General features: G+C 63.3%; 49 protein-coding genes (1 of these 49 running past the window's edge). 31 read left to right on the top strand and 18 right to left on the bottom strand.

Going from position 1 to position 57671, the window contains the following annotated elements; all coding sequences use genetic code 11:
• Nucleotides 1-709 carry the final stretch of a peptide chain release factor 3 gene (locus tag B0G75_RS00245; protein WP_012428715.1) on the top strand. 893 nt of this gene lie to the left of the window's left edge, so 709 of the gene's 1602 nt are visible here — the last part of the coding sequence; its start codon lies beyond the left edge, outside the window; the stop codon is at nucleotides 707-709.
• Between the two features lie 115 nt (nucleotides 710-824).
• Here the strand turns inward: B0G75_RS00245 and B0G75_RS00240 are convergent, their stop codons facing one another.
• A complete protein-coding gene (locus B0G75_RS00240; protein ID WP_106299543.1) occupies nucleotides 825-1694 on the bottom strand; it encodes a LysR family transcriptional regulator in 870 nt (289 codons plus the stop codon).
• A 63-nt stretch (nucleotides 1695-1757) separates the two neighbouring features.
• On the opposite strand from B0G75_RS00240, the gene B0G75_RS00235 reads away from it, so the two are divergent.
• Nucleotides 1758-1988 (top strand): hypothetical protein, encoded by a 231-nt coding sequence (locus B0G75_RS00235; RefSeq protein ID WP_146142467.1) that lies wholly within the window; start codon nucleotides 1758-1760, stop codon nucleotides 1986-1988.
• A gap of 97 nt (nucleotides 1989-2085) precedes the next feature.
• The gene (locus B0G75_RS00230) at nucleotides 2086-4578 is read left to right on the top strand and encodes a GNAT family N-acetyltransferase (RefSeq protein WP_106299539.1); all 2493 of its coding nucleotides are present in this window, start codon (nucleotides 2086-2088) and stop codon (nucleotides 4576-4578) included.
• A gap of 123 nt (nucleotides 4579-4701) precedes the next feature.
• Here B0G75_RS00230 and B0G75_RS00225 read toward each other — a convergent pair whose 3' ends face one another.
• Nucleotides 4702-5247 carry a hypothetical protein gene (locus B0G75_RS00225; protein WP_106281660.1) on the bottom strand — a complete coding sequence of 182 codons (546 nt, stop codon included), beginning with the start codon at nucleotides 5245-5247 and terminating at the stop codon, nucleotides 4702-4704.
• 131 nt (nucleotides 5248-5378) lie between these two features.
• The gene (locus tag B0G75_RS00220; protein WP_106299537.1) at nucleotides 5379-6167 is read right to left on the bottom strand and encodes an IclR family transcriptional regulator; all 789 of its coding nucleotides are present in this window, start codon (nucleotides 6165-6167) and stop codon (nucleotides 5379-5381) included.
• A 273-nt stretch (nucleotides 6168-6440) separates the two neighbouring features.
• Between B0G75_RS00220 and B0G75_RS00215 the strand changes: the two genes are divergently transcribed.
• The 9 genes from B0G75_RS00215 to B0G75_RS00175 all read left to right on the top strand — a co-directional run bounded on the left by B0G75_RS00215 (nucleotide 6441) and on the right by B0G75_RS00175 (nucleotide 15461).
• On the top strand, nucleotides 6441-7490 hold the full coding sequence (locus B0G75_RS00215) for a sugar ABC transporter substrate-binding protein (RefSeq protein WP_181309133.1): 1050 nt from the start codon (nucleotides 6441-6443) through the stop codon (nucleotides 7488-7490).
• Nucleotides 7491-7498: 8 nt separating this feature from the next.
• Nucleotides 7499-9019 (top strand): sugar ABC transporter ATP-binding protein, encoded by a 1521-nt coding sequence (locus B0G75_RS00210; RefSeq protein WP_106299535.1) that lies wholly within the window; start codon nucleotides 7499-7501, stop codon nucleotides 9017-9019.
• The gene (locus B0G75_RS00205; protein ID WP_106299533.1) at nucleotides 9009-10064 is read left to right on the top strand and encodes an ABC transporter permease; all 1056 of its coding nucleotides are present in this window, start codon (nucleotides 9009-9011) and stop codon (nucleotides 10062-10064) included. The genes B0G75_RS00210 and B0G75_RS00205 overlap by 11 nt, the downstream gene beginning before the upstream one ends.
• Nucleotides 10065-10089: 25 nt before the next feature.
• A complete protein-coding gene (locus B0G75_RS00200) occupies nucleotides 10090-10422 on the top strand; it encodes a UxaA family hydrolase (RefSeq protein WP_181309132.1) in 333 nt (110 codons plus the stop codon).
• Between the two features lie 42 nt (nucleotides 10423-10464).
• Nucleotides 10465-11784 (top strand): UxaA family hydrolase, encoded by a 1320-nt coding sequence (locus B0G75_RS00195; RefSeq protein ID WP_106299531.1) that lies wholly within the window; start codon nucleotides 10465-10467, stop codon nucleotides 11782-11784.
• A 105-nt stretch (nucleotides 11785-11889) separates the two neighbouring features.
• Nucleotides 11890-12930, top strand: coding sequence for an aldo/keto reductase (locus B0G75_RS00190; protein WP_106299529.1), 1041 nt, complete (start codon nucleotides 11890-11892; stop codon nucleotides 12928-12930).
• 7 nt (nucleotides 12931-12937) lie between these two features.
• A complete protein-coding gene (locus B0G75_RS00185) occupies nucleotides 12938-13768 on the top strand; it encodes an amidohydrolase (RefSeq protein WP_106299527.1) in 831 nt (276 codons plus the stop codon).
• Nucleotides 13769-13812: 44 nt separating this feature from the next.
• The gene (locus B0G75_RS00180) at nucleotides 13813-14556 is read left to right on the top strand and encodes an SDR family oxidoreductase (protein ID WP_106299525.1); all 744 of its coding nucleotides are present in this window, start codon (nucleotides 13813-13815) and stop codon (nucleotides 14554-14556) included.
• A gap of 56 nt (nucleotides 14557-14612) precedes the next feature.
• Nucleotides 14613-15461: an ureidoglycolate lyase gene (locus B0G75_RS00175; RefSeq protein ID WP_106299523.1), complete on the top strand. Its 849-nt coding sequence runs from the start codon at nucleotides 14613-14615 to the stop codon at nucleotides 15459-15461.
• A gap of 319 nt (nucleotides 15462-15780) precedes the next feature.
• On the opposite strand, the gene B0G75_RS00170 is transcribed toward B0G75_RS00175, so the two are convergent.
• The 3 genes from B0G75_RS00170 to B0G75_RS00160 form a co-directional block, all read right to left on the bottom strand.
• Nucleotides 15781-17133 (bottom strand): pyridoxal-dependent decarboxylase, encoded by a 1353-nt coding sequence (locus tag B0G75_RS00170; protein ID WP_106299521.1) that lies wholly within the window; start codon nucleotides 17131-17133, stop codon nucleotides 15781-15783.
• Between the two features lie 58 nt (nucleotides 17134-17191).
• Nucleotides 17192-17494: a helix-turn-helix transcriptional regulator gene (locus B0G75_RS00165; RefSeq protein WP_106281679.1), complete on the bottom strand. Its 303-nt coding sequence runs from the start codon at nucleotides 17492-17494 to the stop codon at nucleotides 17192-17194.
• Nucleotides 17495-17612: 118 nt separating this feature from the next.
• Nucleotides 17613-18047: a PaaI family thioesterase gene (locus B0G75_RS00160; RefSeq protein WP_106299519.1), complete on the bottom strand. Its 435-nt coding sequence runs from the start codon at nucleotides 18045-18047 to the stop codon at nucleotides 17613-17615.
• A gap of 268 nt (nucleotides 18048-18315) precedes the next feature.
• Here B0G75_RS00160 and B0G75_RS00155 point away from each other — a divergent pair, with 268 nt between their 5' ends.
• Nucleotides 18316-19938, top strand: a complete 1623-nt coding sequence (locus tag B0G75_RS00155) for a methyl-accepting chemotaxis protein (RefSeq protein ID WP_106299517.1) — start codon at nucleotides 18316-18318, stop codon at nucleotides 19936-19938.
• A gap of 112 nt (nucleotides 19939-20050) precedes the next feature.
• Here the strand turns inward: B0G75_RS00155 and B0G75_RS00150 are convergent, their stop codons facing one another.
• A complete protein-coding gene (locus B0G75_RS00150) occupies nucleotides 20051-20254 on the bottom strand; it encodes a cold-shock protein (protein WP_007178724.1) in 204 nt (67 codons plus the stop codon).
• 218 nt (nucleotides 20255-20472) lie between these two features.
• Between B0G75_RS00150 and B0G75_RS00145 the strand changes: the two genes are divergently transcribed.
• Entirely contained in the window at nucleotides 20473-20748 is a 276-nt protein-coding gene (locus B0G75_RS00145; protein WP_106299515.1) for a hypothetical protein, read from the top strand.
• Nucleotides 20749-20849: 101 nt separating this feature from the next.
• On the opposite strand, the gene B0G75_RS00140 is transcribed toward B0G75_RS00145, so the two are convergent.
• On the bottom strand, nucleotides 20850-21173 hold the full coding sequence (locus tag B0G75_RS00140; RefSeq protein WP_106299513.1) for an HNH endonuclease: 324 nt from the start codon (nucleotides 21171-21173) through the stop codon (nucleotides 20850-20852).
• A gap of 63 nt (nucleotides 21174-21236) precedes the next feature.
• On the bottom strand, nucleotides 21237-22346 hold the full coding sequence (locus tag B0G75_RS00135; protein ID WP_106299511.1) for an AGE family epimerase/isomerase: 1110 nt from the start codon (nucleotides 22344-22346) through the stop codon (nucleotides 21237-21239).
• A gap of 280 nt (nucleotides 22347-22626) precedes the next feature.
• Between B0G75_RS00135 and B0G75_RS00130 the strand changes: the two genes are divergently transcribed.
• From B0G75_RS00130 to B0G75_RS00105, 7 genes are all read left to right on the top strand, one after another.
• The gene (locus tag B0G75_RS00130) at nucleotides 22627-23313 is read left to right on the top strand and encodes an MgtC/SapB family protein (RefSeq protein WP_106299509.1); all 687 of its coding nucleotides are present in this window, start codon (nucleotides 22627-22629) and stop codon (nucleotides 23311-23313) included.
• Between the two features lie 131 nt (nucleotides 23314-23444).
• Nucleotides 23445-24845: a hypothetical protein gene (locus B0G75_RS00125; protein ID WP_106299507.1), complete on the top strand. Its 1401-nt coding sequence runs from the start codon at nucleotides 23445-23447 to the stop codon at nucleotides 24843-24845.
• Nucleotides 24846-25288: 443 nt separating this feature from the next.
• Nucleotides 25289-25447: a hypothetical protein gene (locus tag B0G75_RS40440; RefSeq protein WP_181309131.1), complete on the top strand. Its 159-nt coding sequence runs from the start codon at nucleotides 25289-25291 to the stop codon at nucleotides 25445-25447.
• A 445-nt stretch (nucleotides 25448-25892) separates the two neighbouring features.
• On the top strand, nucleotides 25893-26192 hold the full coding sequence (locus tag B0G75_RS00120) for a hypothetical protein (protein WP_106299505.1): 300 nt from the start codon (nucleotides 25893-25895) through the stop codon (nucleotides 26190-26192).
• A gap of 115 nt (nucleotides 26193-26307) precedes the next feature.
• The gene (locus B0G75_RS00115; RefSeq protein ID WP_181309130.1) at nucleotides 26308-27261 is read left to right on the top strand and encodes a 3-hydroxyacyl-CoA dehydrogenase family protein; all 954 of its coding nucleotides are present in this window, start codon (nucleotides 26308-26310) and stop codon (nucleotides 27259-27261) included.
• A 130-nt stretch (nucleotides 27262-27391) separates the two neighbouring features.
• A complete protein-coding gene (locus B0G75_RS00110; protein WP_106299501.1) occupies nucleotides 27392-28003 on the top strand; it encodes a flavin reductase family protein in 612 nt (203 codons plus the stop codon).
• 176 nt (nucleotides 28004-28179) lie between these two features.
• Nucleotides 28180-28614, top strand: coding sequence for a cupin domain-containing protein (locus B0G75_RS00105; RefSeq protein WP_106299499.1), 435 nt, complete (start codon nucleotides 28180-28182; stop codon nucleotides 28612-28614).
• A gap of 87 nt (nucleotides 28615-28701) precedes the next feature.
• Here B0G75_RS00105 and B0G75_RS00100 read toward each other — a convergent pair whose 3' ends face one another.
• Entirely contained in the window at nucleotides 28702-30168 is a 1467-nt protein-coding gene (locus B0G75_RS00100; protein ID WP_106301701.1) for a polyhydroxyalkanoate depolymerase, read from the bottom strand.
• Between the two features lie 219 nt (nucleotides 30169-30387).
• On the opposite strand from B0G75_RS00100, the gene B0G75_RS00095 reads away from it, so the two are divergent.
• Nucleotides 30388-31041: a glutathione S-transferase family protein gene (locus B0G75_RS00095; RefSeq protein ID WP_106299497.1), complete on the top strand. Its 654-nt coding sequence runs from the start codon at nucleotides 30388-30390 to the stop codon at nucleotides 31039-31041.
• A gap of 79 nt (nucleotides 31042-31120) precedes the next feature.
• On the opposite strand, the gene B0G75_RS00090 is transcribed toward B0G75_RS00095, so the two are convergent.
• The 3 genes from B0G75_RS00090 to B0G75_RS00080 form a co-directional block, all read right to left on the bottom strand.
• On the bottom strand, nucleotides 31121-33094 hold the full coding sequence (locus B0G75_RS00090; RefSeq protein WP_106299495.1) for a methyl-accepting chemotaxis protein: 1974 nt from the start codon (nucleotides 33092-33094) through the stop codon (nucleotides 31121-31123).
• Nucleotides 33095-33482: 388 nt separating this feature from the next.
• On the bottom strand, nucleotides 33483-36173 hold the full coding sequence (locus B0G75_RS00085) for a heavy metal translocating P-type ATPase (RefSeq protein WP_106299493.1): 2691 nt from the start codon (nucleotides 36171-36173) through the stop codon (nucleotides 33483-33485).
• 127 nt (nucleotides 36174-36300) lie between these two features.
• Complete coding sequence (locus B0G75_RS00080) at nucleotides 36301-36951, bottom strand: FMN-binding negative transcriptional regulator (RefSeq protein ID WP_106299491.1); 651 nt, start codon at nucleotides 36949-36951, stop codon at nucleotides 36301-36303.
• A 296-nt stretch (nucleotides 36952-37247) separates the two neighbouring features.
• Here B0G75_RS00080 and B0G75_RS00075 point away from each other — a divergent pair, with 296 nt between their 5' ends.
• Together B0G75_RS00075 and B0G75_RS00070 are read left to right on the top strand one after the other, a co-directional pair.
• Nucleotides 37248-38666 (top strand): DUF1254 domain-containing protein, encoded by a 1419-nt coding sequence (locus B0G75_RS00075; protein ID WP_106299489.1) that lies wholly within the window; start codon nucleotides 37248-37250, stop codon nucleotides 38664-38666.
• A gap of 226 nt (nucleotides 38667-38892) precedes the next feature.
• The gene (locus B0G75_RS00070) at nucleotides 38893-42633 is read left to right on the top strand and encodes a DUF748 domain-containing protein (RefSeq protein WP_106299487.1); all 3741 of its coding nucleotides are present in this window, start codon (nucleotides 38893-38895) and stop codon (nucleotides 42631-42633) included.
• 6 nt (nucleotides 42634-42639) lie between these two features.
• On the opposite strand, the gene B0G75_RS00065 is transcribed toward B0G75_RS00070, so the two are convergent.
• Nucleotides 42640-44187 (bottom strand): PLP-dependent aminotransferase family protein, encoded by a 1548-nt coding sequence (locus B0G75_RS00065; protein WP_106299484.1) that lies wholly within the window; start codon nucleotides 44185-44187, stop codon nucleotides 42640-42642.
• Nucleotides 44188-44316: 129 nt separating this feature from the next.
• Here B0G75_RS00065 and B0G75_RS00060 point away from each other — a divergent pair, with 129 nt between their 5' ends.
• The 7 genes from B0G75_RS00060 to B0G75_RS00030 all read left to right on the top strand — a co-directional run bounded on the left by B0G75_RS00060 (nucleotide 44317) and on the right by B0G75_RS00030 (nucleotide 51414).
• A complete protein-coding gene (locus B0G75_RS00060) occupies nucleotides 44317-45414 on the top strand; it encodes an ABC transporter ATP-binding protein (protein WP_106299482.1) in 1098 nt (365 codons plus the stop codon).
• Nucleotides 45415-45522: 108 nt separating this feature from the next.
• Entirely contained in the window at nucleotides 45523-46572 is a 1050-nt protein-coding gene (locus tag B0G75_RS00055; protein ID WP_106299480.1) for an ABC transporter substrate-binding protein, read from the top strand.
• A 119-nt stretch (nucleotides 46573-46691) separates the two neighbouring features.
• Complete coding sequence (locus tag B0G75_RS00050; protein WP_106299478.1) at nucleotides 46692-47969, top strand: ABC transporter permease; 1278 nt, start codon at nucleotides 46692-46694, stop codon at nucleotides 47967-47969.
• A gap of 15 nt (nucleotides 47970-47984) precedes the next feature.
• A complete protein-coding gene (locus B0G75_RS00045) occupies nucleotides 47985-48824 on the top strand; it encodes an ABC transporter permease (protein ID WP_106299476.1) in 840 nt (279 codons plus the stop codon).
• Between the two features lie 153 nt (nucleotides 48825-48977).
• Nucleotides 48978-50066 (top strand): OmpA family protein, encoded by a 1089-nt coding sequence (locus B0G75_RS00040; protein ID WP_106299474.1) that lies wholly within the window; start codon nucleotides 48978-48980, stop codon nucleotides 50064-50066.
• A gap of 112 nt (nucleotides 50067-50178) precedes the next feature.
• Nucleotides 50179-50814, top strand: a complete 636-nt coding sequence (locus B0G75_RS00035) for a response regulator transcription factor (protein WP_106299472.1) — start codon at nucleotides 50179-50181, stop codon at nucleotides 50812-50814.
• A 228-nt stretch (nucleotides 50815-51042) separates the two neighbouring features.
• Nucleotides 51043-51414 (top strand): Hpt domain-containing protein, encoded by a 372-nt coding sequence (locus B0G75_RS00030; RefSeq protein ID WP_146142466.1) that lies wholly within the window; start codon nucleotides 51043-51045, stop codon nucleotides 51412-51414.
• 1189 nt (nucleotides 51415-52603) lie between these two features.
• On the opposite strand, the gene acnA is transcribed toward B0G75_RS00030, so the two are convergent.
• The 4 genes from acnA to B0G75_RS00005 all read right to left on the bottom strand — a co-directional run.
• A complete protein-coding gene (gene acnA, locus B0G75_RS00020) occupies nucleotides 52604-55321 on the bottom strand; it encodes an aconitate hydratase AcnA (RefSeq protein WP_106299466.1) in 2718 nt (905 codons plus the stop codon).
• Nucleotides 55322-55361: 40 nt separating this feature from the next.
• Nucleotides 55362-56813, bottom strand: a complete 1452-nt coding sequence (locus B0G75_RS00015) for a bifunctional 2-methylcitrate dehydratase/aconitate hydratase (RefSeq protein ID WP_106299464.1) — start codon at nucleotides 56811-56813, stop codon at nucleotides 55362-55364.
• Nucleotides 56814-56838: 25 nt separating this feature from the next.
• Entirely contained in the window at nucleotides 56839-57345 is a 507-nt protein-coding gene (locus B0G75_RS00010; RefSeq protein WP_106299462.1) for a hypothetical protein, read from the bottom strand.
• 101 nt (nucleotides 57346-57446) lie between these two features.
• Nucleotides 57447-57671, bottom strand: a 225-nt coding sequence (locus tag B0G75_RS00005) for a citrate/2-methylcitrate synthase (protein WP_308705641.1), incomplete at its 5' end; no start/stop codon positions are given.

The raw sequence follows: 57671 nt of genomic DNA, 5'->3' as shown, positions 1-57671 counted from the left end.
GCAGGCGAACATGGATCTGGCGCACCGCGACCGCGTGGCATTCATCCGCGTGTGCTCGGGGCATTTTGAACGCGGCATGGCCGTGAAGGTGACCCGCACGAACAAGACCTTCCGCGCCAATAATGTGGTGACGTTCCTGTCGCAACGTCGTGAGACGGTGAGCGAGGCGTATCCGGGCGACATCATCGGTATTCCGAATCATGGCACGCTGAGTCTCGGCGATACGTTGACCGAAGGCGAACAGTTGCAATTCGTCGGCCTGCCGTTTTTCGCGCCGGAAATTTTCCAGACCGTCGAAGTGGTCGATCCCATGCGCGCCAAGCAGCTCGGCGAGGCGCTCAAGCAACTCGGTGAGGAAGGCGCGATTCAGGTGTTTCGTCCGGAAGTGGGCGGCCTGATGATTCTCGGCGCGGTCGGGCAACTGCAGTTCGAAGTGGTGTCGCACCGTTTGTCGACGGAATACAAGGTCGACGTGCGCATGGCGCCGGCGCGTTACCGCATGTCACGCTGGGTGACTTGCGACGACGCAGCCGAACTGCGCCGCTTCACCGATTCGTACGCGGCGCGGATCGCGCTCGACGCGTCCGACGCACCGACGTATCTGGCCTCGCACGTGTCGGAGATCGAAGTCGCGCAGAAGGCGTGGCCGAAGATCGTGTTCAACGAGTTGCGCGAGCACTCGGGCGCGCCGTTCAAGAAGGCGATGTAAGTTCGCCGCGGTGGTACGCGAGTGCCGGGTAAAACAGCGGCAATCGAAAGGCCCCCGTTGAAAACGGGGCCTTTTGCGTTAACGCCCACACCTGTGCCGCCAAGAGCATCAACGCTCACCCCAGCTTCAACACCTCTTCCCGCATCCACCCCGCCAGCGCCTGCACATGTTCCAGCCCGACATGCCGCTGCGGAATATCGAGCCAATAACCAAACGGCCCGCTCACCTCGACGTCGGAAAACTGCGCGAGACTGCCGTCCGCCAGTTCCTCGACGATCATGTTCCGGTCGACGATCGCCAGCCCCGCGCCTTTACTCGCCGCACGAATCGCCTGTTCCAGCGTCGAGAACTCGATGCCGTTATCCGCGTAACGCGCGGGCATGCCCGCCTCGGCGAGCCAGTTCGGCCACAATTCGAGCCGGGCGTCGTTGTGCAGCACGTGCAGCGCCGGCATGCGTTCGAGCAGCGCGTCGAGCTGTTGGCCGAGCAAACGCGGCGCGCCTACGAGCACGTGGCGCTCCATCATCAGCAGTTCGGAGTGCGCGTCCGGCAGCGCCTGGCGGCCGAAGCGAATCTGACAGTGAAGGTCTCCGTGCGCTTCGGTACGAACGGACAGTTCGACGTCGGGCAATTCCACCGCGAGCGAGCCCAGCCGCGGCGAAAACCATTGCGTGGCGAAAGTGGGCGGCAGAGCGAGCACGAGACGCCGTCGTCCTTTAGCCGCCGTGATCTGGCGAAAGCCTCGCTCGATCGTATCGAAGGCTTCAGACAGGCAGGGCAGCAATTGCAGGCCCGCCTGCGTCAGGCGGATACCTTTGTGGTCGCGCTCGAACAGTTTCGCGCCGAGCGATTCTTCGAGCAGCTTGATTTGCCGGCTCACAGCGCCTTGGGTCACGCACAGCGCGATGGCTGCGCGGTTGAAGCTCATGTGCCTGGCCGTCTCTTCGAAGAAGCGCAACGCGATCAGCGATGGCAAGCGCCGCATAAATCACCTTCTATTACTTTTAATCGTGCGCGATCCGGCGGCAAGATGGTCGGACCGCGAACGGTGGTTGCGCTGCATCGCCAGCCGCGCGTTGTCTCCAAACGAATCGCATTTGGCGTGTCTCCGGCGCACGCGATTCGAACCGCCATCGGCCAGCAATTTTTCAAGGCAAGCCGCCATCGTGGCGGCTGGAAGATTGTCGCATTGGCGCTCGTTGTTTGCTTGATCTCGATAACAAATATCCCCGGCGTGCCCTGGACAGCCGGCCGCGATTGGGTGCCGGCCCGGCGCTGAAGGAGAAGCGCCGCGCGAGCGCTCAACTTCGCCTATGCTGACGAAGACGCACGCCTGGCCACGAGGCCGGCTCGCTTTCCCTGTCCTTGGAGCGCCTGTGACCGTTCGCAATCTCGACGCCTTGTTTCGACCCAAATCCGTCGCCGTGATCGGCGCTTCGGAGCGGCCCGGCAGCACCGGCGAGATGGTGTGGACGCGCGTGCTGGATGGGGGCTTCGACGGCCCGCTCTGGCCGGTCAATCCGAAGTACGAAACGCTCGGCGGCCACGCCGTGATCCACGACCCGGGCGATTTGCCGGAAGCGCCCACGGTCGCGCTGATCTGCACGCCACCGGCGACGTGGCCCGGCATCATCCATAAGCTCGGCGGATTGGGCACGCGCGCGGCGATTATCGTCGGCGAGGTGCGGTGCGATGAGGACCGGCTCGCGCTGCGGCACGCGCTTTCGGCGGCGCGGCCGAACCTGCTGCGTATCGTCGGGCCGGGCAGTCTCGGTGTGGTGTCGCCGGCGCTGCGCGCGCATCTGGGCGCGCCGTCGTGCACGGTGAAGGCGGGCGGCGTCGCGTGGGTGTCGCAGTCGAACGCGCTGACCAACGCTGTGCTCGGCTGGGCGCACGCGCGCGGCCTCGGCTTCTCGCACGCGGTGGCGCTCGGCGGCGAGGCGGACGTGGACGCGGGCGACGTGCTCGACTATCTGGCCAGCGACCCCGGCACGCGTGCCATCCTGCTCGAACTGGATAGCGTGCGGGCGGCGCGCAAGTTCATGTCGGCGGCCCGCGCGGCGGCGCGCAACAAGCCGGTGCTCGCGCTGCGCTCCGGCCGCGCCGATCCCGCCGACGCGCTCTACACCGCCGCGTTCCGCCGCGCCGGCATGGTGCGCGTCGATGCGCTCGACGACCTGCTCGACGAGATCGAGACGCTCGGCGTGGGCCGCGTGGCGGCGGGCGCCACGGCGACGCTGATTACGAGCGACCGTGGCCTGGCCACTTTGGCTCGCGACGCTTTCGCCGCAGCCGGCGATACGCTCGCGCCGTGGCCCGATGAGGCAACGGAGGCGTTGAAGCAGAGCTTGCCGTACGCGGTCGGCGGCAACCCGCTGCAACTCGGCGACGATGCGCGTCCTGAGCACTTCAGCACCGCGCTCAAACTGCTCGCGGATCATCGCGGTACCGGCACGGCCTTCGTGGTCCACGCGTCGACGCACGGCGCGCCGGTCGGCGAAGTGGCCCAGGCCTTGATCGCGAATCAGCGCTTCGCTTATCGCGGCTTGCTGGCGTGTTTCTTCGGTGGCGTGGATGCCGCCACGCGCGACGCGCTGCACGCACAGGGCATTCCGGTTCATACGACGCCGCAGCGCCTCGCGCGCGCCTTCGCGCGGCTGGTCGATTACCGGATGGGGCGCGAACTGCTGATGCAGACACCGGAGGGTTTGCCGGCGCAAATTCCCGAATGCATTGACGCGGCTCAGGCTCAGGCGCGCGCGGCGCTTGCAGCAGGTGAGCACCAACTAACCGGCGAGGCGGCGGCGCGATTTTTGGGTCGGTTCGGATTGCAGGTGGAAGCGCGAGAAGGAAGTGCGAGCGAGGGTAGCGCGGGGCAAACTGCGCAAGGCATCGCGCAGGGATCGGCGCAGGTCGCGGCGGCAGCTTCGGACGCACTGCGGGCGTCGGACTGCACGGAAACGAGTGCCGACTCGTCTACCAAACCCGTCGTCGACGTCGCCATCGAACTCCACGACGACGACAACTTCGGCCCTGTCTTCCGCTTCACGACGCCGTCGGCCGACGGCGTGTCCGAGCCTTTGCGCGTCTACGGCTTGCCGCCGCTGAACCCGGTGCTCGCGCGCGACGTGGTCACGCGTTCGCCCTACGCGCGGCTGGTTGCGCCGGAGCCGGCGCTGGCCGCGCTGACGTCACTCTCGCAAGCCGTGTGCGACGTCAAGGAACTCGTCGGGCTCACCCTGACGCTCAGGGTGTACCGCGATCGCGTGATGATCGTCGAGCCCACGCTGAAGATTGCGCCGACGCGCAGCCGCCTCGCGATCGTGCCGTATCCGCGCCGCTTCGAAGAAACGCTGGACTGGCAAGGAGTGCGAGTGACGATCCGGCCCATCCGTCCGGAAGACGAGGCGGCGCATCACGACTTCGTCGAAGCAATGACGCCGGAGGATTTGCGCCTGCGGTTTTTCGGGGCGGTGGGCAGCTTCGACCACTCGCAACTCGCGCGCATGACGCAGATCGACTACGACCGCGAAATGGCGCTGATCGCCACCGTGCAGAGCGACGAAGGTTTCACGCGGACGCTGGGCGTGGTGCGCGCGGTCGCCGATCCCGACAACGAAACCGCCGAATTCGCGGTGGCGGTGCGCTCGGATCAGAAAGGCCGGCGCCTTGGCCAATTGCTGATCGACCGGATCATCAAATATGCGCGGGCGCGCGGCATTCATTGGCTGGTTGGCGAGGCGCTGCGCGAGAATACCCCGATGATCGGGCTCGCCAAAGCCAGCGGTTTTACGATCACGCGGACGGAGGATCCGGGTGTGGTCGGATTCAGGATGGCGCTGGATGAAGCGACAGAGGCAAGCGCTTAGGCGGCGTGCCCAACGCGCTGAGTTGAATGGATCACCGCATCCAATGCGTTCGAGGCGGTGATCAACGCGACGAGAGGCGCCGGAGGCCTCGCGCCGCGATAAGCCAGAAGGCCGCGAACGACCTCAAGCCGCCAGCTTGGCCGCAGCCTCATCGACTTGCGACCGCGTCACCGCCAACTCCTCAAGCCACGCATCACCGTAAACCGCGCCCGTCTCGCGCTCCAACCGCGCAATCGTCGCCGCACAGCGACTCGCATCCTTCGGCGTCGCGATAAACGACTTCACCGACTCACCCGCCTTGAACGCGTCGAACAACGGCACGCGAATATCGTCCGGCAGCGCACGCGTCGTCCACTGATACGGCTTGCCGTTGAACGTGAATTGCGGCGGCAGCACGCGCTCTTTTTTCGCGGCCGGAATCAGGCCGTACGTGCGCGCGGCTTCGCCGATCTGCTCCGGCGAAAACAGTTCGTCCGGGCTGATGTCGAATTGCTGAATGAACGTCTCGATGCTTTGCATCGCCGCCGCGCGGTCGTCGCGGCGCTTTTGCGCGTGAGCGACGATGTCGCGCAGTTCGTCGGCTTCTTCAGGCGTGATCGTGAAGCTCGACTGCTTCTGCTGGAGTTCGGAAAAACGCTGGAATTCGGAATCGGTCAGAAGTTTCGCCATTGCTTATCGATGAGCGCGCATGAGCGAACCCATGCGGCGTGATTTTTGAGAGGGTCGCCATTCTAAACCATGTGCGCGAGCGGCCGATTTTCGACGGACCGTCGCTCAGGTTCGACCCGCCGCATCATGCGCTAGGCGGCGTTTTCGTGAAACATCGACAGTGCCTGAACCGTCTCGCGCAGCAGCGCGGTGGCGGCTTCGAGCGTGGGCGCAACGTATTCGTCGATCCGCCGCAAGTACGGACAGGTGAGCACCGCGATCGCCTGGCCAGACGGCCCCTGGATCGGAAACGTGAGGTCAGTCACGCCGAACGTTTGCTGGCTGTCCTTCTGCGAAAAGCCCGCTGCGCGAATCCGCTCGCAGGCCTGTTCGAGCGCGTCACGATCGATCGTGACCTCGCCCTTCACCTTGGTGTGTTCGGCCAGCATCTGTTCACGCTGCTCGATGCTTTGAAACGCGAGCATCACGCGCCCCGAACCCGTGTCGATCAGGCCGACGCGCGAACCGAGCCGCACCGACATGCCCCACGTACCCGGACCATCCACTTGCGCGATGACCAGCAGGTTGCCGCGGTCGTACACCACGAGGTGACACGATTGTTCGGCAGTATCGGCAAACCGCTGCATGAGCGGCAGCGCTTCGGAGATCAGACGGTTCATCGGCGGATGACGGTGCGCGAGCGCATACAGCTTGAGACTGAGCGAGTAGCGGTCTCCCGCCGCCGAGCGCACCACGTACTGACGCGCGACCAGCCGTTCGAGCATGCGATACATCTCGCTCGCGTTGCGTCCGAGCAGCTTGGTGATTTCGGCGCGCGTGAGTCCTTCCTTCTGCTCAGCGAGCAGTTCGAGGATGTCGAGGCCTTTGTCGAGCGCCGGGGCGCGGTAGCGGTCGGCGTCGTCTTTGTCGTCTGCGTCCATCGTGAGGGAGGTTCGTTGGGCTGTTCTCATTATGTGGCGCGTGAGTGTACGTGCGGGGCGAATCTCGCGGAGATGGCGCACGTCCAGGGAAAACACGGACGGTCGGTGCAGTGTATATTCCTTGACTTCGAAAAGTCCATATATGAATAATGCGTTCATTGGTGAATGAAAACCGCCGATCCTCGACGAGACTCGAATAAGAAAAGCGCAGGACGAAGTGCCGGCCTCAGAGCCGGTTCACGCAGTTCCCACAACGCATATCTGGAGACAACCATGTCGTTCGTGAAAGGGCCGCTCACGGCCCGCCGTTTGTTCCGCACTTCGCTCTCCGTTACAACAGCCGCTGCGTGCCTCGCCGGCCTCGCCGTGACGGGCGCCGCGCAAGCCGCCGACTCCGGCAAGATCGGCCTCGGTCTGCCGCTGCTGACGTCGCCGTTCTGGCAGTCGTACAACAACTATCTGCCTAAATACGCGAAAGAGAGTGGCCTCGACATCCTCGCGCCGGTCAATTCGAATGGCGATCCGGTCCAGCAGATCACGGACATGAACAACCTGCTGAACCTCGGTGCGAAGGGCATCGTGGTCGGCCCGCTGGATTCGGCGGCAATCAGCCGCGCGCTCGACGCCGCCGCCGCGAAGAACGTGCCGGTCGTCGCCGTGGACGTCGCGCCGACGCAAGGCAAAGTCGCGATGGTAGTGCGCGCCGACAATCACGCGTATGGCGAGAAGGCGTGCAAATACATTGGCGATCATGTGAAGTCGGGCAAGGTCGTGCAGATCATGGGCGACCTGGCGTCGGTCAACGGGCGCGATCGCTCCGAAGCGTTCCGCACCTGCATGAAGGGTTATCCCGGCGTGTCGGTATTGGAAATTCCCGCGGCCTGGAAGGGCGATGTCGCGGCCACTGCGCTCGACAGTCTGCTGACCGCGAATCCCGACGTGAAGGGCATCTACATGCAGGCAGGCGGCGTGTATCTGTCGCCGACGCTGCAAACCTTGCGTCGCAAACAGATGCTGTTCCCCGCCGGCGATGCGAAGCATGTCGTGATCGTCAGCAACGACGGCATTCCCCAAGAGTTCGACGCGATCCGCCGCGGCGATATCGACGCGACCGTGTCGCAGCCCGCCGACTCGTACGCGAAATACGGGCTGTTCTATATCAAGGCGGCGTTGGCAGGTCAGACCTTCAAGCCGGGCCCGACCGATCACGGCAGCAACATCATCCAGTTGGCGCCGGGCATTCTGGAAGACCAATTGCCCGCGCCGCTCGTGACGAAATCGAACGTCGACGACAAAGCCTTGTGGGGTAACACCGTTAAATGAACGGTCAAATGAGCGAACTCACGCCCTCCGTGCCCGTCGTCGAAGCGCTCGAGGTCACCAAACGCTTCGGCTCGACGGCCGCGCTGAAAGACGTGAGCATTCGCGTCATGCCCGGCGAGTCGCATGCGCTCGTCGGGCGCAACGGCGCGGGTAAATCGACGCTGGTGTCGATTCTCACCGGCCTGCGCAAGCCCGACACCGGCGAGGTGCGTTTTAGCGGCGCGGCCGCGCCGTCGATCGCGGATCGCGACGCATGGCGCGAGCGAGTGGCGTGTGTCTATCAACATTCGACGATCATCGGCGATCTGAGCGTCGCGGAGAATCTGTTCATCAACCGGCAGCCGTTGCGCGGCGGCGTGATCGCTTGGCAAGCCATGCGGCGCGACGCGCGCGCGTTGCTCGATCACTGGAAGATCGACGTGCGCGAAGATGCCCGTGCCGGCGACCTTTCGGTGGAAGCGCGCCAACTGGTGGAGATTGCGCGCGCGCTGTCGTACGGCGCGCGCTTCATCATTCTCGACGAGCCGACCGCGCAGCTCGACGGCGACGAGATCAAGCGCCTGTTCCGCCGCATCAGCGAGTTGCAGCGCGAGGGCGTGACGTTCCTCTTCATCTCGCATCATCTGCAGGAAGTCTATGAAATCTGCCAGGCCGTGACGGTGTTGCGCGATGCGCGGCATATCGTCAGCGCGCCGGTTTCCGCATTGCCGCGCGAGCAGCTGATCGAAGCGATGACCGGCGAACGCGGTGGTCTTGCCGTCGCCGATGCGGCAGCACGTGGCGCATTGCCCGCGGATACGGCGATCGCGCTGGAACTCAAGGAACTGGCGGGCGCCGATTACGAAGGCGTGTCGTTCACCGTCAAGCGTGGCGAAGTTGTCGGCTTGACTGGCGCGACGAGCAGCGGCCGAACGAGCGTGGCCGAAGCGATTGCGGGCCTGCGCGCGGCCAGGCGCGGCACGATCAGTGTGGACGGTGCAATCTTGCCGCCCGGCGATGTGCCCGCAGCGCTTGCGCACGGCATTGGCTGCGTGCCGAAGGATCGGCATCACGAAGGGCTGGTGCTCACGCAATCGGTCGCGGAAAACGCATCGATGACGATCGCGCGCGTGCTCGGCAAATTCGGCATCGCGCCGCCCGCGAAAAAGAACGCCTTCGGCCAGAAGATGATCGACGCGCTCGGTATCGTCGCGCAAGGTCCGGAGCATGTCGTGTCGGGTCTGTCAGGCGGCAATCAGCAGAAGGTGGTGATGGCGCGCGCGCTCGCGACCAATCCCAATGTGCTCGTGCTGATCGATCCCACCGCGGGCGTCGACGTGAAATCGAAGGAAGCGTTGCTCTCCGTCGTGGATCGCGTGCGCGAAGAGGGCAAGGCCGTGCTGGTCGTGTCCGGAGAACTCGACGATCTGCGCACCTGTGACCGCGTGCTGGTCATGTTCCGTGGCCGTGTCGCGGCCGAATTTCCCGCGGGTTGGCAGGACCACGACCTGATCGCATCCGTTGAAGGAGTCAGTCTTCATGAAGAATAGTGTGCCCAGTCCCGCTTTCGGCGCCGCGCAAGCTCAGGCTCAGCCGCAGTTGGCCGCGCCGGTGTCGCGCGGCAAACGCGCGCGCTCCGAACTCGCGCGCCTGCGCGAGCTGGCGTTGCTGCCCGCGCTCGCTTTGCTGATCGTGATCGGCGCGTTTGTCAGCCCAAGCTTTCTGACCAAGGCCAATCTCATCAGCGTGCTGGGCGCGTCGGCGGCGTTGGCGCTCGTCGCGCTCGCCGAATCGCTGATCGTGCTGACCGGCAAGTTCGACCTGTCGCTCGAATCGACGGTCGGCATCGCGCCCGCCGTGGGCGCAATGCTCGTGATGCCGGCGGCGTCCGCCGGCTTCGGCATGCAATGGCCCGCGGAGGCGGGCTTACTCGCCATCGTGATGGTGGGCGCGGTGATCGGCTTCATCAACGGCTTTCTCGTGGTGCGTTTGCGGCTCAATGCGTTCATCGTCACGCTGGCTATGCTGATCGTGTTGCGCGGCATGCTGGTCGGCGCGACCAAGGGCGGCACGCTGTTCGATATGCCGCCGTCGTTCTTCGCGCTCGCGACCACGATCGTGCTCGGCTTGCCTTTGTCCGTGTGGCTCGCGGCGGTGGCGTTCGCAATCGCGGCGTTCATGTTGCGTTATCACCGGCTGGGCCGCGCGTTGTACGCCATCGGCGGCAATCCGGAAGCGGCGCGCGCGGCGGGGATTCGCGTCGAGCGCATCACGTGGGGCGTATTCGTGCTCGGCAGTATCCTTGCCTCGATAGGCGGTTTGATCGTGACCGGCTATGTCGGGGCGATCAACGCGAACCAGGGCAACGGCATGATTTTCACGGTGTTCGCGGCAGCGGTGATCGGCGGCATTTCGCTCGACGGCGGCAAGGGCACCATGTTCGGCGCGCTCACCGGCGTGCTGCTGCTCGGCGTCGTGCAGAACCTGTTGACGCTTGCCCAGGTGCCGTCTTTCTGGATTCAGGCGATTTACGGCGCGATCATCCTGGGCTCGCTGATGGTGGCGCGCCTCGCGAGCGGCGAAGGACAGAACTGATACGCACGCACCTCGGAGAACTCATTTGACCAGCCGCTCATTGCCGCTACAAACGGACCCACGCCTGATTCTGCTCAGCCCCGCCGACAACTGCCTGATCGCGGCGGCGCGTCTGGACTGCGGCGCGCAGGTCGAGATCGAAGGCGAGCGCGTGACGCTCACCAAAACCATCGACCTCGGTCACAAGGTGGCGCGCCATGCACTCGCGAAGGACGACAAGGTGCTGCGCTACGGCGCAGTGATCGGTCACGTGACAGAAGCCGTGGCACGCGGTGCGCATCTGCATACGCACAACCTCGAAAGCGATTACCTGCCGACCTACACGCACGACGCGGGCCACGAATTCGTCCATCACTGATGTGCGCACAACGACGTGGCCTCGCGCCGCGCTGGAACGATCATGACTGACACTTCCGTAGCATCTCTGCCTGCCGCCGCGCAGCAGCCCACGCTTGAGGGCTATCTGCGTGGCGACGGCCGCAAGGGTATCCGCAATGTGGTCGCGGTGGCGTATCTGGTCGAGTGCGCGCATCACGTCGCGCGCGAGATCGTCACGCAGTTTCGCGAACCCCTCGACGCCTTCGACGATCCTTCCGCCGAGCGCGAGCCGCCCGTGCATCTGATCGGCTTTCCGGGCTGCTATCCGAACGGTTACGCGGAAAAAATGCTCGAGCGGCTCACCACGCATCCCAACGTCGGCGCGGTGCTGTTCGTGTCGCTCGGCTGCGAGAGCATGAACAAGCACTATCTGGTGGACGTGGTGCGCGCGAGCGGCCGTCCCGTCGAAGTGCTGACGATCCAGGAAAAGGGCGGCACGCGCAGCACGATTCAATATGGCGTCGACTGGATTCGCGGCGCGCGCAAGCAACTCGCCGCGCAGCAGAAGGTACCGATGGCGCTGAGCGAACTGGTGATCGGCACGATCTGCGGCGGCTCGGACGGCACCAGCGGCATCACGGCGAATCCGGCGGTGGGCCGCGCGTTCGATCATCTGATCGACGCGGGCGCGACCTGCATCTTCGAAGAAACCGGCGAGCTGGTGGGCTGCGAATTCCATATGAAGACGCGCGCGGCGCGTCCGGCGCTCGGCGATGAAATCGTGGCTTGCGTCGCCAAGGCGGCGCGCTATTACTCGATTCTCGGCCACGGCAGTTTCGCGGTCGGCAACGCGGACGGCGGACTCACCACGCAGGAAGAGAAATCGCTGGGCGCGTATGCGAAGAGTGGGGCGTCGCCGATTGTCGGCATCATCAAGCCCGGCGATATTCCGCCGACCGGCGGCCTCTATCTGCTCGACGTGGTGCCGGACGGCGAGCCGCGTTTCGGCTTTCCCAACATCAGCGACAACGCGGAGATCGGCGAGCTGATCGCCTGCGGCGCGCATGTGATTCTCTTCACGACCGGACGCGGCTCGGTGGTCGGCTCGGCGATTTCGCCGGTGATCAAGGTGTGCGCGAATCCCGCGACGTATCGCAACCTCTCCGGCGACATGGATGTCGACGCGGGCCGCATTCTCGAAGGCCGCGGCACGCTGGACGAAGTGGGCCGCGAGGTGTTCGAGCAAACGGTGGCGGTATCGCGCGGTGCCGCTTCGAAGTCAGAGACGCTCGGTCATCAGGAATTCATCCTGACGTACAAGACGTTCGAACCGGTTGGACCGGCTTGCCTGCCGTCGAGCGCCGCAGCGCAGCATCGGATGGTCGCGATCGAGCCGCGCTAAGCGGCTGCGTCCTGGCCGCGCGGTCCTGGCGGCAAGCCGTCTGTACACACCGTGGGCAAACCTTGCCCATGCATGGTAAAACACGACAAATTGGAGACGCGCTCAATGACCGCAACGATCGGATCGAAGATCGGGCAACGGCGCCGCATCGGCCGCGGGCCGTTGCAGGTGACCGGTTTGGGACTCGGCACGGCGCCGCTCGGCGGCCTCTACCGCGATCTGTCCGATGAAGAAGCTCATGCAACCATCGCCGCTGCGTGGGATGCCGGCGTGCGCTATTTCGACACCGCGCCGCATTACGGCAACACGAAGGCCGAGCATCGTCTGGGCGACGCCTTGCGGCGCTATCCGCGCGCCGACTATGTGTTGTCCACCAAGGTGGGCCGCCGTTTCGTGCCGCGCACCACGCCTTTCGACGACAAGGAAGGCTGGCAAAATCCGCTCCCTTTCGAAGCGATCTACGACTACACGCACGACGGCATTCTGCGTTCGTTCGAAGATAGCCAGCAGCGCCTCGGCATCGTCGATATCGACATTCTGCTGGTGCACGACATTGGCCGTGTCACGCACGGCGACAACCATCCCCGTTACTGGCGGCAACTGACGGAAGGCGGCGGCTTTCGCGCGTTGGACGCGTTGCGCTCTTCTGGCGCGATCAAGGCCGTCGGACTTGGCGTCAACGAAGGCGCGGCGATACTGGATGCGATGGCCGAATTCGATATCGATTGCGCGTTGCTCGCGGGCCGTTATACGCTCCTCGAACAGACCACGCTCGACGACCTGTTGCCGGCCTGTGAAAAACGTGGCGTCAGCATCCTGTTAGGCGGCGCGTTTAATTCGGGCATTCTGGCGCGCGGTGTCGAAGGCGATCTGAAATTCAACTACGGCGAGGCGCCGCCCGAAGTGATCGAGCGCGTCGCGCGGCTTGAAGCAGTGTGCCGCACGCACGGCGTGCCGCTCGCGGCCGCCGCCTTGCAGTTTCCCTATGCGCATCCGGCGGTCGCCACGGTGTTGACCGGCGCGCGCAGTGCCGATGAATTGCGCGAGAACGCCGCGTCGTTCGAGCTGCCGATCCCCGCGGCCTTGTGGTCCGCGTTGCGTGACGAAGGCTTGCTCGACAGCCGCGCGCCCGCGCCCGAGGACTGAGTTGACGATGCATATCGATGCCCACCAGCACTACTGGGATCCCGCTCGTGGCGATTACGAGTGGCTCACGCCGGAACTGAAAATCCTGTACCGGACGTTCGGCCCGGAGGATCTCGCGCCGTTGCGCGAACGCGCGGGCATCGAACGGACGGTGGTGGTGCAGGCAGCGCCGACCATCGACGAAACGCGTTATTTGCTGGACCTGGCGCGCCATGAGCCGTCGATTGCGGGCGTGGTCGGCTGGGTGCCGTTGTTGCTGCCCACGGCGCCGCAGGTGATCGAAGCACTGACGCATGAGCCGAAGTTCAAAGGCGTGCGGCCGATGCTGCAGGATTTGCCGGACGATACGTGGATCGCGAACCCCGATCTCGCGCCGGCAATCGAAGCGCTAATCGCACACGACCTCGCCTTCGACGCGTTGATTTACGCGCGTCACGTCGAGCCGTTTGAAACTTTCGCGACGCGCTTTCCAGCGTTGCGCATCGTCGTCGATCATGGGGCGAAGCCGCCCATCCGCTATGGACGCGCGGGTTACCAAAGCTGGGCCGACGCGATCACGCGGCTCGCGCAACTGCCGCATGTGCATTGCAAACTGTCGGGCCTCGTCACCGAGGCGTCGCGTGGTTGGACCGAGGAGACGCTGCACCCGTATGTCGAGCATCTGCTGAAGTCCTTCGGTCCGGCGCGTTTGATGTGGGGCAGCGACTGGCCGGTGCTCGATCTGAACGGCGACTATCTGCTCTGGCATTCGGTGGCGAACACCTTGCTCACGTCGTTGAGCGACGGCGAGCGCGACGCGGTTTTCGGCGGCAATGCCGCCGCGTTTTATCGATTGTGATTTCTGGAAGAGACAAGCAACAGCCCATTCAACTGGAGTCGTAGATGACACAAAGACTGGCCGGCAAGACGGCCCTGATCACGGCGGCAGGACAAGGTATTGGACTCGCTACCGCCGAACTCTTCGCGCGCGAAGGCGCGCGCGTGATCGCCACGGATATCCGCATCGACGGACTCGCCGGCAAGCCGGTCGAAGCGCGCAAGCTCGACGTGCGCGACGACGCGGCGATCAAGGCGCTAGCGGCCGAGATCGGCGCGGTCGACGTGCTGTTCAACTGCGCGGGCTTCGTGCACGCGGGCAATATTCTCGAATGCAGCGAAGAGGATTGGGACTTCGCCTTCGACCTGAACGTGAAGGCGATGTACCGCATGATCCGCGCGTTCCTGCCTGCCATGCTGGAAAAAGGCGGCGGCTCGATCATCAATATGTCGTCGGCGGCGTCGAGCGTGAAGGGCGTGCCGAACCGCTTTGCGTACAGCGCTTCCAAAGCCGCGGTGATCGGGCTGACCAAGTCCGTTGCTGCGGACTTCATCACGCGTGGTGTACGCTGTAACGCGATCTGCCCGGGCACGGTGGCTTCGCCGTCGCTCGAACAGCGGATCGTCGCGCAGGCTCAGGCGCAAGGCGCGACGCTGGACGCCGTGCAGGCCGCCTTTGTCGCGCGTCAGCCGATGGGCCGCATCGGCAAGCCGGAAGAGATCGCCGCGTTGGCGCTGTATCTCGGGTCCGACGAGTCGTCGTTTACCACGGGCCATGCGCATGTGATCGACGGCGGCTGGTCGAACTGATCTATGCCGACCCAAGCTGAACCACGAACCGAACACCACTGAAAGGAAGTGCCAGGATGAAACTGCTTCGTTATGGGCCGAAGGGCCAGGAAAAGCCGGGCTTGCTCGACGCGCAAGGCAAGATTCGTGATCTGTCGAAAGTGGTCGGCGATATCGACGGCGCCGCGCTGACCGACGAAGGTCTCGCCAAACTGCGCGCGCTCGATCCGGCTTCGCTGCCGCTGGTCGAAGGCAATCCGCGCATGGGTCCGTGCGTCGGCAAGATCGGCAAATTCATCTGCATCGGCTTGAATTACGCGGATCACGCGGCTGAATCGAATCTGCCGGTGCCCGCCGAGCCGGTCATCTTTAACAAGTGGACCAGCGCGATTTGCGGCCCGAACGACGACATTGAAATTCCGCGCGGCTCGAAGAAAACCGATTGGGAAGTCGAATTGGGCGTGGTGATCGGCAAGCCGGCGAAATATATCGACGAAGCCAACGCGCTTGATTACGTCGCCGGATACTGCGTGATCAACGACGTGTCGGAACGCGAATGGCAGATCGAAAAGGGCGGCACGTGGGACAAGGGCAAGGGCTTCGACACGTTCGGCCCGATCGGCCCGTGGGTCGTCACGCGCGACGAAGTCGCCGATCCGCAGAACCTGAGCCTGTGGCTCGAAGTGGACGGCCACCGCTATCAGAATGGCAGCACGAAGACGATGGTGTTCGGCGTCGCGAAACTGGTTTCCTATGTGTCGCAGTGCATGAGCCTGCAACCGGGCGACGTGATTTCGACTGGCACGCCGCCGGGCGTCGGCATGGGTGTGAAGCCGAATCCGGTGTTCCTGAAGCCGGGTCAGACGATTCGCCTGGGTATTGAAGGGCTGGGCGAGCAAACGCAGAAGACGTACGCGGCGGAGTGATTCGCGCCTGCGGGCTTCGCGGGGCATGAAGAACAGCGGTTCCTGCAGCAACAAGCAGGAGCCGCTTTTTTGTATGTGCCGCTGCCGCTGCAGCTTACGCGCGTCGCTCTCCATTCGCAGTCGAGAGTGCGGCTAAACCGCTGCCGCCCATGTTTTCGGCACGCGGCTCAGTCGCAGTGTTCGGTGGGCAGCGTCGTCTGCGGCGCCACTAAATAATCGCCATGCGCGTCTTCGGCGTGCTGCCCAGCCGCCGTGTTCGGCGAGCGGCCCCACGCGCGGCGCCACTAAATAATCGCCACGCGTGTCTTCGGCGTGCTGCTCAGTCGCCGTGTTCGGCGAGCAGCCTTGCGAGCAGCGCCACTAACTGATCGACGTGAGCATCTTCAGTGCGCCACGACGACACGCTGATGCGAAACGCCGGCCGCCCTTGCCAGACAGTCTGACCGAACCACGTTTCGCCCGACGCCTGCGCCGCTTCGCGAATCGCGGCAGTCTGCGCGTCGGTCGTCGCACGTACCAGCACCTGGTTCAGCACGACGCGATTCACCACTTCGAAGCCCGCGGCACGCAGACCCTCGGCGATCCGCGCAGCCTGTGCGCAATGCCGGTCCACCATCTCCTGCACGCCGCTGCGTCCGAGCGAACGCAGCGCTGCCCAGATCGGAATGCCGCGCGCACGGCGCGAGAACTCCAGGTTCACGTTCTTCTGCGCGTCGTGCGCGCCGGTCAGATAGACCGCGTCGCTGTTCATCGCCGATGAAAGCGCCTGCGCGTCGCGGCAGATCGCCATGGCGCCGTCGTAGGGCGTGTTGAGCCACTTGTGGCCGTCGGTGGTCCAACTGTCGGCGCCGTCGATGCCATCGGTCAGCGCCCGTTTCGACGATGCCCGCGCCCACAGACCGAACGCGCCATCCACATGAACCCACGCGCCGGCCGCTTTGGCGCGCGGAATCAATTCCGCGAATGGATCGAACTCACCGGTGTTCACTTCGCCGGCTTGTACGCAGAAGATCGTCATATCGTCGAGCGGCGGTAGCTGCGCGGGGTCGATGCGGCCATGCTCATCGGCTGGCGCGCTAATCACGCGCTTCATGCCGAAGCCGAGCACGCGCAGCGCCTTCTTCACCGTGATGTGGGCCATCTCGGAGATCACGACGCGCACAGGCGGCGCGCCGTTCAAGCCGTCATTGTCGAAATCCCAACCCTTGCGCGCGAGCAGCGCACGCCGTGCAGCCGCGACGCAAACGAGCGTGCACGCCGTCGCGCTGGTGCCGAAGCCGATCGCCGCTTCGCGCGGCAGATCCAGCGCGTCGAGCACCCAGCGCGCCGCGATTTTCTCCAGCGTGGCCGCGACCGGCGAGTTGTCGAAAGTCGAAGCGCATTGATCCCACGCGCCCATCAGACGCTCGGCCGCCGCGGCCGCCGGCAGCACTGCGCCGATCACAAAGCCGTAGTAGCGCGGGTCATTCGACGCAACCGTGCCGGGCGAACCACTTTCGTCGAGCAGACGCAGCACGTCGGCGGGCGCATGGCCGTGTTGCGGGAAGGCTTCGTCGAAGGCGGCGAGTTGCGCGAGCGCGGCCGCGTCCGGAAACACCCGGCGCTTGCCGATGTCGGCAAGGTAAGCGTGCGCGCGTCGGTCGGCATCGGCAATCAGAGCAAGTTCGTTCATGTGGTTCCTTCAAGTATCGATAACGTGATGGCGCGGCAGCCTGAAGAAGGCCACGCGCCTAGAGATTGGCGAGGTCGCGGCCGAGCTTCTGCAATTCGGCGTCAATGCGCTTGTAGTAGGTGAACTTGCCGATCCGCTGTGCGCGCACGAGTCCCGCATCGGCAAGGATGCGCATGTGACGCGTGGTGGTGGCGGGCGCAATGCCGAGCTTGTCGGTAATGAATGTGCAGCACACGCCGACCGTTTCGATATCGGCGTGGTCCTGATACGGGAAATGCCGCGTCGGCTCTTTCAGCCAGCGCATGACCGCGAGGCGGCTTGCGTTGGCGAGCGCGTTGATGCGGGTGAGTTCGTCTGTCATGAAGCGGTGCGGAACGGAGCCTTGGATCGATAACGTTTCGTATATTAGCTAAATGACGAAACGTGGACAAGCGCGTTCATGCCCGCGCGATGTGCTTTAGCCGACCGGCGCGGTGGCGTCAGCCCGCGTGTTCGTGCTCGCCGTTCTCGCTGATCCGGTTGACCGTGCCTTGCGCGACGGCAATCAGCTTTTCGCGGTTGCCTTCCATCACATAGACGTTGCATTGGCAGGTCGCCTGATGCTGACCCGCGTAGACGACCTTCGCGCGAGCGATCAGCGTGCCGTTGATGGCCGGCCGCAGATAATTGATCTTGTATTCCCCGGTCACGACCTTCGGCCCGAGCAGCAGCGCGCCCGCGAAGGTCAGCGCATTGTCGGCGAGATAGCTGATGACGCCGCCATGCACGAAGCCGTGCTGCTGCCGCAACTCGTCGCGGATCGGCAGGCTCAGCGTGAGTTCGCTGGTGCTCGTGTGCATCAACTCTGCGCCTAACAGCATGCTGAACGGCTGGGCATGCAGTGCGCCGCGCGCCCGGTCGAGGAGGTCGGTCATTGTGATTCCTTCGGGCGTGGCCCGCGGTGGCAATCTGCACTGGCCTGCGTCGTGCAGTCCTACCCACTCTAGGAAGCGCGCACGCACCGCGTCAAGGTGAATCGGCAATTCGTGCGGTGCATTGTTGCGCGAATTGATTGCAATGGTGACGTTGACCGATGAAAAGGGGGCGTAAGACGATCTTTAGTGGAATTGGCCTCAAGCGCGACGCGCGTATGCCGTTAACCCTGACGTAGCTCCCGTCATTCTCTGTCTTCAGGTATTCACGATGTTCAGCAAGATCAAGGTCGCATCCGGCCTGTTGTGTGTTCTGGCCGCGTTCTGCGTTTTCCAGCTTGTCACAGTGGGTTTGGGGTTCTGGTCGCTCACGCGCACGCATGACGACGTGGGCGATCTGTCGAACATCGCCCTGAAGCAGGTGGACGAGGTCAACGAAACGACCCAGCATTTGATGGACGCGCGCATCAACCTCTCGCGCGCCGGGACGCGCATGGTGCGCGGCGGCTCCGAGCCGACGGATATCGTGCAGCACGCCCGCGAACAGTTGACGGCTGCCGACCAGTCGTTCGCGGCCTTCATGAGCGCGCCGAAGACCGGCGACGAAAACGGCACCCGCGCCGCCGCGCTCGCCGAGCGCTACAAGAAGCTGCACGACGCGCTCGCGGAGCTGGTGCAGTTTCTCGATTCGAACAACATCCAGGCCTTCCTGGATCAGCCGACGCAGTCGTTCCAGGACGCGTACCTCGGCGAGTCGCATAACTTCGTGCAGTTCGGCAACGCTGCGAGCCGTGCGTCGCTCGACTCGATCGATACGCGCATGGCGACTTTCCGTGCCGTCAGCATCGTGATCCTGCTGGCGCTGGTGGCCGGCACGTTCGCCGTGTACGCGGCGCTGCGCCGCGGCGTGGTGGCGCCGCTGGAAGAAGCGGGCCGTCACTTCGACCGGATCGCGCAAGGCCGTCTCGACCAACCTATCGCCGCGCGCGGCACCAATGAAATCGGCCGATTGTTCTCGGGCCTCGCGAAAATGCAGGCGAGCGTGGCGCGCACCGTGCAGACCGTGCGCGAATCCGCCGACTCGATCCACCTCGGCGCCGATGAAATCGCGACCGGCAACGCGGATCTGTCGGCGCGCACCGAAAACCAGGCGGCGTCGCTCGAAGAAACCGCGTCGAGCATGGAGGAGTTGACGGCTACCGTGCGCCAGAACGCCGAGCACGCCCGCGAGGCCAACGCGCTCGCCGAGACCGCGCTTGAGGCGACCTCGCGCGGCAGCGAAGTGGTCAACGAGGTGGTCGACAAGATGCGCGGCATTGCGCAGAGCTCGGACAAGATTGCCGAGATCATTTCGGTGATCGACGGCATTGCCTTCCAGACCAACATCCTCGCGCTGAATGCGGCCGTCGAAGCGGCGCGCGCGGGCGAGCAAGGGCGCGGCTTTGCCGTGGTGGCGGGCGAAGTGCGTGGCCTTGCGCAGCGTAGCGCGCAATCGGCGAAGGAAATCAAAACGCTGATCAGCGAATCGGTCGCCGAGATTCAGGGCGGTTCGGCACTGGTCGAGCACGCCGGCTCAGCGATGAGCAACGTGTCCGCCTCGATTTCGCGCGTCACGCAGATGATGGCGGAGATCAGCGCGTCGTCGCTCGAACAGAGCACGGGCATCGAGCAGGTCAATCAGGCGGTGGTGCAGATGGATGAGATGACGCAGCAGAACGCGGCGCTCGTCGAAGAGGCTGCAGCGGCGGCGGCTTCGCTGCATCAGCAGACGCAGCAATTGAAGCAGGCCGTTTCCGTCTTCGAAATTTCTGAATCTGTGTTGCGGATGCAACAAATCGACGAAGCGCGAAGTCAATCGGCCGATTTTTCGTTGTCCGGTATGCGCGCAATCTAGCTCGCAAAAGCGCTCAAAAAGAAAACGACAGACAAAGAAAATGGCCCGCCGAAGCGGGCCATTTTGCATTAGACGCAAGCGCCTAAGGGTGCCTCAACGTACCTGACGGTACTTAGGCCGGCTGGATGTTCGCAGCTTGCTTGCCCTTCGGGCCTTGCTTAACTTCAAACGTCACCTTTTGGTTTTCCTGCAGGGACTTGAAGCCGCTGCCTTGAACTTCCGAAAAGTGCGCGAACAGGTCTTCGCCGCCGTCGTCCGGCGTGATGAAGCCAAAGCCCTTTGCATCGTTAAACCACTTCACAGTACCTGTTGCCATTTTTAATCCAGTAAATGTTGTGTGTTGCATTCGCGACCGCTATTTCTCAACACGAGATCGAGCGCGAAGTAGGAGTTGTATCACGTCTTAATGACGGACGCCAACCAACCAGTATTCGGGTATTCCCCCGCTCCGGTCTTTTTGAGGCCCGGAAAGCAATTGGAAGGCTGTTCCCGCGGGTAGGGTAAACTGCTGGTATTACTCTTCCAGGAAAGACATTGACACATTATTTGCAAGAAGAACTTACCTCGTTCTGGAGTCGTTTGACCCCCTATCTGGCGATATTGGAGTCTAAATCACCTCAGCAAGGCGCCCCGGACCCGGTCGGCCGTATCACCGTCGATACCGAAGACCGTCAGGCTTTCGCCCTCCACGTCACCGATCAGAAGCCGCGCGGCGACACGTCGGACACCCCCACCGGGCACAGCGCAACTTATATGCGTTTTAAATCGGCCGACAGCGGCTGGAGCCCCTGGCAGCGCGAAGAGTATTGATCGACCGGGCGGTCGGCTTTTGTGTCCGCGTGGCGTCGTGAGATCGCGGCCGGCGTTCAGCCGGCTTCGCGATCGGTCCGGTCGCTGGCCGTTTTTCGGCCTCACCCTTTGCGCCCACTGCGGCGCGTGCGCTCGTAAAAGTCGTTCGGCTTGGTGCGAACCCAGCGGACGAAAGTGCGGACCGCCTCGTCGCTGAGGAGCGCCTCGACCGTCGAATAGCGTTGCGCCAGCTCGGCTTCCGTGAACAGCGCGTGGAGCTGGCGGTGGCAGATGCGGTGCAAAGCGGCGACTTCCTTGCCGCCTTTTGTTTTCGGCACCCAGTGATGCAAATCGCGTTGGCTCGCCGGGATCGGCCGGCCGCAGAGCGGGCAGATTTCGTCCGCAGGCGGAGGTCGATACCAAGGTTCGGCGAGTTTTTTGGCCATGGCCGCACGAATGGCTAGCGGAGTTCCAGGCGCACGGCCGTTGTTTGGCCTAGCCGGCGGCGTTCAGGCCGGCAACGCCTCGTAGGCGGTGGCGAGGTGATAGGGCGTGGTCGACGGCATGTCGGCGCGCGCCACTTCGCCCGCCGGCGTTTTGCATTCGAACCAGCCCTGCTGCCGCAGAAACCGTTGCTGGAACAGTTCGATTTGCCGGGGCAGCGCGGCGCGCGCCGACGGTTCGTCATGGCTTGCCAGCGCGCGTAGATATTCGGTTTGGGCCCAGATCCGCTGAGTCGCGTCCTTGATCCGGCCGGTTTCGTCGAGCGAGGCGTACACGCCGCCGGTTTCCCGGTCCACGCCATGTTGCTGCGCGAAGCTGAAGGCACGCGGCATGGCTTCGGCGAGACCCGAGTCTTCGAACACGGCGCCCGCGTGTTTCACCAGCCAGAACCATTCAAACTGATGCCCGGGTTCCAGACGGTTGTCGTCCGCGCCGATCGGCAATTCGGCGATGCAGCCCGTGGGCGCATGCACGAAGCGCTGCGCGACCGCGCCGGCGAGACGCCGCAGCGCGGCGTCGAAAGCGTTGTCGTGCGTGGCTTCGCGAGCGGCCAGCCAGGCTTCGGTCAGGTGCATCAAAGGGTTCTGGATCGGCGTGCCCGTCACGCCGGCGAAGTCCGCGGTCAGTGCGGCGTTGAACAGATCGTCCTCGGCGGCGAAGTTCGACTGGATCAGCGCGGACGTGCGATGCACGATTTCCAGCGCGTCGTGATTGCCTGAGCGCCGGGCATACTCCGCGCACGCAAACACCACGAACGCGTGCGTGTACAGGTCCTTGGTGGTGTCGAGCGGTGCCCCTTGCGCATCCACGCTGTAGAACCATCCACCGTGGCGCGTGTCCTGAAAGGTGTGCATCAACGAGTCGAACAACACCCGCGCATGGGCTGCGTCGCCTGCTTGCGAGAACACGAACAATTGTCGCGCGCAGGCCATGGCCCGGTAACGCTCGGCGGGCAGCGGCTGATGATCTTCCGCGCTGACCGCTTCGTAGGGCAGCTTCAGTGCGGTGTTGAAACCCGGGCCGCGCCAGATCGGCAGCACCACGCCTGTGAAGTGATCGCGCAGACCGGCGGCGAGTGCGGTGGTGGAAGCGGCGGGTGGGTTCATGCTCTGCATAGTCAAATGGGGCGAACAGGGTATTTCGAAGCCAGGCGACGGCGGACTTGGTTGTCGTGTCCGTGGCCTGAATTTCAGCGCGGCGCAATTGTTGGCGAACGTGTCGACGAGCGTGGATGCTACCTGTTTTTGCAAACCGGCAACCGCAAAATCAGGATAGCGACAAGCCGTGCGAACCGCCTCGCGATGTGCGGCCTAGCATAAAGCAAACGACTCACACTGGCACTGCGTCACCCGTGCGGAAACTACTTCGAATAATTTCCGATAAGGAGGAAGAACAATGCTGGGGAATCTCGAACTCGTCGCCCGTTTGATGGTGGCCGCCGCGCTCGGCAGCGTCATCGGCTTCGAGCGGGAGCGGCTTTCGTGGGCCGCGGGGCTGCGCACGCACATGCTGGTGTGCGTCGGTTCGGCACTGATCATGATTGTCTCGGCCTATGGTTTTGCGGAAGTCCTGAAAGGCGACCACGTCGTGCTCGATCCTTCGCGGATGGCCGCGCAAGTGGTGTCGGGAATCGGCTTTCTCGGCGCGGGCTCGATCCTGCTGCGTGGCGAGATCGTGCGCGGACTGACGACGGCGGCGAGCCTCTGGTCGGTGGCCGCCATCGGTCTCGCGGTCGGCGGCGGGCTGTACACGGCGGCGATCGCGGCGACCATCATCATTCTGATTATCCTGGCCGGCATCAAGCCGCTCGAGCGCCGCTTCATCACGGTCAAACAACGGCGCCAACTGACGATGATCGTTGAGCGCGGCGCCATGACGTTCCACTCGCTGCACGACGAACTCGGCGCCGCCAGCCCGCGCGTCAAGCAGTTCGTGATGCAGCAAAGCGAGGACGCGCCCGAGTGCGATGAAGTGGTGATCACCTTGCATCGCGTATCGAATACCGAATATGAGGCGATCTGCGGGCGCTTGCGGCAACTGCGCGGCGTCAAGCAGTTCCGGCAGGACGACGCGACTTCCTGAAAACGAAAATCGTCGCCGAATGGCTTCGGCGGGCGCGGGCGGCCATGCGACAATGCGGTCTCGAAAAATTCCAACGGCATTGACGAGCGGTGCTCGGCGCCCGCTTTGCGGCGACGACCGCTCTTTTCTCTATGGCAGATTCCGCAGCATCCATGCAGTCCCGGCCTCAACGCGCCGCTTCGAAGAAGCGCCGCCAGGCCACCGTCCCGACCGAAACTGAAAACAAGCTGGCGCGCGCCGCGCGCTCCGCACAACGCCTCGCGCAACTGAGCGACGCCTCCCGCGACGACAGCACGCTCGACCTGTTCCCCGACGATCCCACCCGCGCCACGCTGGAAGCGATGAATATCGACATCCGGCAAGGTACGCTGCATGGTTTCGAATTGCCTGACGTGGTGTTGGCCGCGGTCGGCGCGATCGATGGCGGCGATGGTTTGGCGGTGGACGCGCGGGCTACGCGTCGTGCGCCGCGCGTGGCTAAGGCCGATGACCAACCGGTTCCGGTCAATGCGCTATTGAGCGGGCTCGAAATCGAGCCGTTGGTGGTGGCGGCATCGCCGGCTGGCGAACCGGCTTCGGGCGATGCGAAACCGGCAGCGGACACAACCGCGTCTGCCGAAGAGAAATCGGCGGCACCGGCGCGCGATGCATCGGCGCCGTTTACCCCGGCGATGGCGGCGGCGACCGTGGCGCGCAGCGTGACCGCGCTGCGCCAGGCGGCTGAGCCGGATGCGACGGGCGGTGCGGCGGCTGCGTCGAACGCCGGCGGTGGCAAGGCGCCGCAACGCTTCGCGGCGACTTTTGCCAAGGCGGCTTCGGCTTCTGGTGCGGCTTCGGTATCGGCTTCGCAAGAACCGGCCGCAGTCGCGGCCAACGTGACGGGCACAACGGAAGAACCGGCGTCGGCACAACAGGGCGCTGCTGCTGAAGGGTCAAAGCCGGGCGCGGTGCCGAACCAGCATAGGGCGCCGACGGAAGCTGAAATCGCCGCGCCGAACAGCACGGCGTCGGAGGCGTCGATGGATGCATCGGCGTCCGCCACGCCTTGGCGGGAAGCCCGGCGTGCCGAAGCGGCCGCGGCGGCGCTGCGCGCCGCGCCAGAACTCGATCGCCTGCGGGCGACCGCGTTCGCCGATACTGTCGACGCGCTGTACGGCGTGATCGCCGATCAACGCCACGCCGCGACCGATCATTCAAGGCGCATGAAATGGATGCTGTCGATCGTGGTGGGCGCGTTGCTGATGACGGTTGCGATCGGCATCACGCAAACCGTGCTGCTGATGCGCCTCACGCGCGAGACCACCGCCCAGCAGCACCGCATCGAGCAGATGATGCAGAACCAGCAGGCAGCTATGGCCAGTTTGCTCGACACGCACATGGCGATGGCGACCGCAGCCGCCGCCAATGCCGCTTCCGACGCGGCCGCGACAGCGCCCGCCGCGCCACAGCAAGCCGCCGCGACGGCAGCGCACGCGAGGCGCGCAGCGCGAGCACAGCATGTACATAAGCAGAAAGCGGCTACCCCGCACTGACAGTCAGTGAGCGCCGCGCCGGCGACAAGCCGGTTGCGGTGATTCACTTTTCTATTGCTGTCCGGCGTCCGCCGCCCATCGCGCGTCGCCCACCGCCCACCACTCAGCTACCAGCGTCCGCCAACGCGACGTTGACACGTGCGGACGGGGCGGCACCATACCCGTCGACGCCGCCATAGCCCGCTTCCGCAAGGCAACAGCGAAAGCCAACGTTCGTGCGCAGCAGAAAGCGGGCGACTAGCCCGCTACAGAGGTAGACCCTTGTGACCCTGAAAATCAAAAACAGGGACGTTGTCATGATGCAACGCAGCATGCGAAAAATACCCGCGACAAAGCATCACGCCGAAAAATTGCTGCATTGCACTAGCTTTTGCCTAGGGAAAACCCTATAATCCTTCTTAAGGGAAAACCCTAGCAAATGCAGTAACTAACCGGGAGTCGCCATGAGCTTCATTTTTGCAATGTTCCAAAAGGTCAGCGACCTCTTTGCGTCGCCCCATCTGCCGCTGGATTCGGACTACTCGTACGAAGCGCGTAGCCGCGAAGCAGAGCGCGTGCGCAGAGCACAAGCTACGTTGTTCGGCGTCAAGCTGAGCGACTAAAAGCAAAGCCGTACCGGCCCAAGCGCGGAGCAACCGCGTACGGGCGCGCACTTCGGGTGCGCATCGCATCACTGTTGAAGCCACAGTCCGCGAAACGCGTACCGTGGCTTTTTGTTTTTCAGGCTCGTTTCCGCCGCTCGGGCCCCGGCTCCGAATATTTCCCGGCCGAAATGGATGTAACGGAGCCATCAAAGATGGCCGCCGGGCCCACAGGGTCCAGTCATGGCGCATGGCTTCGCAGGCAGGGCGAGACGGGCAAAATGCGCTTTGGCCGTCCGTCTCTTTCTATGAAATGTGCGCTTACAAGTGCTCACGTCTTCATGCGGTTTGCGCCGCTAAAGTTGGTCTCAAGCGTACGGCGTCTGGTTCGAGCCTGAAGGTGCAGGTCCAGGTCGAGCTCGAGCACGGCCGCCGGCTTGATACAAAACTTTGATGGGAGGTCACTATGAAAACCTTGAACAAGACATCGCGTTCGATCATCGCAACCTTGCTGGCAGGCGGCGCATTGCTCGCGGCCGGCAGCGCATTCGCTCAAGAACGCGTGGTCGTCGAAAACGGCCCGGGACCGGCGGTCTACGGTCGACCGCACATGATGCCGGTGGGCGTGTCGATCAATATCGGCTGGCACGGCGATCGTTACTATGACGGCCATCGCTATTGGGCCCACGACGAGTGGATGCGCCATCATCCGCACGACTACGATCCGCATCACCGCGACGACCATCGCCCGCCCCCGCGCTACTAATTCGCGCGTGACGGCGCCGCACGACGCGGCGTCGGCCTGAATTCCACAAAGCCGGTCCTTCCTCGCGGAAGACCGGCTTTGTCACGTTCGAGCTTACGAATCGGCTTGCTGCGCTATGCTTGAACGCTCTTATCGACGGCAGCAGGAGAGCGGCTTGGACAAGGCAGTGATTGGCGTAGTGGGCACGGGGTTGATGGGCGTCGGCATTGCGACGCAAAGCGCATTGCACGGATACAGGACGATCGTTCACGATGTCGATCCGGCGCGTCTCGCGAGCGTCGCGCCGAAAGCGCAAGCGGTGCTCGACGAACTGATCGACGCCGGGCGCATCGACCCGACGGCCAAACAGGCGGCGCTGGCGCGCATTGAAACGCATGCAGCACTCGACGTGATGGCATCGGCGCAATTCGTGATCGAAGCGATTCCCGAGATCCTCGAACTGAAGCATCGCGTGTATGCGGCGCTGACCCAGTTGCTGGCCGACGACGCGATTCTCGCGAGCAACACCAGCGGTTTTCACCCCGATCAACTGGCCACCCCATTGCGCGCGAAAGACCGCTTTGTGATCGCGCATTTCTGGAATCCGCCGCACATGATTCCGCTCGTCGAAGTCGTGCCGGGCACGGCGACCGCGCCCGAAGTGACGCAGCAGACCGCTGCGTTGATGAGTGCGATCGGTATGGAGCCCGTTGTGCTGGCGAAAGCGATTCCGGGGTTCGTCGGCAACCGGTTGCAGTTCGCGGTGCTGCGCGAGGCGTTGCATATCGTGCGCTCGGGCGCGGCGACGCCGGACGTGGTCGATCGCGTGATGAAGGCATCCTTGGGTCGCCGCTGGGGGATCGTTGGACCGTTCGAAGGCGCGGACATGGGCGGCCTCGACACCTTCCTCGATATCGCTTCCCACCTGATGCCGGAGCTGGCCAAAGACGAAGACGTGCTCGATCTATTGCGCGAGCAGGTCGAAGCAGGGCGTGTGGGCGTGCGCAGCGGCGCGGGTTTCCATGACTGGGACGACGCGCATCTGGAGCAGGTGAAGCAAGGGCGCAAGCGTGTGATTAGTCGCGGTTGATTGACGCGAAAATGGCGAGGCTTAAAAGTGCGGCGTCACGAGAAGCCTCGCTACCAGGGCACGCCCAGCAGCCCGCGCCGCTCTGCGGTATAAATGCCGTCTCGCTCCATCTGCAAGGCCCCCAATCTCCATGCCCCACTACTTCTACGACCCCGCCACCGGCCATGGCCTCCCGCACGATCCGTTCAAAGCCATCGTCGCGCCGCGTCTGATCGGCTGGATCTCCTCGCGCGACACCGCAGGCACATTGAACCTCGCGCCGTACAGTTTCTTCAGCGCGTTCGCCAGCTTTCCGGCGATCATCGGTTTCTGCAGCGAAGGCCGTAAAGACAGCGTCGCCAACATCGAAGCCACCGGCGAGTTCGTCTGGAATCTGGCGACCAAACCGCTCGCCGAGCAGATGAACCGCTCGTCGGCGCCCGTTCCGCCGCACGTCGACGAATTCGAACTCGCGGGACTCACTCCCGCGCCGGGCCGCAACGTGGCCGTACCGCACGTCGCGGAATCGCCGGCTGCGCTCGAATGCAAGCTGCTGCAAGTGGTGCGGCTGCATACGCTCGACGGCACGCCGATGGACAACTATCTGTCGCTCGGGCAAGTGGTCGGCGTGCATATCAACGAGGCGTATCTGAAAGACGGCTTGTTCGACACGCACGCCGCGCAGCCGATCATGCGCGCCGGCTACCGCGCCGACTACGCGGAAATCGGCGACATGTTCCAGATGTTCCGCCCGACCGCATAGACAGCACAGCGCTGAAAACTACGTCGCGCCACGCCAGATGGCGCGACATTCACGGCATCGCCTCCGAATCGCGCAAAAGCAAAAAGCAGCGCCCGCATACTGGCGCGCTTGATGCTTGCAACCGACGCTCCAACGCGTCGTTTTCAACTGCCGGCTCACTCGCGAGGAGCGCGATCATGTCCACCGAATTCGCCACGCAATTCAGTCATGTCCGTCCGCAAGACACGTCCTATGAGGATCAGGGCTTACGCGACTTTTTTCTGTACCGCGATTTGGGTATCGCGCAGGCGACCGGCGGCAAGGTGCTCGCGCAACTCGTCAAAGCGAACCACGCACCAGAGCAAGGCACTGGCTGGCACCGTCATGAGGCCGATTTCCACATTGTGATCATGTTGAAGGGCTGGGCGCGCTTCATGTATGGCGACAAAGAGACGCTCGTCGCCGCCGGCGATTGCGTGCATCAGGCGCCGGGCATCGTCCACTATCTGTTCGACTACTCGGAAGATATGGAGTACATCGAAATCGTCTCGCCGGCCGATTTCAAATCGATCGAAGTCGAAGGGCCGTGCGACGTGCCGACAGTGACGCCCTGGAAGAGCGCTGCGGCTTAGCGAACGTGGAAGGCGGCCGCGCGCTTGAGTAGCGGGTACTACGCAATCGACCAAGCAGGCAGCCGCCGCGCGCTTCCGAACAACAACTCATTGCGCCGCAGGCGGCCGTCTACGCGGAGTGCGCGCCGCCGCCTGCGGCTTGATGGCCGCAGCCGAACCGGCGCTTGACGTGGTGCTAGTTCCGTTCGCAGCATCCATTGGCGCCGCATCCACTTCCACATCGACCACCGCCGTTGCCGCCGGCGCTGCTGGAGTGACTTCAGCAGCCGTCGCGGCTGGCACCGGCTGAATCGTGCGCGCTCGCGAACTCACCAGCACCGCGCGCGGTTCGTTGTCGTAGATCACGGCGCGCACGCGCGGATAGATGTGCCGCTCCCAGCGGTGTCCATTGAACACGCCATAGTGCCCGACGCCGGTCTGCACGTGATGCGTCTTCAAATACGGCCGCAACTTGTCGCACATGTCCTGCGCGGCGAGCGTCTGACCGACGGCGCAGATATCGTCCTTCTCGCCTTCGACGGTAAGCAACGCGGTGCGGCGAATCTTCGACGGTTCGACGAGACGCCCTTTCACTTCGAGCGCATGCAACGGCAGTGCATGACGCTGAAAAACCGTGTCGACGGTTTCCAGATAAAAGTCGGCGGTGAGATCCATCGTCGCGAAGTATTCTTCATAGAACGTGCGGATCGTGTCGGCTTTCGCTGGATCGCCTTTGGCGCGCTCGTAATGCATCGTCTCGAACGAGTCGAGATGGCGGTTTAGATTCATCGCCATAAACGCGGTCAACTGCATGAAGCCCGGATACACGCGCCGATGCGCGCCCGCAAAACCGAACGGCACCGCGCTGATCAGCTTCTGCTCGAACCACTCCAGCGGTTTGCTTTTGGCGAGTTCGTTGACGCGCGTTGGGTTGATACGCGTGTCGAGCGGACCGGCCATCAGCGTCATGCTCGCCGGTTGCGCGGGGTGATCGTCGGCGGCCATCAGCGCGACCGCGGCCAGCGCGGCGACGGTCGGCTGGCAGACGGCGAGCAGATGCGCGCCGGGGCCGATCGTTTCGGTGAAGTCGATCACGTGCTGCACGAATTCGTCGAAGCCGAAGCGGCCCTGGCTTAGCGGCACGTCGCGCGGGTTGTGCCAGTCGGTGATGTAGACGTCGTGTTCGGCCAGCATCGTGCGCACGGTGCCGCGCAGCAGCGTCGCGAAGTGGCCGGACATTGGCGCGATCACGAGCACGCGGGGTTGCGGCGCCGACGGCGGCGTCTCCTTACGGAAATGCAGCAGCGAACAGAACGGCGTGTGCGCCGCGATTTCCTCGACGACCGCCACGGATTTGCCTTCCGATATCACGCTGTCGATCTGGAACGGCGGCCGCACGGGCGTGAGTCCGGCCAGCGTCAACAACTCGCAGGCCGCGCGGATCGAGCGTCCATGCGACGTTTCGCCGAACGCAGACCATGCGTCGAGCGAATGATTCACCAGTGCCGCGCCGTGCCGCATCGGCAGCATCATGTCGGCGAAAGCCTGGTATGTGGGATATGCGAACAGGTTCATAACCTTCGCACGAATGCTGAAGAGGAAGGAGCGCAAATAAAGGCAAGTCATGTGCCATGCATGCATACGCACTGGCGCAGCCGTGCCCTCACGTTGGCATAGCATTTGCGCGAGTCGGGAGAACGGGCCGAATTTGCCGCGCTTTGGTGCGAGCGCGCACGGCAACGTGCACGCATGGCGTCAGGCGCCGACCGAGCGCCTCATCTGGAGGAGGATCGTATGGCGAATACCACGCTCACCATCAGCAGCAAGAACTATTCGTCGTGGTCGTTGCGCGGCTGGCTGCTGACCAAGTTCAGCGGTTTGCCTTTTGAAGAGATCGTGATGCCGATCGACGATCCCGCGGCACGCGCCGAACTCCTGCTGCTGTCGCCGTCGATCCTGGTGCCGTGCCTCGTGCACGACGGCATCAAGGTCTGGGACACGCTGGCGATCGCGGAATACCTGAACGAACTGAAACCGGACGCGAAACTGCTGCCCGAAGATATTCGCGCCCGCGCGCATTGCCGCTCGATCTGCGGCGAGATGCATTCAGGATTCGGCTCGCTGCGCTCGGCTCTGCCGATGAACCTCAAAGCGCACTTTCCGGGCTTCAAGGTGTGGGCGCGGGCGCAGTCGGATATCGATCGGATCGTGACGATCTGGGGCGATTGTCTGAAGCAGTACGGCGGGCCGTTTCTGTTCGGCGAGCGCACCGCGGCTGACGCGATGTACGCGCCTGTGGTGACGCGTTTCGTGACCTACGACGTCAAACTCGATCCGGAGATCGTCGAATACGGACAGCGGATCATGGCGCTGCCCGAGATGCAGGAGTGGATCGCCGACGCGCAACTGGAGGTGGAGGAGATCGACGAGCTGGACGTCGAGTTCTGAAGAAGCCGAGCGGCGACACTGCCGCAACAGCGGGCGGCGTTCAGCGTGGCGAGCCATACCGCGCCGTAACCACTGCGCCTCAATCGCGCCCGCTTCCCAGTTTGAACACGCTGACCACTTGCGCGAGACGCGCCGCCTGATCGCGCAACTCGGCCGCCGCGAGTTCGGCCTCGCCGACAATCGTCGCGTTCTGCTGCGTGGCTTCGCCGATCTGCGTGACGGCGAGATTCACCTGCTCGATGCCGCCCGATTGCTCGCGCGAGGCGACGCTGATTTCGCCCATGATCGCCCGCACCTGGCCGACCTGTTGAACGATGCCCTGCATCGTCGAACTGGCTTCTTCGGCGATCTGGAAACCGTTTTGCACAGTCGCCGTGGATGTCGCGATCAGGCTCTCGATCTCCTTCACCGAAGCCGCGCTGCGCTGCGCCAACGCGCGCACTTCCGAGGCCACGACCGCGAAGCCCTTGCCGTGCTCGCCAGCGCGCGCCGCTTCCACCGCTGCGTTCAGCGCGAGGATGTTGGTCTGGAATGCGATGCCTTCGATCACGCTCGTGATCTCGGCGATCTTCTGTGACGAGCGGCTGATCTCGCCCATCGTCGACACCACGCGTTCAACAGCGCGGCCGCCTTCGAGCGCGGCATCGGCGGCGCGCGTGACGAGCGTGTTGGCTTGCGCGGCGTGGTCGGCGTTCTGCTGCACGGTGGAGGTGATCTCTTCCATGCTGGCCGCCGTTTCCTCGAGACTGCTCGCCTGGGTGGCGATCCGCGCGGCAATATTGCCGCTGCCGGTGGCGATCTTTTCGGTGCCGTGCGACATATCCGTCGATGCATTGCGCACTTGCGAAACGATGCGCGCGAGACCTTCGCCGATGCCGTCGATCGACTGCATCAGGCGGCCGATTTCATCGGCGCGCGCGTTCGCGCCTTTTGCGACGCGCACGCTCAGATCGCCCGAGGCGAATCGTTCGGACGCCTTGGCGGCTTCGTCCAGCGGGCGGCTCACGAGGCGCCGCACCGCAAACAGGAACACGGCGGCGAATACGCCGACGAGCACCAGGCCGAGCAGCAGGAATTCGTTGCGCGTGGTGATGACGTCGGCCATCACTTCGTCGCGCGGCGCGACGCCGCCCACCAGCCATTGCCATTCCGGCACGGTGACGAACGACACGAACTTGTCGCGCGAGCCGCGTTCGCCGAGTGTCGCATCGGCCGAAGTGTATTCGAGCTGGCCTTCCTTCATGTCGAGCATTTGCTGATACGGCGCGTTCGCGTTGTCGGCGTTTTGGCCCGCAGCGGCCGGATGCACGATCAGCTTGCCGCGCTCTGCGCCATTCGACGCATTCACGACGAAGTAATAACCGCTGTCGCCGATCTTCAGATTGCGAATGCCGTCCTGCACCGACTGGATTTCCTTGTCCACATTCACGCCGACGAACAGCGCGCCGATCACGCGGCCGCTTGCGTCCGTGATCGGCCGGTATTGCGTGATCAAACGTTTGCCGAAGAGCGCGGCGAGTCCCGTATAAGGCTTGTTGGCGACCAGCAGCGCGTAGGCCGGCGCCTTGCGGTCGAGCAGCGTGCCGATCGCGCGCGAGCCGTCCTGCTTCTTCAGCGACGTGGTGACGCGCACGAAATCATCGCCGCTGCGCGCGAAGATCGTGGCGACCGCGCCGCTGCGTTCGAGAAACAGATCGGGGATGGAAAAGTCCATGTTCAGGACTTTGTCGCCCGCCTTGATGGTCGGCGTGGCGACGCCGCCGATGTCGACCTTCTGGGTTTCGTCGAGCGTGTAGCCGGTGGGCAGGAAGCTCGCGAACAGCGACATCGAGCGATCGACCTCGTTCGACAAGGCTTTGTCGAACAGCTTGATCATCGCGGCGATCGAGCGGTCCTTATCGGCGATGCGTTCGAGCACCTGATCGCTGATCTGCTGGCCGGCGGTGCGGGTGAGCGCCCACGTGAACGCGGCGAAAATCAACGCCACCAGTACGCACGAAAGAATGGCGAGCCGCGCGCCGACGCTGGCGCGGCGCAAAGAGAGAAATTCCATGGACGTTTTTGTGGAGTAAAGGGGACAAGTACTGCATGAGCCATGCGTAGGCATGCCCGGCATCGACGACTTGTTTACGGCCACGGCGTCCGCTTTCTTTAGGGATTCGAAAGCACTTCGTAATTGGTTCTGCTGGCAGGGGAGCGTTCTGGTACGCGGCGCGCTCAGTGTGCCGAACTGCGCTGCGCTGCGCGCCGCACGGGGCGCGCAGCAATGGCGCGTTGGTGACGACGCTGCAAATTGGCCCCGCCGTGTGCTCGGTATTTCTGTCTACGTCCGCTCAGTGCGTCGATCTACTTGCGCGCCGCGCCGGGCGGGCAGCCACAGAGCGTCGGTGACGACGCCCGAAATCGGCGTTGCCGCCTGCATGACATCTCTCCGCGTTCGCTCAGCGAGCCGAACGATCCTGCGCACCGCGCCAGGTGCGCAGCAACAGCGCGTTGGTCACCACACTCACGCTCGAAAACGCCATTGCCGCGCCAGCGAGCATCGGGTTCAGCAAGCCCAAGGCGGCCAGCGGAATCCCGATCAGGTTATAAACGAACGCCCAGAACAGGTTCTGCTGGATCTTGCGCCACGTCCTGCGCGAGATGTCGATGGCGTCGGCCACGAGCGCCGGATCGCCGCGCATCAGGGTAATGCCGGCCGCGTGCATGGCGACGTCGGTGCCGGTCGCCATCGCGATACCGATGTCGGCGGCGGCGAGAGCGGGCGCGTCGTTGATGCCGTCGCCCGCCATGGCCACGATGCCGGCGCTGCGGATCTTCAGGTCGCGGATCACGCGGGCCTTGTCGTCGGGCAGAACTTCAGCGTGGAATTCGTCGATGCCGAGCGCCTTCGCCACGCTAGCCGCGCTGCCGCGATTGTCGCCGGTGACCAGCACGCTTTTGATGCCCATTTGCGCGAGCCGTTCGACGGCGGCGTGTGCGGTCGGCTTGACGGTGTCGCCGAAAGCAATCAAGGCGAGTGCCGCAGGCGCTTGCGGATTGCGCTGCATGAGCCAGGAGACGGTGTTGCCGGCGGCTTCGAGCTCGTGAGCGCGAGCGGCGAGTTCCGGCGACAGGTCGATGCCGAGTTCATTGAGCCAACGTGTGCTGCCGAGCGCCAGTGTGCGTCCGTCAACGTCCGCTTCGACGCCGCGGCCTGCGATCGCGCGCGCGGCGCTCGCATGCTGCTGCGGGACTTGTCCTGACGCCACCGCACCGCCAGTGTCCGTCGCCACCGCACCGCCGGCGCTCGCCGCCACTGCACCGCTGGCGCTGGCCGCCAGCGCGCCGCCAGCGCTCGCTGCCATCACACCGCCAGCGTCCGCCGCCGTCCCATCGCCACTGTTCGTCGCTGCGGCTTCATGCGCCTTCAACACCGCCCGTGCCAACGGGTGATCGCTATTGCGTTGCACCGCTGCGGCAAGCGCCAGCGCTTCATCGCGGCCAATGCCGCCAATCGGCTCGAAAGCCGTCACCGACGGCTGGCCAAGCGTCAACGTGCCAGTCTTATCGAACGCGACAATCGTCACGCGATGCGCGGTTTCCAGCGCTTCGGCGTCTTTGATCAGCACGCCGTGCCGCGCCGCGACGCCGGTGCCTGCCATGATCGCCGCTGGCGTGGCCAAACCGAGCGCGCACGGGCACGCGATCACCAGCACGGCGACTGCGTTCAGAATCGCGGTTTCGCCGCCAGCACCGGCGATCAACCAGCCGACGAGCGTGAGCGCGGCGATCGCCAGAATCGCGGGCACGAAGATCTCGCTGACCCGGTCGACGAGGCGCTGAATCGGCGCCTTCTCGGCCTGCGCGCTTTCCACGAGGCGGATGATCCGCGCGAGCGTCGTTTCCGCGCCGATCGCGGTGGTCGTCACGGCAATCGCGCCTTCGCCGTTGATCGAGCCGGCGGTGACCGCGTCGGCCATCTGCTTCGGCACCGGCAGGCTTTCGCCCGTGATGAGCGATTCGTCGATGTGCGTGCGGCCTTCGAGCACCGCGCCGTCGACCGGCACGCGTTCGCCGGGACGCACAATCACCACCGTGCCGACCCGCACCTGCGCGAGCGGCACGTCGCGTTCGTCGGCGCCGACGCGGATGCGCGCGCGGTCGGGACGCAGCGCGTTGAGCGCGCGGATAGCGTCCGTGGTCTGGCGCTTGGCGCGCGCTTCGAGCCACTTGCCGAAACGCACCAGCGTGATCACGACCGCCGACGCCTCGAAATACAGATGCATCATGTCGCCGGGATGGGTCGCCAGTTCGTACACGCTGATGCCATACGCCGCCGACGTGCCGAGCGCCACCAGCAAATCCATGTTGCCCGCGCCGGCCCGCACGGCGCGATAGGCCGCGCGATAGAAGCGCGCGCCGAACACGAACTGCACGATCGAGGCGAGCGCGAGCTGCAGCCACGGCGGGAGCATCGCGTGCAGGCCGAACCATTCGCCGACCATCGGCGCAACAAGCGGCAGCGTCAGCACCGCGGAGGCGAGCACGGCGGCCAGTTCGCGGCGGGTCTGGTCACGTTTGCGGTCGGCGGGCGCAGCGTGGTCCGCATGATCGGCCGCCGCCGGTGCATCCGGCGGCACCATCAAGGTCGCTTCGTAGCCCGCTTTCTTGACGGCGGCGATCAGCGCGTCGGGCGCGGCGGCCGGGCCATCCAGACTGACGGTTGCGGTTTCGGTCGCCAGATTCACCGACGCGCCGACCACGCCCGGCACTTTCGCCAGCGCTTTTTCGACGCGCATTGCGCACGAAGCGCAGGTCATCCCGCCGATCGCCAGTTCTGTGGACTCCAGCGTCTCGGCAACGGGCGCAGGCGTGTCCGTGGAGGTCGAGGCGGACAGCGTGGCGTCGTAGCCCGCCTTGCGCACGGCGTTGGCGAGCGTCTCGGGATCGACGCTGGCGTCGCTTTCAATGCGCGCTCGCTCCGTAGCGAGATTCACCGACGCCCGCGTGACGCCCGGCACTTTGGCGAGCGCTTTTTCGACGCGCAGCGCGCACGAGGCGCAGGTCATCCCACCGATGTCGAGTTCGGCGGTCCGGGCGGAAGGGGTGGCAGCGTCCGCGGGGCGCTGCGGGTTGGCAAGTTCGGTCATGGTAGGAAGGCTCGTGGCGGCATCGGGCCGCATCATGAACCCAGTATTGACCTTCCCGTGATGGGAAGGTCAAGGACGAATTGCAGGGCGCGTTTCAAGGCCGCCCGCACGTCGCCGAAACGCCCGCTCAGAAGGCCGGCGGCGCATTCAGCATGGCTTGACCGACGGCCTGCTGGTCGTCGCTCGAGCGCGCCAGCAGGGTTTCGGCCGCGCCGCGGCGGTCGTTCGCAGCCTTGTTCTGGCCGAGCTTCCACTTGCCGACCAGCCGTGTCACCTCGATCTCGATGCCGACGATCGCACCGAGCATCTGCGAGATGAAGTCGGCGGGCGCGTCGCCCATTTTCCAAGGCACCGGTTCGCCGGCTTCCATCTTGCGCGTCAGACGCGCAACCAGGCCGCGCACGAACGACTCGTCGTCGCGCACGACGATGCGGCCGTGAGCATGCACCACCATATAGTTATAAGTCGGCACCTGCCGATGCGCTTCGTGCTTGCTCGGATACCAGTTCGGCGAAATATATGCGGCCGGACCCTGGAAGATCACGAGCGCTTCCGGATTCGCGGCGGCTTCCTGCCACACAGGGTTCGCGCGTGCGACGTGAGCGCGCAGGATGCCGTGCGTTTCACCGGCCGCGGACGGGACCTCGAACTCGAACGGCACGTGGTTCGCATCGAGTCCGTTCGGCCCGTTGGTGATTAGCGCGCCGAAAGGCTGCTCGGCGATCAGGCGATGGAGAACCTCTGGGCGGTTCTCTTCGAAATGGGCGGGCATGTACATGAAGCGCTCCGGATACGAGGGGGCGAAAGAGCAGTGATGAAAAATCGTCCGAGGGGTGGGGTGCCGGCGCGACGTAACAAAAAACGTCAACCGTACCGCAAAAAAGCGGCTTGCGGGCGGGAACTGGCGCTAATCCTGCCTTTGCGCTTGCCTGGTGAGCAAGGATACGATACAACCCGATGTTGTCGGCATCGCGAATCGCGGACTGGCTGCGTTGGGCTTTGGGAGGCCGCGCAAACAGGGTTCGTTGCACGCCGGCGTCTCCCTTAGGACCACACGTTCCGCCACCTGAACGAATGATAAAAAATCGCCGAGCTTTGTTTTCGATTCACTGGACCTGCGCATCGTTCGCGGGCCTCGCATTTCTGGCCGGTTGCGCGTCGACCCCCACCGCGACACAAAAATCCACGGGGTGGATCAAGGACGAAGTGGCCGACTCGTACGTATTCGGCTACCCGCTCGTGCTGATGGGTGTCGCGCGCGATGCGGCGGTCGGCACCAATCCAGGCCAGGCGCCCATCAATACGCTGCGCCATGCACAGGCATTGCCGCCGATCGGCGCGTCCAATCCGATGCAGCCGAGTCTCGATACATTCGACTCGACCGGCTGGCTGGACGTCGGCAGCGAACCGGTGATCGTTTCACTGCCCGATTCACACGGCCGCTATGTCGACGCTCGCGTGCTCGACATGTGGACCAACGTGGTGTGGTCGACCAGTTCGCAGTTCGACACGCGCGCGGCCGGCATCAAGGCGCAGGCGATCGCCTTTGTCGGTCCGGGTTGGCAAGGCGATTTGCCCAAGGGTGTGAAGCGCGTCGACGTGCCGACTCGCAACGCGTGGGTGAGCGTGCGTATCCAGTCGAACGGCACGCGCGACCTGACGGCAGTCCGTAAGCTGCAGCGCGCCATTCGCGTCGCGCCGCTCAGTGTCTACGCGGGCGACGGCCGCTCCGCCTCGATCACACCGCCGCGCAGCAATGCCGCCGACGCCGCCGCGGGCGCTGCCGGCACGCCGGCCGCGCAAGTCGCGGCGCTCGACGCGAACGGCTTCTTCACGCGACTCGCGCAGGCCTTGCCCGACAATCCGCCGACGCCGGCCGATCCGCATGCGCTCAAATTCCTCTCGGACCTCGGTGTGACGCCCGGCGAGCCCGTCAAGCTGCCGAAAGCGCCGGACGCCATCGCGGCCGGTCTCGCCGACGGTCACGAACGCGTCGTCACGCCGCCGTCGAATTTGCTGAGCGGCAACGGCTGGAACTGGTTCGGTGACGGCGTGGGCAGCTACGGCCCCGACTACGCGATGCGCGCCTATGCCGCTTATGCGCAACCGGGCATCGGCACGAAAGACGACGAAGTTCGCGCGGTCGTCACGCAGGACAGCGACGGTCGCGCGCTCAATGGCGCAAACCGCTACGTGATCCACTTCGCGCCGAATCAACTGCCGCCGGTGCGCGGCTTCTGGTCGATCACCGCTTACACGAAGGACGGCGCACTCGGCGAAAGCGCGCCGGCGCGTCTGGCGGTGGGCGATCGCAATGGCGCGCGCCGCAATCGCGACGGCTCGCTCGACGTGACCGTGTCGTCCACTCGGAGCAAGAGCGGCAATTGGCTGCCGGCGCCGCGTGCCGATCTGCAACTCGTGCTGCGTCTGTACGCACCCAAGCCGCAAGCCACCGACGGCAGTTGGCAACCGCCAGCCGTCGTGCGTCAGTGATACTTGCGTGTCCATGATGTGACAGCCGCGCTTCACTAACGAGCGCTTAAGCATCGAGTGTCGCAGGTCCGCCGTATCAGCCCGGCGGACCTGCGACGCTATCGCTCGGAGTAATGTGTAAGCCACGCCTTACATTTATATCCCACGAAAGATTCACGACTTATACTGCCGCTTGCGGGATTTTCGTTTTCGCGGCGGGCTTGCCGCCGCACTACCCAACACGAGCATGGCAAGCCTCAATAAAGCATCGTTAGCCTCGTCCATGCAGACCGTGCGCGATGTCGCGCAGTCACGCCGCACCCGGCGTGTCATCACCGGTCTGCTGATCTTCGTTGTACTGTTTGGTCTGCTGGGCTTCTTCGCGGCGCCGCCGCTGATTCGCCACATTGCCGAGCAACAGCTCAGCAAACAACTCGACCGTCCCGCCACCATCGGCCGCATTGCGCTCAATCCGTACACGCTCAAGCTCGAAGCCGATCGCGTACATATCGGCGAGCGCGGCGGCGCGGGCGACTTCGTGGATATCTCGCGGCTCATCGTGCAGCCGTCGTGGAGTTCTCTGTTTCGCGCGGCGCCGATCATCGACGAAGTGCAGCTCGATTCGCCGCGCTTTCATATTGTTCGCTACGACGCGCAGCGCTTCAATTTCAGCGACCTGATCGAGAAATTCTCGAAGCAGCCGGCCAAGCCCGATAGCAAACCCACGCTGTTCTCCGTGTCGAACATCAGGCTCGAAAACGGCCAGATCACGTTCGACGACAAACTGCTCGGCGCAACGCACGTGATCGATCAATGGAAGCTCGGCATTCCGTTCATCGCCACGCTGCCGTCGAAAACCGATATCTTCGTCGAGCCGCTATTGCGTGCGCGGATCGACGGCAGTTCGCTTGCTATCGACGGCAGGACCAAGCCGTTTGCCGCGTCGCGCGAGTCGGAAGTGTCGTTGCGTTTCGACGGGCTCGATGTGCCGCGTCTCATGTCGTACGTGCCGACCAAGCTGCCGGTGATCGTGCAGTCGGGCAAACTGTCCACTGATCTCAAGCTCAACTTCGTGGTCTCCAACGACGCGCCTTCGCTGCGCGTGGCGGGCACCGTCGATATGAACGACGTGGACGTGCAGGATCGGAGCAAGGCGCCGTTCTTCGCGGCGCGCGCGCTGCATGTGGCCGCCACCACGCTCGAGCCGTTGAAGAGCCTCTATCACTTCGACGAGATCCGCATCGACGCGCCGACCGCCAATCTCGCGCGCGATAGGGATGGCGTGTTGAGCGTCGAGAAGATGTTCGCGCCCGCGCCTGCATCTGAAGCCGCTGCGGCGCGACCGGCCGCGAGCGCGCCGCTTGCGGCCTCCGGTTCGAGCGCCACGGAAAAGACGGCGCCGCCGCTGGATCTGTCGATCAAACGCCTGGTGCTCAATGACGGCACCGTGAACGTCCACGACAACGCCGCCTCGCGGCCCGTCGACGTCGGCCTGCAAAAGCTGGCCGTGACACTGACCGATTTTTCGACGCTCGCCACCACGCCCGCGCATTACACGCTGAACACGGATTTCAAGGACGCTGGTGGCTCGCTCGGCGTGGCCGGCGCGTTCGGCCTCGTCGCGAAGACCGCGAGCGCGAAGGTCGACGTAAAGTCGTTGAAGCTGCCGCTGTTGCAGCCGTATATCGACACCGCGACCGTCGCGCAGATCACGGACGGCGCGTTGTCCGCCACCGCCAATGTCGGCGCGAACTGGTCGAAGTCGCCGGTGGCGGTGATGGTCACCGACTCGCAACTGGACCTGCAATCGCTGAAAGTCGCGGCGCGCGACAGCAAGAATCCGCTGATCTCGCTCGCGCAAGGTAGCGTGAAGATCAAGCGGGTGGATGTGGCGGCGCGCAACGCCGAGATTGCCAGCGTCGACACGACAGGTCTTGCGGTCGATGCGCAGCGTCTGAAAGACGGCAGCATCAACCTCAGCGCGCTTGCCGGCCAGCACGAAGCCGCGCCGCAGCGCACCGCGATTCACGCGGTCAGGAAGGCGCAGGCGGAAGGCCCCGCGTGGCACTACAAGATCGGCGAACTGAACCTGAAAGACGCCACCGCCAATTTCACCGACAACACCACGCCGCAGCCGGTGAAACTGAACATTACGCCGCTGCAACTGAAGGTGCAGAACGTCAGCGACGACCTCAGCCGTCCGTTGCCGATCGATTTGCAGGCGACGCTGAACAAGAAGGGCACGCTCGGCCTAAAGGGCGACGTCACGGCGACGCCGCTCAAGGTGGCCGTCAAGGTGAACGCCAACCGGCTTGACGCGGCGGCCTTCGAACCGTACTTCGGCAGCAAGCTGAATGCGGTGGTCGCGAGCGCGCTGCTCAATGGGAACGGCGACCTGACGCTGAATCAGGCGAAGTCGCTGAAAGCCAATTATCACGGCGACCTGGCGCTCGTCGAAGTCCGCATGCTCGACAAGGCGACTTCCGACCCGTTCGCGGGATGGGGCTCGCTTGCATTGTCGAACCTGAAAGCCGATTACGACGAGCACGGCACGGTGGTCGACGCGGGCCGCGTCACGTTCACCAAGTTCTATGGACGCGTGCTGCTCGACGCGCAGGGCAAGCTCAACCTGAAGGACGTGGTCGCGCACGAAACCGGTGCCGCGCAATCGCTAACGCGCGACAAGAGCGGTGCCGAGCCCGTGCCGTTGACGCCGCAACCGGCATCGGCGGTCGCGGCTGCGCCTGCTTCATCGGCTGCGCCTGCCACGGTGACGGCGGCCACGCCGCCGTCAAGCCCGGTCAAGCTCCACTTCGGCCAACTGGTGCTGCAACAGGGCCGCGTGACGTACACCGACAACTTCATCAAGCCGAATTTCACGGCGAACCTGGTCAATATTCAGGGCACCGTCGGCGCATTCGGCACGCAGTCCACCACGGCCGCTCCGGTCGACATCGCCGCGAAATTGGCGGCCAATGGTCCGCTGTCGATTCGCGGCACGGTCAATCCGCTGATCGCGAAACCGGCGCTCGATCTGACGGCGGTCGCGCACGATATCGAGCTGACCAATCTCACGCCGTATTCGGCGAAATATGCCGGCTATCCGATCACCAAGGGCAAGCTGAACGTCGATCTGCACTACAAGCTGGAGAACGATCAGCTGGACGCGAACAACCACATCTTCATCGACCAGCTCACGTTCGGCGATCACGTCGATAACGATACGGCGACCAAACTGCCTGTGCGTCTTGCAATCTCGCTGCTGAAGAACTCGCGCGGCGAAATCGACGTGAACCTGCCGGTGTCGGGCTCGCTGTCGAATCCCGAGTTCAGTATTGGCGGCCTGATCTGGCATGCCGTGCTCAATCTGCTACAGAAGGCGGTGACCGCGCCGTTCTCGTTGATCGCCAACGCGTTCGGCGGCAAGGGCGAGGAGTTGGGCTACGTCGAGTTTGAACCCGGCTCGGCAAAACTCACGGACGCTGACAACCAGAAACTCGACACGATCGTGAAGGCACTGGCCGATAAACCATCGATCCGTATGGATTTGATCGGTCGCGTCGATCCGGCTGTCGACGAACCCGCATTGCGCACCGGCTATGTCGATCGCCTCGTCAAGCAGCAGAAGATCAAGGACATCGTGGGCAACGGCGAGAGCGTCGATCTGTCGACCGTCACTGTCGACTCGAAGGACTACGACAAGTATCTGAGCAAGGCCTACAAGTCGGCGGACTTCAAGAAGCCGCGCAATTTTGTCGGCTTGACCAAGAGCTTGCCGGACGACGAGATGAAGAGCGCGCTCGCCGCCAACGCCCCGATCGACGACGCAAGCCTGCGGCAACTCGCGCAGCAAAGGGCGCAGAGCGTGCAGCAGTATCTGGACGGCAAGATCGACAGCAGCCGCGTGTTTATCGTCGCGCCGAAGCTGAGCGCCGACGGCATCAACGACAAGGGCGCGACGACGAGGGTCGACTTCGGTTTGAAGTGAGCGCGCTCAAGCGGCGCGCGTCGGCGCCTTCAACGCGGTTTGCTCGATCACGCGCGCGAGCGTGTCGAAGGCGGGACCGATCTTGTCGTTCGGCACGCACGCATAACCGAGCAGCAGCCCGCGACGCGCGGGCGTATCGCTGCTGTAATAGCTCGCGAGCGGACGCACGATCACGCCGGCGTCATAAGCGGCGGCGGTCACCGCGCGATCGTTGGCGTGATCCGGCAGGCCGAGCACCAGATGCAGGCCGGCCTCGTCGCCCATCACCGGCAGTTCGCTGCCGAAGCGCGCGGTGATCGCATCGATCAGAATTTGCCGCCGCTCACCGTATAGCGCACGCATGCGCCGAACGTGCGAGGTGAGATGGCCGTCCATGATGAAGTCGGTCATCACCGCCTGCTGCATCAACTGACCTTCGCGGTACAACTCGGCCACGCCCGTGCGGAACGTGTCCACCAGATGCTCCGGCGCGATCATGTAGCCGATCCGCAAGCCCGGAAACAGCATCTTCCCCAGACTGCCGACGTAGATCACCTGGCCGGCTTCGTCGAGTCCTTGCAGCGATGCGAGCGGACGGCTGCCGTAGCGGAACTCGCTGTCGTAGTCGTCCTCGATGATCCACACATTGTGCTGACGCGCATATTCGAGCAGCGTGCGGCGGCGCGCGAGGCTCATCACCATGCCGAGCGGATACTGATGCGATGGCGTGACGAGCGCGAGCCGCGGCGGCTGTTGCAAGTCCTGTTCGCTCGGATTCAGGCCTTCGTCATCTACCGGCACGGGCACGAGGGTAATCCCCGATGACTGCAGGACGCTGCGTGCGCCCCAATAGCACGGTTCTTCCACCCACGCGCGGTCGCCGACATCGGTCAATAGGCGCACCGCCAGGTCGATCGATTGATGAATGCCCGTGGTGATGATGATCTGATCCGGCGTGCAATTCACCGAACGCGCCACGCGCAGGTAATCCGACAACGCCCGCCGTAATGGCCGATAGCCGCCGCCGGGCGCGTAAGTGAGCAGATCGGGATTGGCTTCCTTCCATAAACGAGCCTGCAGGCGGCTCCACGTGCGCGCCGGAAATTCCGCGACGTCGGGCACGCCCGGCATGAACGCCCCCCACTGTTTGGCGGACACGCCGGCTTTGTCGATCAGACGCCGTCCGCGAGTCGACAGGTCGCCCAGATCGCGTTTCGGCGGCTTGGTGGTTTCCCTGGCTGTGCTGTCTTCTTTGTCGACGCTCGCCACTGCCGGCTTCCTGCGCATGTTCACGGCGGCCGTGTCCGGGCGCGTGTCGGCGACATAGGTGCCGCTGCCGGTGGTCGAGATCACATAGCCTTCGGCGGTCAACTGGTCGTAGACGTGCAGCACCGTGTTGCGCGCAATGCCGAGGTCTTCGGCGAGCGTGCGCGAGCTGGGCAGCTTGGTACCCGGCGGCAACTGGCCGGTCAGGATCGCCTGCTGCATGAGCCGCAACGTCTGCCGGTAGACTGGTTCGGCCGCCGCGCGGTCGAGCCGCGCGGCGAGCCAATCCGACAAGATCACGGTGTCCAAGTGGTTCTATCCGGAATAATGAAATGGTTCCATATTGTAGAACCGTAACGGTCTATAGTGAGCCACGCAATTGATGCAATCCCGCTGCGTTGCACGGGAGCCAGCCGGACCGCAGAGGAGACTTGGACGATGAAAACCGAAGACGTGATCGTCAGCTTTCGAGGTGTTCGCAAGACCTACGACGGCGAAACGCTGGTCGTCAAACAGCTCGATCTGGATATCTATCAGGGCGAATTCCTGACGCTGCTCGGGCCGTCCGGTTCGGGCAAGACCACCTGTCTGATGATGCTGGCGGGTTTCGAATTTCCCACCGGCGGCGAAATCTGGCTGGACGGCACGCTGCTCAATACCGTGCCGCCGCACAAGCGCAACATCGGCATGGTGTTTCAGAACTACGCGCTGTTCCCGCATCTCACGGTGCAGCAGAACGTCGCGTATCCGCTGACCGTGCGCAAGATTTCGGCGGAGGAGCGCGCGCATCGCACGAATAACGCGCTCAAGATGGTGCGCATGGAGAGCTTCGCGAAGCGCTATCCGGCGCAGCTTTCCGGCGGCCAGCAACAGCGTATCGCGCTCGCCCGCGCGCTGGTGTTCGAACCGAAACTCGTGCTGATGGACGAGCCGCTCGGCGCACTGGATAAACAGTTGCGCGAACATATGCAGTACGAACTTAAATCACTGCACGAGAAACTCGGCGTCACGTTCGTGTACGTCACGCACGATCAGGGCGAGGCGTTGACCATGTCCGATCGCGTCGCCGTATTCGATAAAGGCATCGTGCAGCAACTCGACACCGTGGATCGTCTGTACGAATCGCCGTGCAATGAGTTCGTGGCGAACTTCATCGGCGACAGCAACAAGCTGCGCGGCACGATCGCGAACGTCGACGGTGAGTATTGCGAATTTCATCTGATCGACGGCACGCGCCTTACCGGTCGCAATATCGGCGGCGCGCGAGCGGGCACGCCGGCGGTCGCGTGCATCCGGCCCGAGCGCATGAAGCTCGCCAACGGATTGTCACGTCCGGGCGCCAATTCGCTCGCCGGTGAAGCGCGCGGGCTGATCTATTTCGGCGACCACGTGCGCATGCGTTGTGGTCTGCCGCAACAGGACGAGTGCTTCGTGAAGGTGCCGCTTGGCACCGGCGTACTGGACACCTTCGCGCCCGGCGCGCCGGTCGCACTCGAATTCGCACCCGAGCATCTGCGGGTTTTCGCAGGGGCGTGAACGCGTCGAATACGCAATGTGTTCAACGCGGGCAGAGCAGGTCAAGCAGCACATAACAAAGTCGCACTGAACGTACTGAAGCACACCACCAAAGGAGAGCAACACACCATGAGCAAGATCGGGAAATCGCGCTGCGCCATCGCTGTCGGTGCTGTGGCGCTCGCGCTGGGCGCCGCGCAAGTCAATGCAGCGGAATTGACGGTCGTCAATTTCGGCGGCGCGAATGGCGACGCGCAAAAGCTTGCATTCAACCAGCCGTTCGAAAAAGAGACCGGCAATAAAGTTACCGCCGTCGAATACAACGGCGAGCAGGCCAAAGTGAAGGCGATGGTCGAAGCCAAGCATGTGAATTGGGACGTGGTGGAAGTCGAATCGGGCGATATCGGCCGTGGTTGCGATGAGGGGCTGTACGAGAAACTCGACTGGTCGAAGATCGGCAAGAAGTCGGATCTGATTCCCGAAGCACCGCAAACTTGCGGCGTGGGCTTCTTCGTGTGGTCGACCGCGCTCGCGTACAACGCCGACAAGCTGAAGACGGCGCCGGCCGGCTGGGCCGATTTCTGGGACGTCAAGAAATTCCCCGGCAAGCGGGCGATGCGCAAGGGCGCGCGCTACAACCTCGAATTCGCGTTGATGGCCGACGGCGTAGCGCCGAAGGATGTCTACAAGGTGCTCGCCACCAAGGAAGGCCAGGACCGCGCATTCAAGAAGCTCGACGAACTGAAGCCGAACATCCAGTGGTGGGAAGCGGGCGCGCAGCCGCCGCAATTCCTCGTAGCGGGCGACGTGGTGATGTCCACCGCGTATAACGGCCGGATCGACGCCGCGCAGAAAGAAGGCAAGAACCTGAAGGTGGTGTGGAACGGCAGCATCTACGACCTCGACTATTGGGCGATTCCGAAGGGCACGCCGAACAAGGCGCTGGCCGAGAAGTACATTGCCTATTCGATTTCGTCGAAGCCGCAGCAGGACTATGCGCACAACATCGCGTACGGTCCAGTGAATGTGGCGGCGATCAAGGCGCTCGATCCGAAGACGCTTGCGAATCTGCCGAACTCGCCGGCCAATGGGAAGAACGCAGTGCTGCAGAACCTGGCGTTCTGGACGGATCATGGCGATGAACTGGAGCAGCGGTTTTCTTCGTGGGCTTCGAAGTAATTAGCGGTGTGTGAGAGGGCGTGGCCGGTTGAGTGAGGCCGCGCCTTCTACACGTGAAATGACGCGCGCGCATTTTGTATGGATGTGCGCGCGGTTCCAACGTAGAGCTGGAGACAGGTGTGACTACGATGACGATCGCTGCCGATTCGACGCCTGAATCAAGTGGCCGACTCAAGCGCGAGTTGAAGGCCGCGGAAGCCAGAAAGCGTGCGATGGCGCTGCTGCTGATCGCGCCGCTCGCGATTTTTCTACTGCTGATTTTCGTCGTGCCTATCGGCGCGCTTCTCACGCGTGCCGCGCAAAATCCCGAGGTCGTCAACGCGCTGCCGCATACGCTGGCCTCGTTGAGCGCGTGGGATCGCAAGACGCCGCCACCGGATACCGCCTACGCCGCGCTGGCTGTCGACCTCGCCGCGATCGCCGACAGCGACGGCATGGGCGCACTCGCGCGACGCCTGAACGTGGAAATTCCAGGCTACCGTTCGCTGGTCGCCAAGTCCGCACACGCCATGCCGTTCGTCGACGACAACAGCAAGCCGCTGCAATTGACGCCCGCCCAGATCCACGCGAAATTCGCCGAACTGGACGAGCGCTGGAACGACATTGCGTACTGGCAAGCCATTGCGAAAAACGCCGGCGCCTATTCGCCGTTTTATCTGCTGGCTTCGCTGGACCACAAACAGGACGCGTTCGGCCACATCATTCCGACCGATCCGGATCAACAGATCTATCTCGCCGTATTCAGCCGCACCTTTGTGATCGGCGCGGCGGTGACGTTCTTCGCGTTGTTGCTCGGCTATCCGCTCGCTTACTGGATTTCGACGCTGCCCGAGCGTCGCGCGAATCTCGTGATGATTCTCGTGCTGATTCCGTTCTGGACTTCGATCCTCGTGCGCGTCGCCGCCTGGATCGTGATCCTGCAAAGCGAAGGGCTGGTGAACAAGGCGCTGATCGGCAGCGGACTGTTGCACGATCCGCTGGCGCTGCTGTTCAACCGCACGGGCGTCTACATTTCGATGACGCACATTCTGTTGCCGTTCATGATCCTGCCGCTCTATAGCGTGATGAAGTCGATTCCGCCGACCTATCAGCGCGCCGCGATCTCTCTCGGCAGCCATCCGTTCGCCGCGTTCTGGCGTGTGTATGTACCGCAGACCTATCCGGGCATCGGCGCGGGCGCGTTGCTGGTGTTCATTCTTGCGATCGGCTACTACATCACGCCGGCCTTGCTCGGCGGACCGAACGATCAGATGGTCAGCTACTACGTTGCGTACTTCACCAACGTGACGATCAACTGGGGCATGGCGTGCGCGCTCGGCGGTCTGCTGCTCGCGGCGACGCTCGTGCTGTACGTCATTTACGGACGCTTCACGCGCTCGTCACTGAGCCTCGGCTGAACGGAGTCTATTGCGATGAAACTTGCCAAGCCTTTGTTCGCGCCGCATACGTCTTTCGTTGAGCGCGTGTGGTATTTCGCGTTGCGTGCGCTGGCCGTGCTCACGCTGCTATATCTCATCTTGCCGGTGCTGGCGATCGTGCCGCTGTCGTTTTCGTCGAGCACGTTTCTGGTGTATCCGATTCCGGGCTGGTCGTTGCGCTGGTATCAGAATCTGATCGCATCCGATGAATGGCGCATGGCCGCTAAGAACAGCTTTATCGTCGCGCCGTCGGCGACGGTGGTTGCAACCGTGCTCGGCACCTTGGCGGCAATCGGACTGACCAAGGCGAACTTTCGTGGCAAAGGCTTGCTCATGGCGATTCTGATTTCGCCGATGATCGTGCCGGTGGTGGTGGTGGGCGTCGGCATGTATCTATTCTTCGCGCCGCTCGGGTTGGCCAATACCTACATCGGGCTGATTCTCGCGCATGCGTCGCTCGGCGTGCCCTTTGTCGTGACGACGGTGGCCGCGACGTTGCAGGGGTTCAACTACAACCTCGTGCGGGCGAGTTTGTCACTGGGCGCGAATCCAGTAAAGACGTTCTTCCGCATCACATTGCCGGTGATCGCGCCGGGCGTGATTTCAGGCGCGCTGTTCGCGTTCGCGACTTCATTCGATGAAGTCGTCGTCACCTTGTTCCTGGCTGGCGCGGATCAGACTACATTGCCCCGACAGATGTTTACCGGCATCCGCGAAAATATCAGCCCGACCATCGCCGCGCTGGCGACAATTCTGATTGTTTTTTCCACTAGCCTTTTATTGGCGCTTGAATGGCTGCGTGGGAGAAATGCGGCGCGAGCAGTTAAGGCTTGAGTATCGACTTAATCGGACGACAGCTTTTCATTGGCAACGAATAAAATCAATCCACCTTTAACGTCAATCTAAGACTGCTCCCATTCCCTATGCATCGGCGGTTCTTCATACTCGGAGCCCTCAAAAAGAAGATGCGCTCGACGCAGGGGATTAATGAAACACCAGCTCACGGTGCTAATGTGTGCGTTGGCCTTGACGGCTTGCGCAAACCACGCCGCACGAGACCGGCTCGGCATTGAAGACGCCACCTTGCTGCAAAGCGGCTTCGGCGTCACGCAAGACGAAGCCGCGGGCGCAGCCAACTCACAATGGATCAGTACCTACTCGCCGGTTGTAAGCAGCACGGCGCTGGCTCTTTTGCAGACGCGGCTCGACCGTCTGCCGGGCGATAAGAACGGCTATTTTCGCGCCAAGGCGCAATGCTGGATCAATGCCGCTCAACAGGCGCGGCAAGCCGGCGATCACTGGGGCTTCGTCGAAGAAGCTGTCGGTCAGGCGGCCATGATCACGATGAGCCTGGAAAACGGTGCACCGTTGTCGGCTGCCAATTCCGCGCTGCGTACCGTGTCGACGGTGCGTCCCGATCTGTGGAAGATCGCCAATACCATCAAGTCGGATCCCGCCATTGCGCAATGTCCGCAAGCGCAGCCGCCGCTCGCGTGTGCTGAAGTCGAGCTGATGCAGGCGGGGCATGACGCATGGCGGCACAGTTTCTCCAGCGCGGAAAAGCGCTTGCCTGAGGTGCAGGAGAGCTTGCGTCAGTCAGCGCAAACAGCGCTGCAATGCAAGCAGGCGATGCAAGCCGCAGTCTCCGCTCCGGCGCGGGCGCGCACTCCCACGGCCACGCTTGCCGCGAATACGCCGCCAAAGATCACGCTAAAGGCCGATTCTCTTTTCCGATTCAACGGTGGCGACGACGCCGCCATATTGCCCGCAGGCAAACGACAGTTGAACGACGTGGCAATGCGTCTGAAGAACTTTCCTGGCGCGAGCGAGTTGAAGATCATCGGCTACGCCGACCGCCTCGGCGACAAATCATACAACCTGGGTTTGTCGAGACAGCGTGCGCTCTCTGTCGAGCGATATCTTCGCGCGCACGGCGTGAGCCTGCCGATGATCGCGCAAGGCAGAGGCAGTGCGAATCCGCTGGTGGACTGCCGGCAATCAAAGGGAGATGTGTTGACGCGATGCCTCGCGCCGAATCGACGCGTCGAGATCGAACTCGTCGCGGCGGGCTCGTAGTGTTTTTGAATCAGGAGCAAGCAACCATGCCGCGCACATCGATGCGTCTTCGAATTTGAGACACGCAGCGGCGAACGGCGAAATGCCTGTGTATTCAGAAGGATAAAGAAAAATGTCAACTATTCTGGTTATCGACGACCATCCGGCGTTTCGTATGGTCATCAAAATGCAGCTCGTGCAATTGCTTGGCGTAGAAGAAGTGGTCGAGGCCGATAACGGCCAGACTGCTGTCGAGTTGGCCCGGATACACGCTCCGGAGCTCGCCATACTCGACCTCGATATTCCGCGCATCAGCGGACTGGATGTGATTCCCCGGCTCAAGCTCGCTCATCCGCAGATCCGCGTGATGGTGTTGTCGGGTCACGACCCGGCTACATTCGCGCCGCGCGCGATGCGCTCGGGCGTCCACGGTTTTGTCGGCAAGTCGCAGGAAATGAAGGAGATCATGCGCGGCGTGGAGGCGGTGATGGCCGGCTACACAGTGTTCCCGATGGCGGTCGGCGGCGCAGGCATGACGTTCGCTGACGGAGTGGGAGGGGAGGAGGCCAGGATCGGCCTTCTGTCGGATAAAGAACTCGTGATTTTGCAGATGCTGTCGAAGGGCATGTCGAATAAGGCAATTGGCGATGCCTTGTTTATCAGCGATAAAACCGTCAGTACATACAAGAGCCGTATCCAGGAGAAACTCGGCCTCACGTCGTTGGCAGGACTCATTGAGTTCGCGACTTTGCACCGATTGGTCGAATAAGTTTGCGCGCTATGAATACGGTGAGCCTGTTTTGTTCTGCTGGGTGCATAGGGAGCCAAACGCTAAACGATCTGCTGGATACGGCTTCCGCGGATTCCTGCGTATTTGTCTTCAAAGAGAGCACGGCGCAAGTACGCCATCTTCAACGCGCCGTTCACCGGCAAACAACGGGAGTCATCCGTGGAAAAGGTTAGCGGCAATGCACAGACGCATCGTTTTAGCAGCGTCGTGCAGTCATCGGACAGCTTATCAAGCGGTCCTTTTGAGCCCTTTGAAATTCGTTACCTGGACGCGTTGTTCGAAGAGGGCGTCAACCTTGACGTGTTTCTCAACAACTGGCGTCAAGCAATGAATGACGACCTTGCGCGCCTCGACGCGTTACCTCGTGAGAGCGACTTCGACCATTTTCACCGCGTGCTGCATCGCTTGAGTGGAGCGGTGGCGCTCGTCGGCGCGCACAGTTTGATGGATGCGTTGCGGCGCGCGAGCCTGTCGCCGCCGGAACTGGGCGCTGAAGTCATCGACGCGCTAACGGCGCGCGCCAGAAGCCTCGTCACGCAACTTGAAGCCACGTCCCGCGCCTTCCGGAGCAGATCATAATGAACCGACCGCTTGCCTTGATCGAAGGTGACCTCGCGCTTCCGATTCCGCGGCCGTTCGATGCCTTGCCGCCGCCTTTCGGTTCGTGGCGTCGTCAGGCGCGGACCGCGGCGCAACGTGAACCACACCCGGCTGCACACGCCGTCGCGCAACAGGCGATCCAGAATGCGATGCGGCGTCCGGCGTCAACAGCGAGTCGTGGGCCGGTTCCATCCGGCGCCAGGTTTCTTTTTTTCTACAAGTTACCGCAGCAACCTGACCATTCGCGTCGTTTTGAGGAGCAGTTGGCCGAAGCCCGGTATTACCTTGAGATGGGCGGAGCGCGTCCGAGTTCGACCCGTTCCGATCATATCCTCGGCGCGGCGATTTTCGCGAGTTGTAGCATCGCGCTGACCTGGTTGCTGGCCACCTGTACGACGCATGATGCCGACAGGACGACGGCAGCGGCCAGCGTAAGAACACAATCGGTCGCGTCGACGGACGGAAATGCGATGGCGATTCACCCACAAGCGCGAGCTAAACCGGCGCAGCCATCGGTTGAATTCGCCGGGACGACTGCGCGAAGTTCGCCATTGGCTGGTAGCTCGAGGCCGAATTCGACGGCTCCCGGCGCTCCTACGCCACCCGACATGACACTGGGGGCGACTCTTCGCCGTGCGTCGGAATCGCAACACGTCGAACACCTCGTGCCGCGGCCAACCGGCCGCGTGTCCACACGGCACACGGCGCCGATCGAACTCGCGAAGGCCAATTCCCAGACGCCAGTTGCACGCCTTAGCAGACCGCAAGTCGACAAACGCCTCGCGCTCAGCCGCACGACCAACCCAGCCACGCAGCCTTCCGCGTCGAAGCAGTCCGACCGGACCGAATGGACTGAACAGCGTGAACGCCCAACGTCCGCCACCGACACAGCCGAGCGCGCAGCACTACGCGACTGGGCGGCGCAACAGCGTCGCTCAAACATCACAACGCGCGCCAGCACACCCACGCCAGGCGACACCGACTGGAACGCCCGCATGACTCAGCGCCGTATCACCGACAGCCCCGACGCCTTCCAGACAGCCCGCGCTCAAAAGTAGGCAGCAAAAAAAAGCCCGACCACCGGTCGGGCTTCAAAGTCAGCTGCGTCCTCCACAGGGCGCAGCTCCTGCAAAACAGCTCGTAGCGACTACTCAGGTAAGCAAATACCTCAAGCAGCCAGCAGCGAACGCAGCACGAACGGCAGAATCCCGCCGTGCTTGTAGTAGTCGACTTCGATCGGCGTGTCGATACGCAGCAGCACTTGCACGCGTTTTTCCTTGCCTTCCTTGTCGCGGATCACCAGCGTCACTTCCTGTTGCGGTTTGAAGTCAGCGCCCAGGCCTTCGATATCGTAGGTTTCTTCACCGGTGATGCCGAGCGATTGCACGCTATCCGAGCCCTTGAACTGCAGCGGCAGAACGCCCATGCCGACCAGGTTCGAACGGTGGATCCGCTCGAAGCTGCGTGCGACCACGACCTTCACGCCCAGCAGTTGCGTGCCCTTCGCAGCCCAGTCACGCGACGAGCCCGTGCCGTACTCTTCGCCCGCGAACACGACGGTCGGCGTGCCGGCGTCGATGTACTTCATCGCTGCGTCATAGATCGACAGTTGTTCGCCACTCGGCTGGTGAATCGTCAGGCCGCCTTCCACGCGCGTGCCGTCTGCCTTCGCCGGGATCATCAGGTTCTTGATCCGGACGTTCGCGAACGTGCCGCGCATCATCACGTCATGGTTGCCGCGGCGCGAGCCGTAGCTGTTGAAGTCGGCTTTCTGCACGCCGTTTTCCTTCAGCCACTTGCCTGCCGGCGAGTCTTCCTTGATCGAGCCGGCCGGGCTGATGTGGTCGGTCGTGACCGAGTCACCGAAGATACCCAGCGCGCGCGCGTCCTTGACGGCGGCGATGCTGTCGGCCGGCTGCATCGAGAAGTCCTTGCCGAAGAACGGCGGCTCAGCGATGTAGGTTGACTTCGGCCAGTCGTAGACTTGACCTTCTTCGCCCTCGATCTTGCTCCACAGATCGCCCTTCTTGGTCAGCGCCGAGTAGTTCTTGCGGAACGCGTCGGCGTCGAGCGCGAACTTGAGCAGTTCGTTGACTTCTTCGCTGGTCGGCCAGATGTCGCCCAAGTAGATGTCCTTGCCGCCCTTGCCCTTGCCGACCGGTTCGGTCATCAGGTCGCGCGTGATATTGCCGGCGATCGCGTAAGCGACGACCAGCGGCGGCGAGGCCAGGAAGTTGGCGCGGATGTTCGGGTGAATACGCGCTTCGAAGTTACGGTTGCCCGACAGAACCGCTGCCGCGACGATGTCGTTCTTCGTGATCGCTTCGTTCAGTTCCGGCGTCAGATCGCCCGCGTTGCCGATACAGGTCGTGCAACCGTAAGCGGCCAGCGTGAAGCCGAGCTTGTCGAGGTACTTCATCAAGTCGGTCTTCGTCAGGTATTCCGTGACGATGCGCGATCCCGGCGCCAGCGAGGTCTTGATGTGCGGCGCGACGGTCAGGCCGGCTTCGACAGCCTTCTTCGCCAGCAGGCCGGCGGCCAGCAGCACGCTCGGGTTCGACGTGTTCGTGCACGACGTGATCGCGGCGATCAGAATGTCGCCGTTCTTCACGTCGACGCCGTTGCTCGTCGTGTATTGCGCTTCGAGATCGTCCGCCTTCTTCGCGAAGCCATTTTCCGCAACCGGCTTCGAGAACAGGTCGCTGAAGGTCGACTTCACGTGACCGATTTCGATACGGTCTTGCGGGCGCTTCGGACCTGCCAGCGACGGCGTCACCGTGCCGAGATCCAGCGTGACGACCTTGGTGTAGTCGATCTGGCCAGCCTTCGGAATACCGAACAGACCTTGCGCCTTGAAATAGTTTTCGAAGGCGGAGATTTCTGCGTCGGTGCGGCCCGTGCCCTTGAAATACTCGATGGTCTTTTCGTCGACCGGGAAGAAGCCCATGGTCGCGCCGTATTCCGGCGCCATGTTGCCGATCGTCGCGCGATCCGGCAGCGACAGCGACTTCGTGCCTTCGCCGAAGAATTCGACGAACTTGCCGACCACCTTTTCCTTACGCAGCAGTTCGGTGACGGTCAGGACCAGGTCGGTCGCCGTCAGGCCTTCGCGCAGCTTGCCCTTCAGTTCGACGCCGACCACGTCCGGCGTCAGGAAATACACCGGCTGGCCGAGCATGCCGGCTTCCGCCTCGATACCGCCCACGCCCCAGCCCACCACGCCGATACCGTTGATCATGGTGGTGTGGCTGTCGGTGCCGACCAGCGAATCCGGGTAGTACACCGTGTCCGCGCCTTCAGCCTTCTTGTGCACGCCGCGTGCGAGGTATTCCAGGTTCACCTGGTGAACGATACCGACGCCCGGCGGCACGACCTTGAACGTGTCGAATGCCTGCATGCCCCACTTCATGAACTGGTAGCGCTCGTTGTTGCGCTGGAATTCCAGTTTCATGTTCAGATCGAGCGCGTTCTTTTCGCGGAAGTGATCGATCTGCACCGAGTGATCGACCACCAGATCGACCGGGACCAGCGGTTCGATCGACTTCGGATCCTTGCCCATGTGTTTCGCGACACCGCGCATTGCCGCGATGTCGGCGAGCAGCGGCACGCCGGTAAAGTCTTGCAGCACGACGCGCGACACCACGAACGGGATTTCGTCGACGCGCGCGGCCGTCGGCTTCCAGTTGGCGAGTTGCTCGATGTGTTCTTCGGCGATTTTCTTGCCGTCGTAGTTACGCAGCACCGATTCCAGCACGATTCGGATCGAAACCGGCAGGCGGTCGATCTTGATGTTCAGCGCCTTGCCGAGTTGCGGCAGGGAGTAGAACTTGCCTTTGCCGGAACCGCTGTCGAATTCCTTGAGCGTTTTGTGGAGGTTGTGGGCCATGGTGTTTTCCTTGGTTTGATCGCGGAACTACAGTACTTAACTAGATCACGTACAGATCGACGTATTCATTGACCGGCATGGCTTCGAGCCTTGCCTGATCCAGCGACACGTCGAGAATCGCCAGTTGTTGCTTGACCGGAAAGCGGCGCGCGAGGTTGGTCTTGAATTTCTCGACCAGCAACGGAATCCCATCTTCGCGACGACGCTTATGACCGATCGGGTATTCGACTATGACCTCGTCGAATGACGAACCGTCGTTGAATTCGATTGTCAGTGCATTGGCGATCGAACGCTTCTCCGGATCGTGGTAATCCTGCGTGAACTGCGGGTCTTCTATACATTCCATCTTCGCGCGCAGCACATCGATGCGCGGGTCCTGCGCGATCGAATCTTCATAGTCCGCGGCCGTCAGGCGGCCGTGGATCAGCGGCACAGCGATCATGTACTGAATGCAATGATCGCGGTCGGCCGGATTGTTCAACGGACCTTTTTTATCGATGATGCGAATCGCGGCCTCGTGCGTGCGGATCGTGATCTTGCTGATGTCGTCCACGCTCTTTCCCGCCGCGTTGAGTTGCGCGTGCAACTTCATCGCGGCTTCCACCGCCGTTTGCGCATGGAATTCTGCCGGAAAAGAAATCTTGAAGAGCACATTTTCCATCACGTACGAACCGTACGGACGCTGGAACTTGAACGCGTTGCCCTTGAAGAGCACGTCGTAAAACCCCCACGTCTTCGCCGTGAGCACCGATGGATAGCCCATCTCGCCCGTCTTCGAGATCAGCGCGAGACGCACGGCGCGTGAGGTCGCATCGCCCGCAGCCCACGACTTGCGCGAGCCGGTATTCGGCGCGTGGCGGTACGTGCGCAGCGCATGCCCGTCGACAAACGCCTGCGACACTGCGTTGATCAGTTCTTCGCGCGTGAGGCCGATCAGTTGACCGACCACCGCGGTCGATGCCAGTTTCACCAGCAATACATGATCGAGCCCGACCTTGTTGAAGGAGTTTTCGAGCGCGATGCAGCCTTGAATTTCGTGCGCCTTGATCATGGCGATCAACACGTCTTTCATCGCCAGCGGCGCTTTGCCCGCTGCGATGGCGCTGCGCGAGAGCCAGTCGGCCGTCGCCAGAATTCCGCCGAGATTGTCCGACGGATGGCCCCATTCGGCGGCAAGCCAGGTGTCGTTGAAGTCGAGCCAGCGGATCATGGCGCCGATGTTGAAGGCGGCCTGAACCGGGTCCAACTGGAACGACGTGCCAGGCACCTTCGCGCCGTTGGGGACGATCGTGCCCGGCACGATCGGTCCCATCAGCTTGGTGCAGGCCGGGTAGGTAAGCGCCTCGAGTCCGCAGCCGAGCGTATCGATCAGGCAGTGACGCGCGGTTTCCAGCGCGAGCGCGCCGTCGATCCGATAATCCTGAACGTAGTCGACGATATCGGCCAGGACTGAGTCCGGGTCGGGTCGCACGTTGGAAATCGGAGCGGACATCGGGGAGCTTTCCTGATGACGATATTTAGTTGCTGGTCTTGTCGATCGCGTTCGATTGCGTCGGAGCCGGTGCGCCTTGCTGCATGGCTGCCGTCTTGCACTCGTCGGCCAGACGCGAGCTGTCCTTGTCCGAGAACAACATTGCCTTCGTCGGGATCACGACCAGGTCCATGCCGGTTGCGGCGTCGTGGAAGCGGTCCGCGCCCGTGGTGGTCGCTTCGCGCGGCAGATTGTAATTTTTGTTGGCCCAGTGAACCGTGACGATCTGGTCACGCTTCATGTCGCCCTTCAGTTCGAAAGCCAGGCCTTCGTTGCACGACCACTTTTCCGAGCCATCCGGCACCGCATCGACCTTCGCTTCCTTGGCCGGATTCGCTTTGCGCTTGATCAGGCGCTTCGGCTGCGGGCGCTTTGCCGTGGCTTTTGCCGCCGGCTTCGTGGTGGTCGCCGTTTGCGCGGCGGCGTCAGTCGCGACGGTCAGCATCGTCGTGGACAGGGCGCCAATCACGGCGGCGATCATCAGCTTTTTCATGGAGAAAACCTTTCTATCTAATTTCAGTTAAACGCGCGGGCTACCGGTCCTGGCGACCGCGCGGGTTGAACTGCACGCGCTTTGAAAGCGCACAGCGACCGCTATTTTCTCCTATTTAGCGGCAGGTACTTCAAATTCTCGGGGCCGGTGTAATTCGCGCTCGGACGGATGATCTTGTTGTCGATGCGCTGCTCGATGATGTGCGCGCTCCATCCCGCCGTGCGCGAGATCACGAAGAGCGGCGTGAACATCGCCGTGGGCACGCCCATCATGTGATACGAGACCGCGCTGAACCAGTCGAGATTCGGGAACATCTTCTTCGCCTC

It is taken from the genome of Paraburkholderia sp. BL18I3N2 (assembly GCF_003001875.1).
Lineage (GTDB): Bacteria > Pseudomonadota > Gammaproteobacteria > Burkholderiales > Burkholderiaceae > Paraburkholderia > Paraburkholderia phytofirmans.
The sequence above is the reverse complement of the archived record's forward strand: the minus strand, read 5'-3'. Positions and strand labels throughout refer to the sequence as shown.

Bases quoted from the DNA above. Each gene is read 5' to 3' on its own strand.
- B0G75_RS00165 (WP_106281679.1), bottom strand. From the start codon at position 17,494: ATGACAGACGAACTCACCCGCATCAACGCGCTCGCCAACGCAAGCCGC.
- B0G75_RS00015 (WP_106299464.1), bottom strand. From the start codon at position 56,813: ATGTCCGCTCCGATTTCCAACGTGCGACCCGACCCGGACTCAGTCCTG.
- B0G75_RS00210 (WP_106299535.1), top strand. From the start codon at position 7,499: ATGAGCGAACTCACGCCCTCCGTGCCCGTCGTCGAAGCGCTCGAGGTC.
- B0G75_RS00010 (WP_106299462.1), bottom strand. From the start codon at position 57,345: ATGAAAAAGCTGATGATCGCCGCCGTGATTGGCGCCCTGTCCACGACG.
- B0G75_RS00045 (WP_106299476.1), top strand. From the start codon at position 47,985: ATGAAACTTGCCAAGCCTTTGTTCGCGCCGCATACGTCTTTCGTTGAG.
- B0G75_RS00130 (WP_106299509.1), top strand. From the start codon at position 22,627: ATGCTGGGGAATCTCGAACTCGTCGCCCGTTTGATGGTGGCCGCCGCG.
- B0G75_RS00085 (WP_106299493.1), bottom strand. From the start codon at position 36,173: ATGACCGAACTTGCCAACCCGCAGCGCCCCGCGGACGCTGCCACCCCT.
- B0G75_RS00160 (WP_106299519.1), bottom strand. From the start codon at position 18,047: ATGACCGACCTCCTCGACCGGGCGCGCGGCGCACTGCATGCCCAGCCG.
- B0G75_RS00220 (WP_106299537.1), bottom strand. From the start codon at position 6,167: ATGGACGCAGACGACAAAGACGACGCCGACCGCTACCGCGCCCCGGCG.
- B0G75_RS00055 (WP_106299480.1), top strand. From the start codon at position 45,523: ATGAGCAAGATCGGGAAATCGCGCTGCGCCATCGCTGTCGGTGCTGTG.
- B0G75_RS00125 (WP_106299507.1), top strand. From the start codon at position 23,445: ATGGCAGATTCCGCAGCATCCATGCAGTCCCGGCCTCAACGCGCCGCT.
- B0G75_RS00180 (WP_106299525.1), top strand. From the start codon at position 13,813: ATGACACAAAGACTGGCCGGCAAGACGGCCCTGATCACGGCGGCAGGA.
- B0G75_RS00175 (WP_106299523.1), top strand. From the start codon at position 14,613: ATGAAACTGCTTCGTTATGGGCCGAAGGGCCAGGAAAAGCCGGGCTTG.
- B0G75_RS00195 (WP_106299531.1), top strand. From the start codon at position 10,465: ATGACTGACACTTCCGTAGCATCTCTGCCTGCCGCCGCGCAGCAGCCC.
- acnA (WP_106299466.1), bottom strand. From the start codon at position 55,321: ATGGCCCACAACCTCCACAAAACGCTCAAGGAATTCGACAGCGGTTCC.
- B0G75_RS00135 (WP_106299511.1), bottom strand. From the start codon at position 22,346: ATGCAGAGCATGAACCCACCCGCCGCTTCCACCACCGCACTCGCCGCC.
- B0G75_RS00240 (WP_106299543.1), bottom strand. From the start codon at position 1,694: ATGCGGCGCTTGCCATCGCTGATCGCGTTGCGCTTCTTCGAAGAGACG.
- B0G75_RS00075 (WP_106299489.1), top strand. From the start codon at position 37,248: ATGATAAAAAATCGCCGAGCTTTGTTTTCGATTCACTGGACCTGCGCA.
- B0G75_RS00115 (WP_181309130.1), top strand. From the start codon at position 26,308: ATGCTTGAACGCTCTTATCGACGGCAGCAGGAGAGCGGCTTGGACAAG.
- B0G75_RS00225 (WP_106281660.1), bottom strand. From the start codon at position 5,247: ATGGCGAAACTTCTGACCGATTCCGAATTCCAGCGTTTTTCCGAACTC.
- B0G75_RS00090 (WP_106299495.1), bottom strand. From the start codon at position 33,094: ATGGAATTTCTCTCTTTGCGCCGCGCCAGCGTCGGCGCGCGGCTCGCC.
- B0G75_RS00150 (WP_007178724.1), bottom strand. From the start codon at position 20,254: ATGGCAACAGGTACTGTGAAGTGGTTTAACGATGCAAAGGGCTTTGGC.
- B0G75_RS00100 (WP_106301701.1), bottom strand. From the start codon at position 30,168: ATGAACCTGTTCGCATATCCCACATACCAGGCTTTCGCCGACATGATG.
- B0G75_RS00215 (WP_181309133.1), top strand. From the start codon at position 6,441: ATGTCGTTCGTGAAAGGGCCGCTCACGGCCCGCCGTTTGTTCCGCACT.
- B0G75_RS00190 (WP_106299529.1), top strand. From the start codon at position 11,890: ATGACCGCAACGATCGGATCGAAGATCGGGCAACGGCGCCGCATCGGC.
- B0G75_RS00155 (WP_106299517.1), top strand. From the start codon at position 18,316: ATGTTCAGCAAGATCAAGGTCGCATCCGGCCTGTTGTGTGTTCTGGCC.
- B0G75_RS00095 (WP_106299497.1), top strand. From the start codon at position 30,388: ATGGCGAATACCACGCTCACCATCAGCAGCAAGAACTATTCGTCGTGG.
- B0G75_RS00120 (WP_106299505.1), top strand. From the start codon at position 25,893: ATGAAAACCTTGAACAAGACATCGCGTTCGATCATCGCAACCTTGCTG.
- B0G75_RS00105 (WP_106299499.1), top strand. From the start codon at position 28,180: ATGTCCACCGAATTCGCCACGCAATTCAGTCATGTCCGTCCGCAAGAC.
- B0G75_RS00110 (WP_106299501.1), top strand. From the start codon at position 27,392: ATGCCCCACTACTTCTACGACCCCGCCACCGGCCATGGCCTCCCGCAC.
- B0G75_RS00035 (WP_106299472.1), top strand. From the start codon at position 50,179: ATGTCAACTATTCTGGTTATCGACGACCATCCGGCGTTTCGTATGGTC.
- B0G75_RS00185 (WP_106299527.1), top strand. From the start codon at position 12,938: ATGCATATCGATGCCCACCAGCACTACTGGGATCCCGCTCGTGGCGAT.
- B0G75_RS00040 (WP_106299474.1), top strand. From the start codon at position 48,978: ATGAAACACCAGCTCACGGTGCTAATGTGTGCGTTGGCCTTGACGGCT.
- B0G75_RS00060 (WP_106299482.1), top strand. From the start codon at position 44,317: ATGAAAACCGAAGACGTGATCGTCAGCTTTCGAGGTGTTCGCAAGACC.
- B0G75_RS00205 (WP_106299533.1), top strand. From the start codon at position 9,009: ATGAAGAATAGTGTGCCCAGTCCCGCTTTCGGCGCCGCGCAAGCTCAG.
- B0G75_RS00170 (WP_106299521.1), bottom strand. From the start codon at position 17,133: ATGAACGAACTTGCTCTGATTGCCGATGCCGACCGACGCGCGCACGCT.
- B0G75_RS00140 (WP_106299513.1), bottom strand. From the start codon at position 21,173: ATGGCCAAAAAACTCGCCGAACCTTGGTATCGACCTCCGCCTGCGGAC.
- B0G75_RS00080 (WP_106299491.1), bottom strand. From the start codon at position 36,951: ATGTACATGCCCGCCCATTTCGAAGAGAACCGCCCAGAGGTTCTCCAT.
- B0G75_RS40440 (WP_181309131.1), top strand. From the start codon at position 25,289: ATGAGCTTCATTTTTGCAATGTTCCAAAAGGTCAGCGACCTCTTTGCG.
- B0G75_RS00070 (WP_106299487.1), top strand. From the start codon at position 38,893: ATGGCAAGCCTCAATAAAGCATCGTTAGCCTCGTCCATGCAGACCGTG.